This window comes from Absiella sp. AM09-50, from assembly GCF_003433845.1.
GTDB classification, from domain to species: Bacteria; Bacillota_I; Bacilli_A; order Erysipelotrichales; family Erysipelotrichaceae; genus Hoskinsella; species Hoskinsella hominis.
Map to the genome: position 1 here is coordinate 1 of NZ_QVFI01000008.1, position 55,569 is coordinate 55,569.

General features: G+C 41.9%; 75 protein-coding genes and 1 riboswitch (1 of these 76 only partly in view). All 75 genes read left to right on the forward strand.

Features of this window, described 5'->3' with window-relative positions; all coding sequences use genetic code 11:
• The first annotated feature begins 71 nt into the window (after positions 1–71).
• Positions 72–1,421: a branched-chain amino acid transport system II carrier protein gene (gene brnQ, locus DW114_RS08630; RefSeq protein ID WP_117453377.1), complete on the forward strand. Its 1,350-nt coding sequence runs from the start codon at positions 72–74 to the stop codon at positions 1,419–1,421.
• Between the two features lie 242 nt (positions 1,422–1,663).
• Entirely contained in the window at positions 1,664–2,089 is a 426-nt protein-coding gene (gene rpsL, locus DW114_RS08635) for a 30S ribosomal protein S12 (protein WP_117453378.1), read from the forward strand.
• Positions 2,090–2,114: 25 nt separating this feature from the next.
• Positions 2,115–2,585: a 30S ribosomal protein S7 gene (rpsG, locus tag DW114_RS08640; protein WP_117453379.1), complete on the forward strand. Its 471-nt coding sequence runs from the start codon at positions 2,115–2,117 to the stop codon at positions 2,583–2,585.
• Positions 2,586–2,600: 15 nt separating this feature from the next.
• Complete coding sequence (fusA, locus tag DW114_RS08645; protein ID WP_117453380.1) at positions 2,601–4,679, forward strand: elongation factor G; 2,079 nt, start codon at positions 2,601–2,603, stop codon at positions 4,677–4,679.
• 67 nt (positions 4,680–4,746) lie between these two features.
• Positions 4,747–5,931 carry an elongation factor Tu gene (gene tuf, locus DW114_RS08650; protein ID WP_117453381.1) on the forward strand — a complete coding sequence of 395 codons (1,185 nt, stop codon included), beginning with the start codon at positions 4,747–4,749 and terminating at the stop codon, positions 5,929–5,931.
• 87 nt (positions 5,932–6,018) lie between these two features.
• Positions 6,019–6,107, forward strand: a riboswitch (TPP riboswitch).
• A 39-nt stretch (positions 6,108–6,146) separates the two neighbouring features.
• Positions 6,147–6,662 (forward strand): energy-coupled thiamine transporter ThiT, encoded by a 516-nt coding sequence (locus DW114_RS08655; protein WP_117453382.1) that lies wholly within the window; start codon positions 6,147–6,149, stop codon positions 6,660–6,662.
• Between the two features lie 139 nt (positions 6,663–6,801).
• Positions 6,802–7,977 (forward strand): methionine adenosyltransferase, encoded by a 1,176-nt coding sequence (gene metK / locus DW114_RS08660; protein ID WP_117453383.1) that lies wholly within the window; start codon positions 6,802–6,804, stop codon positions 7,975–7,977.
• 42 nt (positions 7,978–8,019) lie between these two features.
• The gene (locus tag DW114_RS08665) at positions 8,020–8,805 is read left to right on the forward strand and encodes a histidinol-phosphatase HisJ family protein (protein ID WP_117453384.1); all 786 of its coding nucleotides are present in this window, start codon (positions 8,020–8,022) and stop codon (positions 8,803–8,805) included.
• Positions 8,806–9,125: 320 nt separating this feature from the next.
• Entirely contained in the window at positions 9,126–9,440 is a 315-nt protein-coding gene (gene rpsJ / locus DW114_RS08670; RefSeq protein WP_117453385.1) for a 30S ribosomal protein S10, read from the forward strand.
• A gap of 13 nt (positions 9,441–9,453) precedes the next feature.
• Positions 9,454–10,140, forward strand: coding sequence for a 50S ribosomal protein L3 (rplC, locus tag DW114_RS08675; RefSeq protein ID WP_117453386.1), 687 nt, complete (start codon positions 9,454–9,456; stop codon positions 10,138–10,140).
• Positions 10,141–10,143: 3 nt separating this feature from the next.
• Complete coding sequence (gene rplD, locus DW114_RS08680) at positions 10,144–10,773, forward strand: 50S ribosomal protein L4 (protein WP_117453387.1); 630 nt, start codon at positions 10,144–10,146, stop codon at positions 10,771–10,773.
• Positions 10,773–11,075, forward strand: coding sequence for a 50S ribosomal protein L23 (rplW, locus tag DW114_RS08685; RefSeq protein ID WP_117453388.1), 303 nt, complete (start codon positions 10,773–10,775; stop codon positions 11,073–11,075). Before rplD ends, rplW begins: the two co-directional genes overlap by 1 nt.
• Positions 11,076–11,133: 58 nt before the next feature.
• Positions 11,134–11,967 (forward strand): 50S ribosomal protein L2, encoded by an 834-nt coding sequence (rplB, locus tag DW114_RS08690; RefSeq protein WP_117453389.1) that lies wholly within the window; start codon positions 11,134–11,136, stop codon positions 11,965–11,967.
• A gap of 19 nt (positions 11,968–11,986) precedes the next feature.
• Positions 11,987–12,265 (forward strand): 30S ribosomal protein S19, encoded by a 279-nt coding sequence (rpsS, locus tag DW114_RS08695; protein WP_117453390.1) that lies wholly within the window; start codon positions 11,987–11,989, stop codon positions 12,263–12,265.
• A gap of 15 nt (positions 12,266–12,280) precedes the next feature.
• Positions 12,281–12,616 (forward strand): 50S ribosomal protein L22, encoded by a 336-nt coding sequence (gene rplV / locus DW114_RS08700; protein ID WP_117453391.1) that lies wholly within the window; start codon positions 12,281–12,283, stop codon positions 12,614–12,616.
• Positions 12,617–12,627: 11 nt separating this feature from the next.
• On the forward strand, positions 12,628–13,416 hold the full coding sequence (gene rpsC / locus DW114_RS08705; protein WP_117453392.1) for a 30S ribosomal protein S3: 789 nt from the start codon (positions 12,628–12,630) through the stop codon (positions 13,414–13,416).
• A 3-nt stretch (positions 13,417–13,419) separates the two neighbouring features.
• A complete protein-coding gene (gene rplP / locus DW114_RS08710; RefSeq protein WP_117453393.1) occupies positions 13,420–13,836 on the forward strand; it encodes a 50S ribosomal protein L16 in 417 nt (138 codons plus the stop codon).
• 2 nt (positions 13,837–13,838) lie between these two features.
• A complete protein-coding gene (rpmC, locus tag DW114_RS08715) occupies positions 13,839–14,039 on the forward strand; it encodes a 50S ribosomal protein L29 (RefSeq protein ID WP_117453394.1) in 201 nt (66 codons plus the stop codon).
• Positions 14,040–14,055: 16 nt separating this feature from the next.
• Positions 14,056–14,316, forward strand: a complete 261-nt coding sequence (gene rpsQ / locus DW114_RS08720) for a 30S ribosomal protein S17 (RefSeq protein ID WP_117453395.1) — start codon at positions 14,056–14,058, stop codon at positions 14,314–14,316.
• 20 nt (positions 14,317–14,336) lie between these two features.
• Entirely contained in the window at positions 14,337–14,705 is a 369-nt protein-coding gene (gene rplN, locus DW114_RS08725) for a 50S ribosomal protein L14 (protein ID WP_117443703.1), read from the forward strand.
• A gap of 12 nt (positions 14,706–14,717) precedes the next feature.
• Positions 14,718–15,041 (forward strand): 50S ribosomal protein L24, encoded by a 324-nt coding sequence (gene rplX, locus DW114_RS08730; protein ID WP_117453396.1) that lies wholly within the window; start codon positions 14,718–14,720, stop codon positions 15,039–15,041.
• Positions 15,042–15,054: 13 nt separating this feature from the next.
• Positions 15,055–15,594 (forward strand): 50S ribosomal protein L5, encoded by a 540-nt coding sequence (gene rplE, locus DW114_RS08735; RefSeq protein ID WP_117453397.1) that lies wholly within the window; start codon positions 15,055–15,057, stop codon positions 15,592–15,594.
• A gap of 14 nt (positions 15,595–15,608) precedes the next feature.
• Positions 15,609–15,794, forward strand: coding sequence for a type Z 30S ribosomal protein S14 (locus DW114_RS08740; protein WP_117453398.1), 186 nt, complete (start codon positions 15,609–15,611; stop codon positions 15,792–15,794).
• A 24-nt stretch (positions 15,795–15,818) separates the two neighbouring features.
• Positions 15,819–16,214 carry a 30S ribosomal protein S8 gene (gene rpsH / locus DW114_RS08745; RefSeq protein WP_117453489.1) on the forward strand — a complete coding sequence of 132 codons (396 nt, stop codon included), beginning with the start codon at positions 15,819–15,821 and terminating at the stop codon, positions 16,212–16,214.
• A gap of 26 nt (positions 16,215–16,240) precedes the next feature.
• A complete protein-coding gene (gene rplF / locus DW114_RS08750) occupies positions 16,241–16,786 on the forward strand; it encodes a 50S ribosomal protein L6 (RefSeq protein ID WP_117453399.1) in 546 nt (181 codons plus the stop codon).
• Positions 16,787–16,807: 21 nt separating this feature from the next.
• On the forward strand, positions 16,808–17,164 hold the full coding sequence (gene rplR, locus DW114_RS08755) for a 50S ribosomal protein L18 (RefSeq protein ID WP_117453400.1): 357 nt from the start codon (positions 16,808–16,810) through the stop codon (positions 17,162–17,164).
• A gap of 12 nt (positions 17,165–17,176) precedes the next feature.
• The gene (gene rpsE / locus DW114_RS08760; RefSeq protein WP_117453401.1) at positions 17,177–17,689 is read left to right on the forward strand and encodes a 30S ribosomal protein S5; all 513 of its coding nucleotides are present in this window, start codon (positions 17,177–17,179) and stop codon (positions 17,687–17,689) included.
• Between the two features lie 15 nt (positions 17,690–17,704).
• On the forward strand, positions 17,705–18,145 hold the full coding sequence (gene rplO, locus DW114_RS08765) for a 50S ribosomal protein L15 (protein ID WP_117453402.1): 441 nt from the start codon (positions 17,705–17,707) through the stop codon (positions 18,143–18,145).
• Between the two features lies 1 nt (position 18,146).
• Positions 18,147–19,448 carry a preprotein translocase subunit SecY gene (gene secY, locus DW114_RS08770; RefSeq protein ID WP_117453403.1) on the forward strand — a complete coding sequence of 434 codons (1,302 nt, stop codon included), beginning with the start codon at positions 18,147–18,149 and terminating at the stop codon, positions 19,446–19,448.
• 13 nt (positions 19,449–19,461) lie between these two features.
• Complete coding sequence (locus DW114_RS08775; RefSeq protein ID WP_117453404.1) at positions 19,462–20,109, forward strand: adenylate kinase; 648 nt, start codon at positions 19,462–19,464, stop codon at positions 20,107–20,109.
• Positions 20,110–20,883, forward strand: coding sequence for a type I methionyl aminopeptidase (gene map / locus DW114_RS08780; RefSeq protein ID WP_117453405.1), 774 nt, complete (start codon positions 20,110–20,112; stop codon positions 20,881–20,883).
• Positions 20,876–21,094: a translation initiation factor IF-1 gene (gene infA / locus DW114_RS08785; protein WP_117453406.1), complete on the forward strand. Its 219-nt coding sequence runs from the start codon at positions 20,876–20,878 to the stop codon at positions 21,092–21,094. The genes map and infA overlap by 8 nt, the downstream gene beginning before the upstream one ends.
• 24 nt (positions 21,095–21,118) lie before the next feature.
• Positions 21,119–21,235, forward strand: a complete 117-nt coding sequence (gene rpmJ, locus DW114_RS08790; RefSeq protein ID WP_008979808.1) for a 50S ribosomal protein L36 — start codon at positions 21,119–21,121, stop codon at positions 21,233–21,235.
• A gap of 17 nt (positions 21,236–21,252) precedes the next feature.
• Positions 21,253–21,618, forward strand: coding sequence for a 30S ribosomal protein S13 (gene rpsM / locus DW114_RS08795; protein WP_117453407.1), 366 nt, complete (start codon positions 21,253–21,255; stop codon positions 21,616–21,618).
• A gap of 21 nt (positions 21,619–21,639) precedes the next feature.
• Positions 21,640–22,035, forward strand: a complete 396-nt coding sequence (gene rpsK / locus DW114_RS08800) for a 30S ribosomal protein S11 (RefSeq protein ID WP_117453408.1) — start codon at positions 21,640–21,642, stop codon at positions 22,033–22,035.
• A gap of 32 nt (positions 22,036–22,067) precedes the next feature.
• Positions 22,068–23,027 (forward strand): DNA-directed RNA polymerase subunit alpha, encoded by a 960-nt coding sequence (locus DW114_RS08805; RefSeq protein WP_117453409.1) that lies wholly within the window; start codon positions 22,068–22,070, stop codon positions 23,025–23,027.
• A 25-nt stretch (positions 23,028–23,052) separates the two neighbouring features.
• Positions 23,053–23,418, forward strand: coding sequence for a 50S ribosomal protein L17 (rplQ, locus tag DW114_RS08810; protein ID WP_117453410.1), 366 nt, complete (start codon positions 23,053–23,055; stop codon positions 23,416–23,418).
• 94 nt (positions 23,419–23,512) lie between these two features.
• On the forward strand, positions 23,513–24,670 hold the full coding sequence (locus DW114_RS08815) for a M15 family metallopeptidase (RefSeq protein ID WP_233511357.1): 1,158 nt from the start codon (positions 23,513–23,515) through the stop codon (positions 24,668–24,670).
• A 67-nt stretch (positions 24,671–24,737) separates the two neighbouring features.
• Positions 24,738–25,715: a M15 family metallopeptidase gene (locus DW114_RS08820; RefSeq protein WP_117453411.1), complete on the forward strand. Its 978-nt coding sequence runs from the start codon at positions 24,738–24,740 to the stop codon at positions 25,713–25,715.
• A 1-nt stretch (position 25,716) separates the two neighbouring features.
• A complete protein-coding gene (locus DW114_RS08825) occupies positions 25,717–26,877 on the forward strand; it encodes a CapA family protein (protein ID WP_117453491.1) in 1,161 nt (386 codons plus the stop codon).
• Positions 26,878–26,886: 9 nt separating this feature from the next.
• Positions 26,887–27,465, forward strand: a complete 579-nt coding sequence (locus tag DW114_RS08830) for an O-methyltransferase (RefSeq protein WP_117453412.1) — start codon at positions 26,887–26,889, stop codon at positions 27,463–27,465.
• 79 nt (positions 27,466–27,544) lie between these two features.
• Complete coding sequence (locus tag DW114_RS08835) at positions 27,545–28,300, forward strand: ribonuclease E inhibitor RraB (protein ID WP_117453413.1); 756 nt, start codon at positions 27,545–27,547, stop codon at positions 28,298–28,300.
• Positions 28,301–28,520: 220 nt separating this feature from the next.
• On the forward strand, positions 28,521–29,843 hold the full coding sequence (locus tag DW114_RS08840; protein WP_117453414.1) for a hypothetical protein: 1,323 nt from the start codon (positions 28,521–28,523) through the stop codon (positions 29,841–29,843).
• Between the two features lie 79 nt (positions 29,844–29,922).
• The gene (locus DW114_RS08845) at positions 29,923–30,642 is read left to right on the forward strand and encodes an ABC transporter ATP-binding protein (RefSeq protein WP_117453415.1); all 720 of its coding nucleotides are present in this window, start codon (positions 29,923–29,925) and stop codon (positions 30,640–30,642) included.
• Positions 30,639–31,379: an ABC transporter permease gene (locus tag DW114_RS08850; protein WP_117453416.1), complete on the forward strand. Its 741-nt coding sequence runs from the start codon at positions 30,639–30,641 to the stop codon at positions 31,377–31,379. Before DW114_RS08845 ends, DW114_RS08850 begins: the two co-directional genes overlap by 4 nt.
• Positions 31,380–31,389: 10 nt before the next feature.
• A complete protein-coding gene (locus DW114_RS08855; RefSeq protein WP_117453417.1) occupies positions 31,390–32,232 on the forward strand; it encodes a MerR family transcriptional regulator in 843 nt (280 codons plus the stop codon).
• Positions 32,233–32,409: 177 nt separating this feature from the next.
• The gene (locus tag DW114_RS08860; RefSeq protein ID WP_117453418.1) at positions 32,410–33,237 is read left to right on the forward strand and encodes an energy-coupling factor transporter ATPase; all 828 of its coding nucleotides are present in this window, start codon (positions 32,410–32,412) and stop codon (positions 33,235–33,237) included.
• Complete coding sequence (locus tag DW114_RS08865) at positions 33,213–34,073, forward strand: energy-coupling factor transporter ATPase (RefSeq protein ID WP_117453419.1); 861 nt, start codon at positions 33,213–33,215, stop codon at positions 34,071–34,073. The genes DW114_RS08860 and DW114_RS08865 overlap by 25 nt, the downstream gene beginning before the upstream one ends.
• Positions 34,066–34,866: an energy-coupling factor transporter transmembrane component T family protein gene (locus tag DW114_RS08870; RefSeq protein ID WP_117453420.1), complete on the forward strand. Its 801-nt coding sequence runs from the start codon at positions 34,066–34,068 to the stop codon at positions 34,864–34,866. The genes DW114_RS08865 and DW114_RS08870 overlap by 8 nt, the downstream gene beginning before the upstream one ends.
• Entirely contained in the window at positions 34,812–35,618 is an 807-nt protein-coding gene (gene truA, locus DW114_RS08875; RefSeq protein ID WP_270324618.1) for a tRNA pseudouridine(38-40) synthase TruA, read from the forward strand. Before DW114_RS08870 ends, truA begins: the two co-directional genes overlap by 55 nt.
• A 67-nt stretch (positions 35,619–35,685) precedes the next feature.
• Positions 35,686–36,474, forward strand: coding sequence for a histidinol-phosphatase (locus tag DW114_RS08880; protein WP_117453421.1), 789 nt, complete (start codon positions 35,686–35,688; stop codon positions 36,472–36,474).
• Between the two features lie 816 nt (positions 36,475–37,290).
• Positions 37,291–37,728, forward strand: coding sequence for a 50S ribosomal protein L13 (gene rplM, locus DW114_RS08885; RefSeq protein WP_117453422.1), 438 nt, complete (start codon positions 37,291–37,293; stop codon positions 37,726–37,728).
• A gap of 12 nt (positions 37,729–37,740) precedes the next feature.
• Entirely contained in the window at positions 37,741–38,145 is a 405-nt protein-coding gene (rpsI, locus tag DW114_RS08890; protein ID WP_117453423.1) for a 30S ribosomal protein S9, read from the forward strand.
• Between the two features lie 466 nt (positions 38,146–38,611).
• Positions 38,612–39,433: a ParA family protein gene (locus tag DW114_RS08905; RefSeq protein ID WP_117453424.1), complete on the forward strand. Its 822-nt coding sequence runs from the start codon at positions 38,612–38,614 to the stop codon at positions 39,431–39,433.
• The gene (locus tag DW114_RS08910) at positions 39,390–40,325 is read left to right on the forward strand and encodes a ParB/RepB/Spo0J family partition protein (protein WP_117453425.1); all 936 of its coding nucleotides are present in this window, start codon (positions 39,390–39,392) and stop codon (positions 40,323–40,325) included. The genes DW114_RS08905 and DW114_RS08910 overlap by 44 nt, the downstream gene beginning before the upstream one ends.
• Before the next feature lie 12 nt (positions 40,326–40,337).
• Entirely contained in the window at positions 40,338–40,616 is a 279-nt protein-coding gene (locus DW114_RS08915; RefSeq protein WP_117453426.1) for a DUF5720 family protein, read from the forward strand.
• Between the two features lie 32 nt (positions 40,617–40,648).
• Positions 40,649–40,834, forward strand: a complete 186-nt coding sequence (locus DW114_RS08920; RefSeq protein WP_097772906.1) for a hypothetical protein — start codon at positions 40,649–40,651, stop codon at positions 40,832–40,834.
• A 69-nt stretch (positions 40,835–40,903) separates the two neighbouring features.
• On the forward strand, positions 40,904–41,782 hold the full coding sequence (locus tag DW114_RS08925) for a DUF6017 domain-containing protein (RefSeq protein ID WP_117453427.1): 879 nt from the start codon (positions 40,904–40,906) through the stop codon (positions 41,780–41,782).
• Between the two features lie 48 nt (positions 41,783–41,830).
• Positions 41,831–42,193 carry a hypothetical protein gene (locus DW114_RS08930; protein ID WP_027644087.1) on the forward strand — a complete coding sequence of 121 codons (363 nt, stop codon included), beginning with the start codon at positions 41,831–41,833 and terminating at the stop codon, positions 42,191–42,193.
• The gene (locus DW114_RS08935; protein WP_117453428.1) at positions 42,186–42,497 is read left to right on the forward strand and encodes a DUF5720 family protein; all 312 of its coding nucleotides are present in this window, start codon (positions 42,186–42,188) and stop codon (positions 42,495–42,497) included. The genes DW114_RS08930 and DW114_RS08935 overlap by 8 nt, the downstream gene beginning before the upstream one ends.
• A gap of 101 nt (positions 42,498–42,598) precedes the next feature.
• A complete protein-coding gene (locus DW114_RS08940) occupies positions 42,599–43,099 on the forward strand; it encodes a PcfB family protein (protein WP_050005939.1) in 501 nt (166 codons plus the stop codon).
• A complete protein-coding gene (locus DW114_RS08945) occupies positions 43,096–44,925 on the forward strand; it encodes a VirD4-like conjugal transfer protein, CD1115 family (RefSeq protein WP_117453429.1) in 1,830 nt (609 codons plus the stop codon). Before DW114_RS08940 ends, DW114_RS08945 begins: the two co-directional genes overlap by 4 nt.
• A 219-nt stretch (positions 44,926–45,144) precedes the next feature.
• Positions 45,145–45,363: a Maff2 family mobile element protein gene (locus DW114_RS08950; protein ID WP_003525154.1), complete on the forward strand. Its 219-nt coding sequence runs from the start codon at positions 45,145–45,147 to the stop codon at positions 45,361–45,363.
• 69 nt (positions 45,364–45,432) lie between these two features.
• The gene (locus DW114_RS08955; RefSeq protein WP_024724981.1) at positions 45,433–46,302 is read left to right on the forward strand and encodes a VirB6/TrbL-like conjugal transfer protein, CD1112 family; all 870 of its coding nucleotides are present in this window, start codon (positions 45,433–45,435) and stop codon (positions 46,300–46,302) included.
• Between the two features lie 20 nt (positions 46,303–46,322).
• Entirely contained in the window at positions 46,323–46,775 is a 453-nt protein-coding gene (locus DW114_RS08960) for a PrgI family protein (RefSeq protein ID WP_117453430.1), read from the forward strand.
• Positions 46,735–49,134 (forward strand): VirB4-like conjugal transfer ATPase, CD1110 family, encoded by a 2,400-nt coding sequence (locus DW114_RS08965; protein WP_117453431.1) that lies wholly within the window; start codon positions 46,735–46,737, stop codon positions 49,132–49,134. Before DW114_RS08960 ends, DW114_RS08965 begins: the two co-directional genes overlap by 41 nt.
• Positions 49,131–49,514 carry a DUF3851 domain-containing protein gene (locus tag DW114_RS08970; protein ID WP_007045772.1) on the forward strand — a complete coding sequence of 128 codons (384 nt, stop codon included), beginning with the start codon at positions 49,131–49,133 and terminating at the stop codon, positions 49,512–49,514. The genes DW114_RS08965 and DW114_RS08970 overlap by 4 nt, the downstream gene beginning before the upstream one ends.
• Positions 49,507–51,243 (forward strand): CHAP domain-containing protein, encoded by a 1,737-nt coding sequence (locus DW114_RS08975; protein WP_117453432.1) that lies wholly within the window; start codon positions 49,507–49,509, stop codon positions 51,241–51,243. Before DW114_RS08970 ends, DW114_RS08975 begins: the two co-directional genes overlap by 8 nt.
• A 29-nt stretch (positions 51,244–51,272) precedes the next feature.
• Positions 51,273–51,527: a DUF4315 family protein gene (locus tag DW114_RS08980; RefSeq protein ID WP_117453433.1), complete on the forward strand. Its 255-nt coding sequence runs from the start codon at positions 51,273–51,275 to the stop codon at positions 51,525–51,527.
• Entirely contained in the window at positions 51,520–52,281 is a 762-nt protein-coding gene (locus DW114_RS08985) for a DUF4366 domain-containing protein (protein WP_117453434.1), read from the forward strand. The genes DW114_RS08980 and DW114_RS08985 overlap by 8 nt, the downstream gene beginning before the upstream one ends.
• Positions 52,278–52,472 (forward strand): hypothetical protein, encoded by a 195-nt coding sequence (locus tag DW114_RS22085; protein WP_003526245.1) that lies wholly within the window; start codon positions 52,278–52,280, stop codon positions 52,470–52,472. The genes DW114_RS08985 and DW114_RS22085 overlap by 4 nt, the downstream gene beginning before the upstream one ends.
• Positions 52,469–53,161, forward strand: coding sequence for a hypothetical protein (locus DW114_RS08995; RefSeq protein ID WP_003526248.1), 693 nt, complete (start codon positions 52,469–52,471; stop codon positions 53,159–53,161). The genes DW114_RS22085 and DW114_RS08995 overlap by 4 nt, the downstream gene beginning before the upstream one ends.
• A complete protein-coding gene (locus tag DW114_RS09000) occupies positions 53,142–55,241 on the forward strand; it encodes a type IA DNA topoisomerase (RefSeq protein WP_117453435.1) in 2,100 nt (699 codons plus the stop codon). Before DW114_RS08995 ends, DW114_RS09000 begins: the two co-directional genes overlap by 20 nt.
• On the forward strand, positions 55,238–55,516 hold the full coding sequence (locus DW114_RS09005) for an immunoglobulin (protein WP_117453436.1): 279 nt from the start codon (positions 55,238–55,240) through the stop codon (positions 55,514–55,516). The genes DW114_RS09000 and DW114_RS09005 overlap by 4 nt, the downstream gene beginning before the upstream one ends.
• Before the next feature lie 6 nt (positions 55,517–55,522).
• On the forward strand, positions 55,523–55,569 hold the start of the coding sequence (locus DW114_RS09010; protein ID WP_117453437.1) for an LPD28 domain-containing protein. Its footprint extends 3,322 nt past the window's final position; the window shows 47 of its 3,369 coding nt (coding positions 1–47); its start codon is at positions 55,523–55,525; the stop codon falls past the right edge of the window.

Sequence of the window (55,569 nt, forward strand, 5' to 3'; positions counted from 1 at the left end):
AAGATAGCACGTTGCCAGGTCTGTTTGCCTCACATTTGTGAGGCTTTTTTAATGCTTAAGTGGAGGACATTATGGAGAAACTTAATTTAAAACAAATACTATCCGTTTCACTGACTTTATTTGCGATTTTTTTTGGCGCAGGAAATATGATTTTTCCTCCAGCAATGGGGCAACTTGCGGGAACAAATTACTTTAGTGCATTAATAGGCTTTATACTTACAGATGCTGGAATCGCAATATTAGGAGTAACAGCTGTTGTATTGGTTGGAAATTCTATGAGCGATTTAGGGGCATTAATCAGTAAAAAATTTGCATTAATTTTATCTGTGGGAGTGTATTTATTAATTGGTCCTTTATTCGCTTTACCAAGAACGGGTAGCGTTTCATTTGAATTAGCAGCACTGCCTTACATAAATACTGATTATAAAATGCTGTTTTCGCTTTTATTTACAGGCGCTTTTTTTGGCATTACGTATTATTTGAGCAGTAATCCAAACAAAATAGTAGATATCGTAGGTAAATATCTGACACCATTTTTATTATTGAGCATTTTGGCTATTTTCATTGCCACAATCGTAAATATCAATACAAATGGGGGAGGCAGTGTATTAGGAAATGCTGCAATGCCAAAAGATAAATATGCGGCTATTCCATTATTTCAAGGGATGATCGAAGGATATAATGCATTAGATGGCCCTGCTGGTTTAGCATTTGCAATCATTGTGATTAATGCTATTAAAAACTATGGTATAAAAGAGAAAAAGAATATTGCAAAATATACAATATTATCAGGTTTAGGAGCTGCTTTCTTTCTTGCTGTTGTCTACTTTATGCTAACTTATGTAGGGGCAAGAACAATGATACCTTTTGATAATGGTGGCGCATTATTACATTCAGTAACAAGTCATTTATTTGGCGGTGTGGGAGGCGTTATTTTAGGGATAGCTGTATTATTTGCTTGTTTAACAACCTCCATAGGATTAACTACTTCATTTTCTGATTACTTTCATACTATCCTTCCAAATATTTCTTATAAGAAAATTGCCGCAATTGTTTGCGTATTTAGCTTTATCATTTCTAATGTTGGCTTAAGCCAGTTAATCGAAATCAGCTTGCCAATTCTGATTATGATCTATCCGGTGACTGTTTCATTGATACTTTTATCTTTTTGTAAAAAATTGATTAAAACAAAAAGGTCTGTGTATATTCTAGGAATGTTGTTTACTTTTGCTGCTTCATTTATCAATGGTCTGGATAGTGCAGGCATTCAAATTGCTTTTATATCCAATGCAGTACATCATCTTCCTTTTTATGATTTAAGTTTAGGATGGATAATTCCGTTTATGTTTGGAAGTCTACTTGGCTTTTTACCAATCTTTGAATTTATGAATAAACATAATGAGCAGTTAGAAACTATGTAGGATAACATTTGCTATTCAGCATAGTTTTTTCTTTGTTTTATGGACTTTTTTAACTAATTTAATGATAAAAAACAGATAATTTGATAAAATCAAAAAGAAAATAAAAAAAAGTGTTGACAATAGGCTGTCATATGATTTATCATTGATAAGCAAGTGGATTTTTAGGGTTCCCCGAAGTGGGAACTTAATTTACACTTCAAAATGACACACCCGGAAATGTGTGTTTGTGAAAGGAGGACATTATGCCAACAATTAACCAATTAATTCGTAAAGGTCGTGAACAGAGCGTGAAGCTTTCTAAGTCACCAGCTCTGAATAGAGGATATAACTCCTTAAAGAGACGCCCTACTAACTTAAGCGCACCTCAGAAACGTGGTGTTTGTACACGTGTCGGAACAATGACACCTAAGAAACCAAACTCTGCGTTACGTAAATATGCCCGTGTTCGTTTAAGTAATGGAATGGAAGTTACAGCTTATATTCCAGGTATCGGTCATAACTTACAGGAACACAGTGTTGTTATGATTCGTGGAGGACGTGTTAAGGACCTGCCAGGTGTTCGTTACCATATTATTCGTGGTACATTGGACTGTGCTGGTGTGGCAAACCGTAATCAGAGTCGTTCTCTGTACGGTGCTAAAAAACCAAAAGAAGCTAAAAAGAAATAGTCAATTGTGAAAGGAGGAAATAAGAATGCCTAGAAAAGGACATGTAGCGAAACGTGATGTATTAGTTGATCCAATTTACAACTCCAAGCTGGTTACTCGTTTAATCAACAAAATCATGATTGATGGTAAAAGAGGGGTTGCTCAGAAGATCCTTTACAATGCGTTTGATATTATTGAAGTAAAAACAAATGAAAAACCAATGGAAGTTTTCGAAAAAGCATTAGAAAACGTTATGCCATTGTTAGAACTAAAAGTTCGTCGTGTTGGTGGTGCTAACTACCAGGTCCCAGTAGAAGTATCTGCTGAAAGACGTTTGACATTAGGTCTTCGTTGGATCGTTAACTACGCACGTTTAAGAAACGAAAAGACAATGGAGCAAAGATTAGCTGCAGAAATTATGGATGCTGCTAATGGAACTGGAGCATCTGTTAAAAAACGTGAAGACACTCACAAAATGGCAGAAGCTAATAAAGCATTTGCTCACTACCGCTGGTAAGAAAGGAGATCCATTATGCCACGTCAATATTCATTAGAAAAGACTCGTAACATTGGTATCATGGCTCATATCGATGCTGGTAAAACAACAACAACAGAACGTATCCTGTATTATACAGGTGTTAACCACAAAATTGGTGAAACTCATGATGGAGCTTCAACAATGGACTGGATGGCACAGGAACAGGAACGTGGTATTACGATTACATCTGCTGCAACAACTGCAGCATGGAAAGGTCACCGTATCAACATTATCGATACTCCGGGCCACGTTGACTTCACTGTAGAAGTTGAACGTTCTCTGCGTGTATTAGATGGTGCGGTAACTGTATTGGATGCAAAAGCTGGTGTAGAACCTCAGACAGAAACTGTTTGGCGTCAGGCAACAACTTATGGTGTTCCAAGAATCGTATTCTGTAACAAGATGGATGCAACTGGTGCTGACTTCTTGATGAGCTGTAGAACAATCGTTGATCGTTTAGGTGCTAAGAGCTGCCCTATTCAGTTGCCAATCGGTGCAGAATCAACATTCACTGGTATCGTAGATATCATTGAACGTAAAGCTGAAATTTATACAAATGATTTAGGTACAGAAATTCAGATTTCTGAAGTACCTGAAGATTTAAAAGACCTGTGTGAAGAATATCGTGGTAAACTGCTGGAATACCTTGCAGATTACGACGAAGAATTCATGATGCAGGTATTAGAAGGTGAAGAACCAAGCATTGACGAAATCAAACGTGTATTACGTATTGCTGTTTGTGCTGGTGATTTCTTCCCTGTATTATGTGGATCAGCATACAAGAACAAAGGTGTTCAGATGGTTCTGGATGCAGTTGTTGACTACTTGCCTTCTCCATTAGATATTCCTGCAATTAAGGGTACTTTGGAAGATGGTACAGAAGTAGAACGTCATGCAAGTGATGAAGAACCATTCTCTGCATTGGCATTCAAAATTGCTACTGACCCATTCGTTGGTAAGTTATCATACTTCCGTGTATACTCAGGTACTGCAAAATCAGGAAGTTATATCTTAAACTCAACAAAAGGTAAGAGAGAACGTTTTGGACGTATCGTACAGATGCATGCAAACTCTCGTAAAGAAATCGAAGAAGTTTATGCAGGTGATATTGCTGCAGCAGTAGGTTTAAAGGTAACTACTACCGGAGATTCTCTGTGTGCTGAAGATCATCCTGTTGTACTGGAAAGCATGGAATTCCCAGAACCAGTTATTGAATTATCTCTGGAACCAAAAACAAAAGCTGACCAGGATAAAATGGGACTTGCTCTTGCAAAACTTGCAGAAGAAGACCCTACATTCAAAACTTACACTGATCAGGAAACAGGTCAGACAATTATCGCTGGTGTTGGTGAACTTCACCTGGATATTATCGTTGACCGTCTGCGTCGTGAATTTAAGGTAGAAGCTAACGTTGGTCAGCCAATGGTTGCTTACCGTGAAACAATTCGTGAAGCTGCTGATTGTGAAGGAAAATACATCAAACAGTCTGGTGGACGTGGTCAGTATGGTCACGTATGGATCAAATTTGAGCCTCAAGAAGAAGGTAAAGGATTTGAATTCGTTGACGCAACTGTTGGTGGTAGTGTTCCTCGTGAATATATCAAACCAACTGCTGAAGGTCTGGAAGATGCATTGCAGAATGGTATCATCGCTGGTTACCCAGTAATCGATATCAAAGCTACATTGTTTGATGGATCTTACCATGATGTCGATTCTAGTGAAATGGCTTATAAGATTGCTGCATCTATGGCTTTAAAAGCTGCTGCTAAGAAATGTAAACCAGTTATCCTAGAACCAGTTATGGAAGTTGAAGTAACTGCACCTAATGAATATTTAGGTAGCGTTATGGGTGACGTAAGTTCTCGTCGTGGTGCAATCATTGACCAGGAAGAAAGAGGAAATGCGATCATTGTTAAGGCACACATCCCATTATCTGAAATGTTTGGTTATGTAACTGACCTTCGTTCATTCACTCAGGGACGTGGAAATTACTCTATGAAATTCGATCATTATAGCGAAGTTCCTAAGAGTATTGCAGAAAAAATCGTTAAAAACAACAGTTCTGAAAATTAATTGTTGCTTTTATAAAAACTTTGAATTAGAATATACATGAAAACTATAAATTAGGAGGAAAATTAAAATGGCTAAAGAAAAATTTGACCGTTCCAAAACACATGTTAACATTGGAACTATCGGACACGTTGACCACGGTAAAACAACTTTAACTGCTGCAATCACAAACGTACTTGCAAAAGACGGTATGGCTGAAGCAAAAGCTTACGATGCAATCGATGGTGCTCCAGAAGAAAAAGAACGTGGTATCACAATTAACACTGCTCACGTTGAGTATCAGACAGACAAACGTCACTATGCACACGTTGACTGCCCAGGTCACGCTGACTACGTTAAGAACATGATCACTGGTGCTGCTCAGATGGATGGTGCTATCCTTGTAGTTGCTGCATCTGATGGTCCTATGCCTCAGACTCGTGAGCACATCTTACTTGCTCGTCAGGTAGGTGTTCCTTACATCGTTGTATTCTTGAACAAATGCGACATGGTTGATGATGAAGAATTAATCGACCTTGTTGAAATGGAAGTTCGTGAATTATTAAGCGAATACGGATTCGACGGAGATAACGCTCCAGTTATCCGTGGTTCTGCATTGAAGGCTCTTGAAGGAGATCCTAAATATGTTGGTGCTATCCACGAATTAATGGATGCTGTTGACGAATATATCCCAGATCCAGTTCGTGACACTGATAAACCATTCTTGATGTCTGTAGAAGACGTTATGACTATCACAGGACGTGGTACAGTTGCTACTGGCCGTGTTGAACGTGGTGTTGTTAAGATGGGTGAAGAAGTTGAAATCGTTGGTATCCACGACACTCGTAAAACAGTTATCACTGGATTGGAAATGTTCCGTAAACAGTTGGAATATGCTGAATCAGGTGACAACATTGGTGCATTGTTACGTGGTATCAACCGTGATGAAATCCAGCGTGGACAGGTTCTTGCTAAACCAGGAACAGTACACCCTCACACAAAATTCAAAGCTCAGGTTTATGTATTGAGCAAAGATGAAGGTGGACGTCACACTCCATTCGTATCTAACTACCGTCCTCAGTTCTACTTCCGTACAACTGACGTAACTGGTGTTATCACATTACCAGAAGGAACTGATATGTGTATGCCTGGAGATAACGTAGAAATGACTGTTGAATTGATTGCTCCAATCGCTATCGAAAACAACACTAAATTCTCTATCCGTGAAGGTGGACGTACAGTAGGTTCAGGTAACGTTACTGAAATCATCGAGTAATTTAAACTTATGATGAAAAGCATTGGTCTATGACTGATGCTTTTTTTACATCTATTGCAATTTCAGATAAAGTGTGTATAATAAATAACGTCATGACAGGGGTGCCTTCGGGCTGAGAAACACCCTTATGACCTGATCTAGTTAATACTAGCGTAGGGAGTCAGATCTATGAATTCTTAGATTTGTTGACTTACGCCTCACGGAGGTGTTTTTTTATGAAAAAATTGACAACATTAGAGTTGGTTTATATGGCATTTTATGCTGCATTATTCATGGTGCTTGATTATTTTACAAATATGATTCCTTTCTTGAAGATGCCAAATGGTGGTTCTATTGGCGTATCGACAATTGCGTTGATCGTTTGCAGTTATCATTTAGGATGGATCAAAGGAACCATCGTTGGACTTGTTTCTGTATTGATTCAGTTTGTGACAGGTCCAATGTATATTCCACAGTTATTGGGATTCCTAATGGATTACTTAATCGCATTTAGTGTATATGGTTTGGCTAGCTTATTTCCAAACTATAAGTATTTCTATTCTGGAATTCTAATTACCAATTTCCTGCGTTTTGCAAGTCATACCATTGGTGGTGTGATTGTATGGGAAACAACATGGTGGGGTTCCATTATATACAATGCGCCATATATGATTGCAACAACGATAGTCGGAATGATTGTTGTGCCAATTTTAGTTGAGCGTCTGCATTTAAACAAAGAAAAAACAGCGTAATTATAAAGATTTGCCCATATGAACAAGAAAATGGGTAAATCTTTTTTTCATGAATTCATGAAATCATTTATATTAAATCTTGTTTTATGAACTAGAATGAACGATAATATAGTGGAACATGAGAAAGGAAATAATAAATATGCTAAATAGACAATTTTTTACTTCTGAGTCTGTAACAGAAGGACATCCTGATAAAATATGTGATCAGATTTCAGATGCAGTATTAGATGCAATTTTAGAAAAAGATCCAATGGCACGAGTTGCTTGTGAAACATGCTGTACAACGGGTATGGTGATGATCATGGGAGAAATATCTACAAATTGTTACGTTGACATTCCAAGTATCGCAAGAAATACGATTTTGGAAATTGGATATGATAGAGCGAAATATGGCTTTGATGGAACGACTTGTTCTGTTTTAACTTCAATTGATGAACAGTCTTCTGATATTGCCATGGGTGTTGATCACTCTCTAGAAACAAAAGAAGGCGGAGAAGAAAACAATGGCGCAGGGGATCAGGGAATGATGTTTGGATATGCCTGCGATGAAACACCTGAATATATGCCAATGTCTATTTCCCTTGCCCACAGACTTGCTAAACAGTTGACAAAAATTCGTAAGGATGGAATTGTAGACTATCTTCGTCCTGATGGGAAAACACAGGTTACGGTGGAATATATTGATGATAAACCTATACGTGTAGATACAATCGTTATTTCAACACAACATTCCGATACAGTTTCTTTAGATACAATTCGTAAAGATTTAAAGGAGTATGTGATAGATGTCATCATAGATCCTAAAATGATAGATGAAGATACAAAGATTTATATCAATCCAACAGGACGCTTTGTAATAGGTGGACCTCAAGGGGATAGTGGTTTAACAGGAAGAAAAATAATTGTAGATACATATGGTGGTATGGCACGTCATGGTGGTGGAGCATTTTCTGGAAAGGATCCTACAAAAGTAGACCGTAGTGCTGCTTATGCCGCTCGTTATGTCGCAAAAAATATTGTTGCTGCAGGCTTGGCTAAACGATGCGAAATTCAACTTGCATATGCAATTGGTATTGCACATCCTGTAAGTATTCTTGTAGATACCTTTGGCACAGGAAAATTAAAAGATGAAGAAATTGCAGAAATTGTTAGAAAAGAATTTGATTTACGTCCTACCGCAATTATAAAAACTTTAGATTTAAGAAAACCTCAGTATAAACAACTTGCCGCATATGGGCATTTTGGAAGAGATGATTTAAATGTAAAATGGGAAGATACAACACCAGCACAGGAATTGAAGAAATATTTGAAATAAGAAACAGGGCGCCTGTTTCTTTTTGTAAGGGAGGAAAGTTATATGCTTGCTGACTATCATATACACTCAAGTTTTAGTGATGACTCTACATATCCTATGGAAGATATAATACAAAAAGCAATTACCATAGGTTTAGATGAAATATGTTTTACTGAGCATGTGGATCATGGAGTTAAAAGCTATGATTCTGATTTTTATAAGGATTATCATGATGAGTTTTTAAGATGTAAAGGAAAGTATCAAAATCAAATAAAAATAAAATTTGGAATTGAATATGGAATACAAACACATACAATTGAACAATATCAACAGGACTTTTATCGCAATGATTTTGATTTTGTTATATTATCCTGCCATCAGATTAATGATATGGAATTTTGGACACAGGATTTTCAGAAAGGGAAAACACAAAAAGAATATAATCTGGCCTATTATGAAGAAATTTATCAAGTAATGCATAAATATAAGAATTATAGTGTGTTAGGGCATCTGGATGCAATCAAACGCGATGATCTTGAGGGAGTTTACCCTTATAAAGAAACAAAAGATATATTGGAGAAGATATTAAAGCTTGCTATTAAGGATGGAAAGGGTATTGAAATAAACACTAGCAATGAACGTTATGGTTTATCAGATTTTACTCCATGTAAAGATATCCTGTTACTTTATAAACAATTAGGGGGAGAAATCATTACGTTTGGAAGTGATACACATAAAGAGGAGCATGTAGGATATCATATTAAAGAGATGAGAAAAGAATTAAAAAGATTAGGGTTTACTAAGTTTTGCACATATGAGCGTATGGAGCCACATTTTCACGAACTATAGATGACTAAAATAGAAGAAATCATCATATTTTTTCTATTTTTTTATGCAATTTTATCGCAAAAATAAATGTAAGCGTATACAGAAAACCATGAAATATATAAAAATAGAGAAACAATAAAAAAGCTGATAAAATAAAGGAAATTCACAAAAAAAAGCCTATTTTAGGGGTTGTAATCAAGGTGTGCATGTGTTAAAATATTATCACGACCGCGAGGACATGCGAGGTTGCTGACCCACTGAAAGGCGTTGTCATGAACAGCCGGTCAGGGAATTCGCATCGAGCGAGTCTATAATCTATATAGACGAAAGGAGATTATTTCATGGCAAAGAAAAATAGCGTAAGAATTCGCTTAAAAGCCTACGAACACAGAATCTTAGATGCATCAGCAGAAAAGATCGTTCAGGCAGCACAAGCTCACGGTGCTAAAAAAATTGTTGGACCTGTACCTCTTCCAACTGAAAAGCAGGTAGTAACTATCCTGCGTGCGGTACACAAGTACAAAGATTCTCGTGAACAATTCGAGATCAGAACTCACAAACGTTTAATTGAGATCGTCGGACCTACAGCAGAAACAATCGACTCACTGAGCCGTCTGGAACTGCCAAGTGGTGTGGACATCGAAATTAAGCTGTAATGGAGGTGACATCATGAAAGGTATTCTAGGACGTAAACTTGGTATGACTCAGGTTTTTACTGAAGACGGAACTTTAATTCCAGTCACAGTAGTAGAAGCTTGCCCAAATGTTGTATTACAGAAAAAGACAGTGGAAAACGATGGATACGAAGCTGTTCAGTTAGGTTTTGAAGACATTAAAGAAACACGCAGTACAAAACCAAACACTGGTCACGCTGCGAAAGCAAATACAGCTCCAAAAAGATTCATGAAAGAAGTTCGCAACAGTGAATTTGCTGAAATGAATTTAGGCGATGAAGTTAAAGTAGACATCTTCGCTGCTGGAGAAACAGTTGACGTAATCGGAACCAGCAAAGGTAAAGGGTTCATGGGTACAATCGTTCGTAACAATGCGAAAATTGGTCCTAAGAGCCACGGTTCAGGACACCACAGACACATCGGTTCTCTTGCTACAAACGGTATTACTTCTAGACAGGGTAAAATCTTAAAGGGAACAGTTATGGCTGGTCAAGAAGGTGGATACAGAACCACTAACAAAAACCTTACAGTTATTAAGGTTGATGTTGAAAACAATTACTTATTGATCAAAGGAAATGTGCCTGGACCAAAACGTGGATTGGTAATGGTACGTTCTGCAAAAACTTCTAAAGGAAACAGCGAACCTGTAACTTTAGTAGATTACACGAAAGAGGAGGAATAAAAGATGCCTAAGATGGTCGTATTAAGCCAAACTGGTCAAGAGTTACACGAAATCACTCTTGCCGATTCAGTATTTGGCATCGAGCCAAATCAGCAATGTATTTTCGATGCTATCGTAATGCAGCGTGCATCAACTCGTCAGGGAACTCACGACACTAAGACTCGTACAGAAGTACGTGGTGGTGGACGTAAACCATGGCGTCAGAAAGGAACTGGACGTGCTCGTCAGGGTTCTATCCGTGCTACACAGTGGAGAGGCGGAGGTATCGTATTCGGACCAACTCCTAGAAGCTACAGCTACAAACTGAACAAAAAAGTTCGTCGTTTGGCATTAAAATCAGTATTATCTGAAAAAGTTGCTGAAAACGCAATGAGCGTTGTAGATAAATTTGAATTAGAAGCTCCTAAGACAAAAGCTTTCAATGAAATTATCGCTAACATCAACGCACCTAAGAAAACATTATTTGTAGTATCTGAAGGTGAAGATTTTGAAAATGCATTCTTGAGCATGAGAAACATCCCAACAATGATGATGTTGACTGCTGATGGAATTAATGTTTACGATATCGTAAATGCTAACAAAATCGTCTTTACAGAAGCTGCTGTAAAAGATGTTGAGGAGGCACTTGCATAATGGATAACTATAAAGATATTATCGTTCGCCCAATCATTACTGAAAAGACAATGAGATACATGGACGAAAACAATGTGGTAACATTTGAAGTTAAAAAAGGAACTAACAAAGTTCTTGTAAAACAGGCCGTAGAAAAAATCTTCGGTGTAGATGTTGAAAATGTAAATATCGTTAACGTAAAACCTAAAGAAAAAAGAATGGGTAGATACGTTGGTAAAACAAAAGCTGTTCGTAAAGCATATGTGAAAATCGCTAAAGGACAGGACATCGATTTATTTGGCTCTGACGAAGAAGCTAAGTAAGATCAGGAAGAAGCACGCTATTTCCTGAATAAATATTGCGTAAGGAGGAAATTGACAAATGCCAATTAAGAAGTATAAACCGACCACTCCAGGTCGTCGTGGAATGACAAGCTTGTCACGTGACGAAATCACTTGCGACAAGCCAGAAAAAAGTTTGTTAGCCCCTTTGAAAAGTAAAGGTGGACGTAACAACAACGGACGTATTACAACTCGTCACCAGGGTGGCGGACACAAGAGAAGCTACCGTATCATCGATTTCAAGAGAAATAAAGATGGTATCCCTGCTAAAGTTGCAACGATTGAATACGATCCAAACCGATCTGCAAATATCGCATTGTTGAATTATGCAGATGGTGAAAAACGTTACATTATCGCTCCTAAAGGATTAACTGTTGGAACAACAGTTGTATCTGGTAAAGGTGCTGATATCAAAGTTGGTAACGCATTAGAATTGAAAGATATCCCAGAAGGAACTTTCATTCACAACATTGAATTAAAACCTGGTAAAGGTGGACAGTTAGCTCGTTCTGCTGGAACTAGCGCACAGATTTTGGGTATTGAAGAAAAATACGCTACTGTTCGTTTAGCTTCTGGTGAAGTTCGTAAGATTTTGTCTAATTGCCGTGCTACAATCGGTATCGTAGGTAACGAAGACCACAGTCTGGTTAACTATGGTAAAGCTGGACGTATGCGTTGGAAAGGTGTTCGCCCAACAGTTCGTGGTTCTGTTATGAACCCTAACGATCACCCTCATGGTGGTGGTGAAGGACGTACTCCTGTAGGACGTAAATCTCCAATGACTCCATGGGGCAAGAAAGCTATGGGTGTCAAGACTCGTAACACTAAGAAAGCTTCAACGAAATTAATCGTTCGTCGTCGTAATGGCAAATAGGCAAAGGAGGAAATGAAAAATGAGTCGTAGTTTGAAAAAAGGCCCATTCTGTGATGACCACTTAATGAAAAAAGTGGAAGCATTGAATGCAGCTGGCAAAAAAGAAGTTATTAAAACTTGGTCACGTCGTTCAACGATTTTCCCTCAGTTTGTGGAACATACATTTGCCGTTTACAATGGTAAAGAACACTTACCTGTTTATGTTACAGAAGACATGGTAGGTCACAAACTTGGTGAATTTGTGCCAACCCGCAAATATGGTGGGCATGGCGATGATGACAAGAAAGCAAAACGATAAGGAGGAAACGTTAAAATGGAAGTAAAAGCAACAGCAAAAACATTACGTATCCCACCTAGAAAAGCTCGTATTGTTATCGATTTAATTCGTGGGAAAGATGCTGCTGAAGCAGCTGCAATCTTAAAATTCACACCAAACGTTGCTGCTGAAGCAATCGGAAAAGTGTTGAAATCTGCAGTAGCTAACGCAGTAAATAACAATGATATGGATGAAGAAAAATTATACGTGAAAGCATGCTACGCTAATGAAGGTGTAACTTTAAAGCGTTTTATGCCACGTGCTAAAGGATCTGCAAGTGCAATCCACAAACGCACCAGCCACATTACAGTTGTGGTTGACGAGCGTGATTAAGGAGGTAGCCCATGGGACAGAAAGTTAGTCCGATCGGATTACGTGTTGGTGTCATTCGTGACTGGGAGTCAAGATGGTACGCTGACAAGGATTATGCCGATTTATTGCTAGAAGATGTAAAAATTCGTGAATTCCTGTTTGCTGAATTAAAAGCAGCAAGCGTTTCAAGAATCGAAATTGAACGTTCTAAAAACCGTGTTGAAATTATGATCCGTACAGCTCGTCCAGGCGTTGTCATTGGACAGAACGGTGAAAATATCGAAGGTTTAAAGAAAAAATTAGAAAAAATGACTGGTGGCAAGAACATCTACATTAAAGTGCTAGAAATTGCCAACCCTGATTTAGATGCTAAGTTAGTAGCAAGAAGCATTGCTGATCAGTTAGAACAGCGTGCAAGCTTCCGTACTGCTCAGAAAAAAGCAATCCAGAGAACAATGCGTGCTGGTGCTAAAGGTATCAAAACTGCAGTTAGTGGACGTTTAGGAGGAGCTGATATGGCTCGTACTGAAGGTTACTCTGAAGGTGTAGTTCCTTTGCATACATTACGTGCTGATATCGATTATGCTTGGGAAGAAGCTAGTACAACTTACGGACGTTTAGGTGTTAAAGTTTGGATCTGCCGTGGTGAAGTATTACCTGGACAGATGGTAACTGAACCAGAAGCACCAAAGAACAACATGAACGATCGTCGTAGAAACAATCGTCGTGGAAACCGTAGAAACAATAACAGAAATGATGCTAATGCAGCAAAGGAAAACGCGAGCCAGGCTCCTAAAAACAACGCGGAAGGAGGAAACTAAATTATGTTAATGCCTAAGAGAACAAAATATAGAAGACCTCACCGTTTAAGTTACGAAGGACGTGCTAAAGCTGGTCGTGACGTATCTTTTGGTGAATATGGTTTAGTAGCTGATACTGGTGCTTATATTACTAACCGCCAGATCGAAGCAGCTCGTATTGCCATGACACGTTATATGAAACGTGGTGGTAAAGTTTGGATTCGTATCTTCCCTCACTTGGCAGTTACGAAAAAACCTCTTGAAGTACGTATGGGTTCTGGTAAAGGTGCTCCTGAAGGATGGGTAGCAGTAGTTAAACCAGGCCGTGTAATGTTTGAAATTGCTGGTGTAGATGAAGAAGTAGCACGTGAAGCATTCCGTCTGGCTTCTCACAAGTTACCAGTTAAAACGAAATTCGTTGTTAGAAAAGGAGAGAAGTAATTATGTTAGCGAAAGAGATCAGAGAAAAAAGCAACACAGAAATTTTACAAGAGATCGAAGCGCTTAAAGATGAACTTTTTAATCTTCGTTTCCAACAAGCAACTGGACAGTTATCCGACACAGCTCGTTTAAAAACTGTGAAAAAGGATATTGCCCGTATGAAGACCGTGTTGACTGAGCGTGAGCTTAGTAACCAGGATTAAGGAGGATCACTAAGTTATGGAAAGATCTAACCGTAAAGTATATCGTGGAACAGTAGTTTCCGATAAAATGGATAAAACAATTACTGTTGTAGTTGAAACTAAGAAAACACACCCATTATATGGTAAACGTGTAAAATATTCTAAGAAATTTAAAGCTCATGACGAAAACAATGAAGCTAGAATCGGAGATAGAGTAGAAATTATGGAAACTCGTCCATTATCTGCAACTAAACGTTTCCGTCTAGTTAAAATCGTTGAAAAAGCTGTACAGCTGTAGGCGCTAGGAGGTAGACATTCATGATCCAGAATGAAAGTAGATTACGCGTCGCTGACAACACAGGTGCTAAAGAAGTATTAGTTATCCGTTGTTTAGGTGGAAGCGTTAGAAAGTTTTCAAACATCGGGGATATCGTTGTCTGTGCTGTTAAGCAGGCTGCTCCTGGTGGAACTGTAAAAAAAGGTGACGTTGTAAAAGGTGTTATCGTACGTACAAAACGTGGGGTTCGCCGTGACAACGGAACATACATCAAATTTGATGACAATGCAGTTGTCCTAATTAAGGATGACAAAACACCACGTGGTACACGTATTTTTGGACCTGTGGCAAGAGAACTTCGTGACAAAGACTTCATGAAAATCGTGTCTTTGGCACCAGAAGTACTATAAGGAGGTGTCTTTGTGAAAATCAAAAAAGGTGATAAAGTTCAGGTTATTACAGGTGCTTACAAGGGCACTGTAGCTGAAGTAATTAAAGTTTTCCCTAAAGAAAACAAAGTAATCGTAGAAGGAGTTAACATGGTGAAAAAACACCTGAAACCAACTCAGCAGAATCCAGACGGTGGAATCATTGAGAAGGAAGCTCCTATCCATGTATCTAATGTTATGGCTTACGATTCAAAAGCTAAAAAAGCTAGTCGTATCGGATTCAAATTCGAAACTGACAAAAAAGGCAATACAGAAAAAGTGCGCGTCTACAAAAAGACTGGCGCTACTGTTAAGTAGGGGAGGTTAAAAGATGAACCGCCTAAATAAAAGATACACAGAGGAAGTAGTACCTAGCTTGATGAAAAAATTCAACTACAAATCAGTTATGGAAGTTCCTGCTGTAGAAAAAATCGTTATTAATATGGGTATTGGTGAAGCAATCGCTAACCCTAAATTGTTAGATGAAGCAGTTGCTGAATTAGCACAGATTACTGGTCAGCAGCCTGTTATCACAAGAGCAAAAAAATCAATTGCAAACTTCAAATTACGTGAAGGTATGCCAATTGGATGTAAGGTTACTTTAAGAAAAGAAAAGATGTATGATTTCTTAGATAAACTTATGAACATCTCTTTGCCACGTGTACGTGACTTCCGTGGAGTATCAGCTACATCATTTGATGGTCGTGGAAATTACACTTTAGGTGTAAAAGAACAGTTGATCTTCCCAGAAATCAATTACGATAAAGTAAACAAAGTACGTGGTATGGACGTAGTTATCGTTACTAGCGCAAAAACAAACGAAGAAGCAAAGGCACTACTTGAAGAATTAGGTATGCCTTTCAAAAAATAGGGAGGACTTAAAATATGGCAAAAAAATCAATGATTAACAAATCAAAACGTCCTCAAAAGTTCCAAGTGCGTGAGTACACACGTTGTGAACGTTGTGGCCGTCCTCACTCAGTTTTACGTAAATACAAACTATGCCGTATTTGCTTCCGCGAACTAGCTTATAAAGGCCAGATCCCGGGCGTAAAAAAGGCAAGTTGGTAATCAGATAGGAGGAATACAGTCATGATGATAATGACAGATCCGATTGCAGATATGCTTACTAGAATTCGTAACGCAGTTCAAGCTCGTCACGAAACAGTAGAAATTCCTGCAAATAAAGAAAAGAAAGATATCGCAAAGATTTTAAAGAATGAAGGGTTCATCACAGATTACAGTGTTGATGGAGATACAAAGAAAACTATCACAATCACATTGAAATATGGACCAAATAACGAAAAAGTAATCAGTGGATTAAAGAGAATTTCTAAACCTGGTTTACGTGTTTATGCAAAAGTGGATAGCATCCCTCGTGTATTAAACGGATTAGGTATTGCAATTATCTCAACATCTCACGGTCTGATGACTGACAAAGAAGCTAAAGCTAAACATGTTGGCGGTGAAGTAATCGCCTACGTTTGGTAAGAGTGTAATTATACGGAGGTAAGAAAATGTCACGTATCGGTAATAAAGCGATTACCATTCCTGCAGGCGTTGAAGTAACAATCGCTGAAGGGAATGAGGTGACTGTTAAAGGTCCTAAAGGAACTTTAACTCGTCAATTTAACCCTAATCTGGGAATCCAGTTAGATGGGGAAGTATTAACAGTAACTCGTCCAAACGAGCAGAAACACACAAAACAGTTACATGGAACAACTCGTGCTTTGTTAAACAACATGGTAGAAGGTGTAACTAACGAATTCACAAAAGATTTGGAATTGGTTGGTATTGGTTTCCGTGCTGCTGTAAGTGGTAAAAAATTAACATTAAATGTTGGTTATTCTCACCCTATTGAATTTGAAATTGAAGAAGGATTAAAAGTTGAATGTCCTTCTGCAACTGATATCAAAGTAACAGGAATTGACAAACAACGTGTTGGTGAATTCGCTGCAAATGTACGTGCTGTAAGAAAACCAGAACCTTACAAAGGAAAAGGTATTCGCTATAAAGGCGAACATGTCCGTCGTAAGGAAGGTAAAACAGCAGGTAAGAAATAGTGGGAAAGGAGAAATTGAACAATGCTTAAGAAAGTATCTAGAAATGACGAACGTCTTCGTCGTCACGTACGTGTTCGTACCAAAATCAGTGGTACTCCTGAATGTCCCCGCCTGAACGTTTTCCGTTCAAATACGCACATTCATGCGCAGATCATTGACGACGTTAATGGAAAAACTTTAGTAGCTGCTAGCAGTGTTGATATGAAACTTGCTAACGGTGGTAATGTAGAAGCTGCAAAAACAGTTGGTGCTGAAATCGCTAAACGTGCTTTAGCAGCAAACATCACAAATGTTGTATTCGACCGTGGTGGATATGTATACACAGGTAGAGTAAAAGCATTAGCTGATGCGGCTAGAGAAGCCGGATTGAAATTTTAGGAGGTTATGCGAATGGAACGTAAACCAAGAAGAAATCGCGATGCTGAAAAAGAATTTGAAGAACGCGTTGTAACCATTAACCGTGTAACAAAAGTAGTAAAAGGTGGACGTCGTTTCCGTTTTGCTGCCTTAGTTGTTATCGGTGATAAAAAAGGCCGTGTAGGCTTTGGTACGGGAAAAGCAAACGAAGTTCCTGATGCTATCAAGAAAGCAATCGAAGATGCTAAGAAAAATGTCTTCACAGTGCCTATTGTTGGAACAACAATTCCTCATGAAATCACTGGTAGATATGGTGCTGGAGAAATCTTCCTTCGCCCTGCTTCTGAAGGTACCGGAGTTATCGCTGGTGGACCTGTTCGTGCAGTATTAGAACTTGCAGGTATCAACGATATTCTTTCTAAATGTTTAGGAAGCCGTACGCCAATTAACATGGTGCGTGCTACGATTGCAGCATTGAAAGATCTGAAAACGATCGAAGATATTGCTCGTCTCCGTGGTAAAAAACCAGAAGAAATTCGCGGTTAATAGGAGGAATTAAACATGAAATTACATGAAATGACTTATACAGAAGGTGCTAGAACAAGTAAGAAACGTATTGGACGTGGACACGGTTCTGGCAATGGTAAAACTGCTGGTAAAGGTAATAAAGGTCAGAACGCAAGATCAGGCGGAGGAGTTCGTTTAGGTTTTGAAGGTGGACAGACTACTTTAGCTAGACGTTTACCAAAGAGAGGATTCACAAACTTCAACCGTAAAGTATTCGCAATCGTAAATGTTGCTAGTCTGAACTGCTTTGAAGATGGTACAGAAGTAACTCCAGAATTGCTGATCGAAAGCGGATTAGTTAGAAAAGAATTAGATGGAATTAAGATTTTAGGTGAAGGTGAATTAGAAAAGAAATTAACTGTTAAAGCTAACAAATTCTCTAAATCAGCTTTAGCTACAATTGAGCAAGCAGGCGGAAAAGCAGAGGTCATCTAATATGTTTAGCACCTTAAAGGGCATGTTGAAGAATAAAGAGATTCGTAAAAGAATTCTCTTTACTCTTGCAATGTTATTTATCTTCCGTTTTGGAACTGCAATTACAGTTCCTGGCGTAGATACAAAAGAACTGGTTGCAGGATTGCAAGACAACTCCCTATTTGCTATGATTAACCTGCTTGGTGGTGGCGGTTTGGAACAACTTTCTATCTTTGCGTTAGGTGTTGGTCCATACATTACTGCTTCCATCATCATCCAGTTGCTTTCTATGGATGTTATTCCTGCTCTAACTGAATTATCTAAGGGTGGGGCAACTGGCAGAAAACAGATTGATAAATATACACGTTATCTAGCTGTTGTATTAGGGTTCTTCCAGGCATCAACTATGGTTTATGGCTTTTCAAAACAATATTCCACGTTGATTATAAATGGAAGCTCCATTTCCAGCATCTTATATATTGCTACAATATTAACTGCTGGTAGTATGTTCCTGTTATGGATCGGTGATAGAATATCAATGAAGGGAATCGGTAATGGTGTTTCCATGCTGATTGCAGCTGGTATTATCGCTCGTCTGCCTCATCAGTTCTCTAGTGCATGGCAGACAATGGTTGATACAAGCAGCAGTTCCGCTACATTTAACGGCATACTGATGTTTGCATTATATATCATTGCTTACCTATTCATTATTGTATTCGTTGTTTGGATGCAAACTGCTGAACGTAAGATTCCTATCCAATACACAAGTAGTACTGTTGCTGCAAGAAAGAAAGATATGACATATCTTCCTTTGAAAATCAATAGTGCAAGTGTTATTCCAGTAATCTTTGCTTCTGCAATTATGGTAGCACCTTTACAGATCATTCGTATGTTTACGGCAGCAGAATGGGTTAATACGGTTGAATATTTCCTAGGTATGAGAACTCCAGTGAGTTTGGTTATCTATGTGGTATTAACGATCGCATTCACATTCTTCTACACGCACTTACAGATTGATCCTGAAAAAATAGCTGAAAATCTTGGAAAAAGTGGAACTTATATTCCAGGAATTCGTCCAGGAACAGAAACAAAACAATATATTAATAAAGTATTAAATAGAATCACTGTGTTAGGATCAATTGGATTATCATTCGTCGCTGTATTACCACATGCGCTTCCATTAATTCCAGGATTAAATCTGCCATCCTCTATGGGTATTGGTGGTACTGGTATCATCATCGTTGTTGGTGTAGCTATGGAAACGGTAAAACAGATTGAAGGAAGATTAACACAAAAATCCTACAGTTCTTTCTTACAACGATAGAAGGTGAACTCGTATGAATATTCTGATTATGGGAGGACCTGGTGCTGGTAAAGGTACCATGTCATCCAAGATTGTTGAAAAATTCAACGTCAACCACATTTCTACAGGAGATATCTTCCGTAGTGAAATCAGTAATAAAACAGAACTAGGAAATTTAGCTCAAAGCTACATGGACAAAGGATTGTTAGTTCCTGATGAAGTTGTTAACAACATGGTAAAAAGTTATTTAGATAAACTGGAAGATAAGAAAAATGGTTTCTTATTGGACGGATATCCAAGAACTTTAGATCAGGCAAAAGCATTTGATGCTTTGAGTCAGGGAACAGATTTAGCAATTGACAAAGTCATTGCTATGGAAATTGATTTCAATGAACTTGCATCACGAGTTACAGGACGTCGTTTATGCAAGGAATGTGGTGAAATCTATCACATTACAAATCATCCTTCTCAAGTAGAAGGTGTTTGTGATAAATGTGGTGGAGAATTGTATCAACGTAAAGACGATACAGAAGAAAGCCTGAAAGTTCGATTAGAAGAATACAGCTCTCAGACAGCTCCTGTCTTAGATTACTATGACGAAAAAGGAATTGTAGAACATATTGATGCTGGACAATCTATCGATAAAGTTTGGGCTGATGTATTAGCTGCTTTGGAGAAATAAATGATTCGTACAAAAGCAGATAATGAACTTGAGTACATGAGAGAAGCTGGAAAGATTGTAGCTTTGGCACATCAAGCAGTAAAAGATGCAATCAAAGCGGGAATCTCAACAAAGCAGATTAATGAGATTGTGGAAAATGTAATTATGGAACATGATGCGTATCCATCATTCAAAAATCTGTATGGATTCCCGGCAGCTACATGTGTCTCTGTAAATAACGTTCTTGTACATGGTATCCCAGATGATACAGTATTACAGGACGGAGACATTGTTTCAGTAGATATCGGTGCCTGTTATCATGGGTACCATGGAGACTCAGCATGGACGTATGCTGTTGGTAATGTAAGCAAAGAAGTACAAACTCTATTGCACATTAGTGAAGAATCTTTGTATGAAGGTTTAAAACAAGCAAAAGCTGGGAATCATTTAACTGACATATCGCATGCAATTGGAGAATTCGTGTATCGTCATGGGTTTTCTGTTCCACGCGATTACGCAGGACATGGTATTGGAACTTCTGTCCATGAAGATCCGACAGTTCCAAATTTTGGCCCGGCAGGTCATGGTATTCTGTTAAAAGAAGGAATGACTCTTGCGATTGAACCAATGGTTCTTGCGGGCAGACCACAGACAAAAGTATTAGCGGACGGCTGGGGTGTCATCTCAAAAGATGGAAGCTTATCAGCTCATTATGAACATACGATTGTCATAACAAAAAACGGGTATGAAATACTCACAACATTAAATAAGGAGGAACGTCCAGATAATGGGTAAGCAAGATGTTATTGAAATTGACGGAGTTGTAAAAGATACTCTGCCAAATGCAATGTTTAAGGTGGAATTAGCAAACGGGCACGAAATATTGGCTCACGTTTCTGGTAAAATCCGTATGCACTACATCCGCATTTTACCAGGGGATCGTGTTACCGTAGAAATTTCACCATATGATTTAACACGTGGGCGTATCACATTCCGACACAAATAGTCGTGAATTGAAGGAGGAAAACGCATGAAAGTAAGACCATCTGTCAAACCAATATGCGATAAGTGCCGCATTATCAAACGTAAAGGCCGTGTCATGGTTATTTGCGAAAATCCAAAACACAAACAAAGACAAGGAAACTAATGGAGGTGTAATGTAAAATGGCTCGTATTGCAGGTGTTGACTTACCACGCGACAAGCGCGTCGTAGTGTCATTAACGTATATTTACGGAATCGGTCGCACAACAGCTGAACAGATTCTGGCAAAAACAGGTATCAGTGAAGATATCCGTGTAAAAGATTTAACTGAAGAACAAGTAAATGCAATTCGTAACGAAATTGATGGAATCAAAGTCGAAGGTGACTTGCGTCGTGAAACAGCATTAAACATCAAACGTTTAATGGAAATCGGATGCTACCGTGGAATTCGTCACAGAAAAGGTTTACCAGTTCGCGGTCAACGTACTAAAACAAATGCTCGTACGCGTAAAGGTCCAGTTCGTACCGTAGCAAACAAAAAGAAATAGGACGATAGGAGGAAGTAAAATATGGCAAAGAATGTAAAAGCCGGCGCTCGTAAACGTAAGGCACGTAAGAATATTGCGCGTGGATGTGCTCATATCCACTCAACATTTAACAATACCATCGTTACTATTACTGATGAAAATGGAAACGCTGTAGCATGGTCAAGTGCTGGAGCATTAGGATTCAAGGGTTCTCGTAAATCCACTCCTTTTGCTGCACAGATGGCTGGAGAAGCTGCAGGTAAAGCAGCAATAGAAAACGGTATGAAAACAATTTCTGTAAACGTAAAAGGTCCAGGACCTGGACGTGAAGCAGCTGTAAGAGCATTACAGGTAGCAGGACTTGAAATTACAATGATCAACGATGTAACTCCAATTCCTCACAACGGTTGTCGTCCACCAAAACGACCACGCGGTTAATCATTGACCTATAAACTTGAGGAGGTAAACGTATGCAAAAATTCGAACGTGCACATTTTGAAGTAAAAGAATATATTGATTCAGAACATTACGGTAAGTTTGTATTTGAGCCTCTGGAAAGAGGTTTTGGAACAACTATTGGGAATGCACTAAGACGTGTTTTGCTCTCCTCTTTACCAGGAGGCGCTGTATTTTCAATTAAAGTTGATGGTGTTTACCACGAATTTACTGCAATTCCTGGAATTGTAGAAGATGTAACGACAATCATTTTAAATATCAAAACCCTTGTTATGGAAATTCAGGATGATGAAATCTACACCCTGAGAATTTCCAAACAGGGACCTGGTGAAGTGACTGGCGCTGACATCATCTGTCCTGAAGGAGTAGAAATCTTAAGTAAAGACTTACACATTTGTACTCTTGAAGAAGGTGGAATGTTAGAAATGGAATTACAGGCTCGTATTGGTCGTGGATATGTGAATGCAGACACGAACAAACAACTGTACCAGACACCTAATCAGCCTTTAGGAGTAATTTATACTGACTCTATCTATACACCAATTGAAAAAGTAGCTTATAATGTTGAACCTACTCGTGTAGGTCAAAATGCAAACTACGATAAAGTAATTTTGGAGGTATGGACTGATGGTTCTATTTCTCCAGCAGAATCTTTAGCATTAGCTTCAAAAATCTTGATTGATCACTTAGAGTTATTAACAAGTGTTGATGAAGCAGTAAATGATATGGACTCTGTAATGAAAGAAGCACAGGGAGAAGTTCAGAATAAAGGACTTGTTATGATGATTGAAGACCTTGACTTATCCGTACGTTCATACAACTGTTTAAAACGTGCAGGTATTCAGACTGTTGAAGAACTGACACAGAAAACAGAAGATGAAATGATGCGAGTAAGAAACTTAGGAAAGAAATCATTGAAAGAAGTTAAAGATAAGATTTATGATTTAGGCTTAAGCTTCAAATCATATGAATAAGAATCGCTAAGGAGGTTAAATACCAATGTGGAATCGTAAATTAGGACGTAAAGCCGACCACCGTAAAGCATTGCTTCGTAACATGGCTACATCCGTAATCGCATATGGACAGATCGAAACAACTGAAATGAAGGCAAAAGAACTTCGTAGTGTTGTTGATGAACTGATTACATTAGCAAAACGTGGCGACTTGCACGCTCGTCGTCAGGCTGCAAAATTCGTTCGTGATGTTGTAGTTGATGAAGCTACAGGTCAGACAGCTTTACAGAAACTGTTTGATGAAATCGGACCTGCATACAAAGATCGTAACGGAGGATATACTAGAGTTGTTAAGACTAGAGTTCGCCGTGGTGACGCAGCTCCAATGGCAATCATTGAATTAGTAAAATAGTAATCAAAAGGTGTGTATAATGAAATGCACATCTTTTTTTTATAGTTTTTCCTTTGAAATTATAGTATGATAGAAATGAAAGAGAGGTATGCGTATGAGAAAAAGATCAAAAAACAGAAAACTAAAGATCATGATTTGTTTACTTATTTTTCTTATCATCATTGCGATACTTGGAATTTATTTCTATTACGATTTTAGAAACAAAAAGATTTATGAAGAAATGAATATACAATTCATAGAAAATAAAGTAATTGAATACGGCGACAAGGATGCAACCTCTAAAAAGCTAGTGAAAAATGTCAAGGGAGCTATCCTAAAATATCCAGAAATCGATGTAATGAAAGTTGGTAAACAAAAACTTTTATATCAATTAGAAGATAACAAAATCACCAAAGAAATACAAACAGAAATAGAAATCAAAGACACAAAAAGACCAGAAATTATATTAAAGAAATCTAAAATCACACTTCCTTATGGAGCTGATTTTAATATGGCTTCTAATATCAAGCAAGTAAAAGATGTTGTGGATGGAAACATCCCATATAATGAAAATAAAGAAAAGAATAGTTATTGGTTTGAGGGAAATATTGATGCAGAGAAAGCCGGCACATATCCATGCAAAGTAATCGCTGTGGACAAAAATGGAAATAAGGCAGAGAAGTCTTTTGAAGTAATAATCGAAGAAAAACAAATCGATGAATACCCATCTAAACAGTCAAACAATAAACAACAAGAGCCAAGTGAAACAAATCAACCATATTATGTAAATGGAATTCTCGTTGTTAATAAACACCATGCCTTACCACGAGATTATGGTTATGGTAATGATGAAACTGCATATTCTGCATTGCTACAGCTTCAACAAGCTGCTGCAGATAATGGTTTTTCAATTCCATTATTAAGCGGCTATCGCTCATATGATTATCAATCTGATTTATATAATCAATATGTAGCACGTGATGGTGTAGAGGCCGCTGATCGCTATTCAGCACGTCCTGGTTATTCTGAACATCAAACAGGCCTAGCTTTCGATATAGGCAGTATTGACAACAATTATGGTTATACACCAGCAGGACAATGGCTGGCGCAAAATGCCCATACCTATGGATTTATCATTCGATATCCAGAAGGAAAAGAAAGTATCACAGGCTATATGTATGAACCATGGCACGTTCGTTATTTAGGAAAAGATGTGGCACAGCAGGTTTACGCAAGTGGTCTTACGTTGGAAGAATTTTTACAGATTAATTAAAAATTAATGATTTTGTAAAGAAAACCGCCAAATTATTGGTATAATAGTATTCGCGAGGTAAGATAAAATGAAAAAAAGAATGATCTATTTAAGTTGTATTGCTTTATTACTAGGCGCTTGCAGCTCATCAGATAAAACAAAAGAATATGGTGTTACTGACACAAAATCATGTGACAATGCGTTGATACTGGAAGCCAATAAAGATGATTTGATTAAAGATAAAGGAAGCATCTATTGTGCGGTAGATGAAAATCTATCACACTTAGATCAGGTAACCGCATTTGTGAAAGCAGGCTATCAGGCAGAACGTATTAATGAATTTCTGAAATTGTCCTATTATCAAGATAAATTAACCGATCGATATATTGCTTATGATGATCAAAAAAAATCTGTAGAAGATGTAGTAACATATGTAAACATTGGTCTGGATCAGCCATATTTCACGAATATGGATACTATCCAGGATACGAAAAATCCATTGATGTTAATTAACAAATATCATAAATTACCAGATGGCTATGAACCTGTGGATTTAACACCAACACCTAATGCATGTGTGATTGGCGAAGATTACTCTTGTCAAAGTGAACCACAATATTTGGTAAAGGAAGTCGCAGAAGCCTTTGAAAAACTGGTAGAAGCTGGTAAACAAGAAGGTATCAATATCAAAGCAATTGCAAGTTATCGCAGTTTTGCATATCAAAAAAATCTATATGATTATTATGCAAACACAGAAGGTAAGGATTACGCAGATCAATATTATGCAAGACCTGGGCAGAGTGAACATAACAGTGGGCTGGCAGTGGATGTAACACTAGATAATGAAAACTTCAATGAAATTGAAAAATCTCCACATTATCAATGGCTTTTAGATCATATCAATGCATATGGTTTTATCCTTCGTTATGAAGAGGATAAAGTTCCAGTTACTGGCTATAACTATGAGTCCTGGCATTTACGTTATGTAGGAAAAGATGCCGCAGAGGAGATTACGAAACAAGGATTGACATTAGATGAATATATCGCAAGAAAAGCAGGTAAATAATATGAGAAAATTAATGATGATTTTAATGAGCCTGATGCTGGTTGCCTGTAGCACTCAGACATCAGCGCCTGAGAAAGAACCAGAGAAAAAAGATGAAGAAAAAACCAAAGTATCATTTATTGGAGTTGGGGACAACCTGATCCATGAAATGATTTATATACAGGCAGATAAAGCCGCAGGGAGTGAAAATGATGGAACATATGATTTTACTCCTATGTATGAACATGTAAAAAAAGATGTAGAGAATGCAGATATTGCTTATATTGATCAAGAGTCTATTATTGGTGGAGATGATTTAGGTATTTCCGGTTACCCTACCTTTAATTCTCCAGATCAGGTTGCTCGTGATGTTGCCGCAACTGGATTTGACTTAATCAACACTGCAAACAATCATTGTCTGGATATGTATCAGGCAGGTATTGATCATTCAAGTAAAATCTGGTCTGAACAAAAAGGTATCGTAACAGCAGGAACATACACATCCAATGAAGATAGAAACAAAATCAGAGTAATCGAGCGAAAAGGAATAAAATTTTCATTTTTAGCTTATACATATGGAACCAATGGGATAGAACCACCACATGAGTACAGTGTAGCTTATTTTGATGAAGAACAAATAAAAAAAGATGTAGCTGCAGCGAAAAAAGTTAGCGATGTTGTAATCGTGTCTGCACACTGGGGTGATGAAAATGTAAGTGCTCCTACCGATTTCCAGAAAAAGTATGCGCAGCTATTCGCTGATTTAGGCGTTGATGTTGTCGTTGGTGAACATCCGCATGTCATACAACCTGTAAACTGGGTAGATGGCAAAGATGGTAATCATACATTAGTGATTTATTCCCTGGGAAATTTTTTAAGTGGTATGCTGGATGTAAACAATGTTTTATCTGGAATGATCCGTTTCAATTTTGTGAAAGATAATAAAAGCGGAAAAATACAAATCGAAGATGTAAAATGGGAACCATTAATCACACACTATACAGGTGATGCGAAAGATATCTTAAACACACGAAAAGATTTTACAGTATATAAACTCAGTGATTATACAGATGAGCTAGCCGCTAAACATGGACTAAATGGTGTAGATGGGCAGAAAGTAACAATTCAGGACTTATATGATCGTACAAGTAAAATCATCAAAGATATTGAAATTATAAAGTAAGGTGTAAATATGACATTATTAGAAGAAATGGAACAATATGCATTAGAAAAAGATGTACCCATCATGCTGCAGGAAGGTATCACATTCATGTGTTCATTCATAAAAGAACATCAATTAAAAAGTATCCTTGAGATTGGAAGTGCAATCGGATATTCCGCAATTCGTATGGCAATGTTAGATAAAAATATTCATATCACAACCATAGAACGAGATGAAGAACGATATCAAAAAGCAAAAGAATATATCGCAAGAAGTGAATATAAAGATCAGATCACTTTATTGTATGGGGATGCTTTGGAAGCTGATATCCAAGGCAGCTATGATATGATTTTCATTGATGCCGCAAAAGCACAATACATTCGTTTCTTTGAACGTTATGAGCCATTATTGATCCAGGGTGGATACATTATCACAGATAATCTGAAATTTCATGGTTTTGTGGAACATCCAGAAACGGCAACCAGTCGTAATCTGCGTCAGTTGGTAGGTAAAATATCAAGATTTATCAATTATCTGAAATCAAGAGATGATTTTGATACGACATTCCTTGAACAAGGGGATGGCATTGGAATCAGTAAAAAGAAATAACCGAAGATTTTTCTTCGGTTTTTATGTATCATTTTAAACTTTTTGTGATACAATAGAAGAAAAGAAAGTGGTGACCATAATGAAAAAAATACTACCGATTCTGGGTGTCGTGGCTGGAGCAGCTGCATTTGTTGCATACAAAATGAAAAAGGAAGAACAAAAGCAGATTATTGATTTAGATCAAGGCCTGTTAGAAGATGAAGAAGAAACATTAGAAGAAGGCCCAATCAGTGATCCTGCAAGCTGCTGTGAAAATGTCATGGAAAAAGCAGAAGAAGTAAAAGAAAATGTAGAAGAAAAAGCAAAAAATTTAGAAGAACGTACAGAAGAATTGATGGAGGATGTAAGTGACAATATTGAAGAGCATGTAGAAGATGCTGCAAAAGCTTTTAAAATTCATATTGAAGATGCTGTAGATACTGCTCAGGAAAAAGCAGAGGATGTAAAAGAAGCATTAAAAGAACCAAAAGATGATGTAGAAGAAGCAAAAGATGAACGTTATCCACATTTGAATGGTTCACAATTAGAAGAAATTCGTGCAAATGCTGATGCAGTTATCGAAGAATTAGAAAAAGATGGCGATGTGCATAATCATGAACGTCCTGTACAGCATAGAATCAATTTCACGAATATGGAAGATTTAGAAGGATTTAAAAATACAGTGATTAATAAAGGGTTTGTCATTACCAATGGCGATGAAGAATACCAATTAATGGTATTACACATAACGGCAATCAATAAAGAAAAACTATATGACAACATGTTCTATCTTGCTGATATCGCGGCAATGTATCATGGTGTTTATGAAGGATGGACAAGTAAAGTCGTTTATTAATGAGTTGAAGGATACTGAAAAGTATCCTTTTTCATAAAGGATGGCATTTATGAAAATCGCATGCCCATTTACAGATTAAAAAGTGTTAGATACATATATTCAAGAATTACAGGGATAAATTCTTTCAATCCTGTAATTTTTTAATTTTATATTGAATATTCCTTTCTATTCATAATTCCGTTATAATATATAGTATTACAAGGATGAAAGAGGGAGCGGCATGTTTAAGAAGAATATGAATTATTTTACGATGTTTGCGACAGGTACATTTTTCTGTGTACTTGGTTTTTCTTTTATTTTTGATTCTATAGCTGTCTGGAACTGGTTATATACGACCTTTGTGATTGGTGTTGCGATCATAGGCATTATTCGTTTATGCAACTTGATAATCAACTTCCGTAAAGTAGACAGCCGTCTGCATCAAACAATCGATATTATCGCATGGATTATCGCTGTGGTGATTTCTTTAAGCTATCCACAGACATTCTTCATGATGCTGCCGCGTTTCGTAGGGGCCTGGATTTTATTACATGCGATTGTGAAAATCATTGTTATGTGGATAAAAAAACAAGATCATCTGCCAATTCCTGCCCACAGTGTTTTCTATTTACTTGGCGATTTGATTATGAGCTTTTTCCTGATCATTTCTCCAGTCAAACATGAAGAAGTAATCTCTATTTGTATGGGTGGATATTTCTTGATTTATGGAGGAAATGCCATATTAGATTTTATCCGTGAAATTTTGCCAAGCGGCAGTGGAGATAAACTGGATAATAAAATTCGTTTAAGCGTTCCTCCGGCAATGTCTGTCATTATTCCACCACATCTTATGCGAACATTATTAAATAAGGATAAAGAAGATCAAATCAAAGAACATTTTGATGCTATCAAAGAAGATATTCCTGTGGATATGGAAGTCATGATTCATCTGGCACCTAGTGGTCCTGCGATGATGGGACATGCGGATATGATTTATCGAGGATTGGTCATTAGTTATGGCTGTTACGATCCTAATAATCGTCATTTATTTGGCACAATGGGGGATGGCGTAGTCATTATCGCGCCCAAAGATACCTATTTGCATAATTGTTTAGAAAATGAAAATAAAATCCTGATTAGTTTTGGAATCGCATTAACCAAAATACAAAAAGAAAAATTAAACGAACGCCTTTTGGAAGTATTCTCTACATTCTATGACTTCCACAGCGATGAAGAATTAAAACGCATGGGCATGCCTTACAAAGGAGAGTGTGATGATTATCTGAGCCGCGTGACCAGAACCTCTCCAGATGCCAAATTTTACAAAATCAAATCAGGAAAGCTAAAAACATTCTTCGTAGTATCCAGCAACTGTGTGTATTTCTTATCCAATATATTAAAAGTAATTGGTCTGCATCTAGTGGACCTTAGTGGCATTATTTCACCTGGCGCATATTATGACTTCTTAAACAATGAATTTAAAAGTAATAAAGGCTTTGTCGTTTCTAGAAAATTATATCGTAAAAAAGATGCAGTTTTATTTGAATCAAAAGATGAAAAATAACTTCATCTTTTTCTTTTTACAAACACTTGACTCTCCCCTTACAGGAGGCTGTAATCTGTAACTGTAAGGAGAAATAATTATGAAAAATGTGATAGAAGTACATGACTTAACAAAACAATACCAGAATCGTATTGTCGTAGACCATCTTTCTTTTGAGGTAAAACAAGGCGAGGTTTATGGAATCTTAGGACATAATGGAGCTGGAAAAACCACAACCATTGAATGTATACTGGGATTACATCGTCCAGAAAAAGGAAATGCCACAATATTTGGAAAGAATGCCTGTCAGCATCGAAAACAGCTGTTTGAACGAATTGGTGTACAATTACAATCCTCATCTTATCAAAACAATATCAAAGTACAGGAGGTATGTAAAGAAACAGCAGCTTTATATAAGCGACCACTAGATTATCGTACATTATTAGACCAGTTTCATCTTTCCTCATATACCAATCAGTTTGTGGAAAAGCTGTCTGGAGGAGAACGTCAAAAACTATCCATTGTGATTGCTTTAATACCCGATCCACAAGTATTGTTTTTAGATGAATTAACAACAGGTCTAGATGTAGAAGCAAGACGTGAAGTATGGGAAACTTTAAAAACATTGAAGCAACAAGGAATGACAATGATATTAACAACTCATTATATGGAAGAAGCACAATATCTTTGTGATCGTGTTTTATTATTAGCACATGGAAAAATGGTGAAAGAAGGGACTGTTGATACAATTATACAAGATAGTGGAAAGCCTAATCTGGAAGAAGCTTATCTATATTATATGAAGGAGGAATCAAAATGAAACGTTTTATGACACTTTTGAAAATTGAAGGAAAACTAGGCTTTCGCTGCCCGGATCCTATTTTCTTTGGCATCATCATGCCAGTAGGAATTTTCTTTCTGATTGCCTGGATAGCTGGCGATAAACAGGTACAAACTGGGAATTATACTTTTTTAGACAGTGCTTTTTCATCAATTTTGACGATAGGCATATGCGCTACAGCGTTTATGGGACTTCCAACTGTACTATCGGATTATCGCGATAAAAAAATCTTAAAGCATTTCTTTGTGACGCCTATCAGTCCGAAACTTTTATTATTAGCACAAGCATTATTATCCGCATTGACAGCAATCATTTCTGCCTGTATCATAACTATATGTGCTATTGTATTTTTCCATTATCGAATGGAAGGCAATATCCTGTTATTCATCCTTGCATATCTTGTTGTTTTATTCAGCATGTACAGTATTGGATTATTGATTTCAGCATTATCGCCAAACATAAAAACAACCAATGTATTATGCAGCATCGTTTATTTTCCTATGCTGTTTCTATCTGGCGCAAGTATCCCTTATGAAATCTTTCCATCCATCCTGCAAAAGATATCTAATGTACTGCCATTAACACACGGAATCAAAATATTAAAAGCGATTGCTTTTGATACCATAACCACACAAACCATCTATTCTATATGTTTTATAATGATATTGACTGTGATATCATTGGTTTTAGCTGTCAAACACTTCCGTTGGGAATAAGGAGGCCTTTATGAGTATTCAAAAAAAATGTATCCAAAAAGAACCACCACAGTATTATCGCATTGGCGTATTTGCGCAAATGAATCGTGTCACCATTAAAACCCTTCGACACTATGATGAAATAGGCTTATTAAAACCAGAATTTGTAGATGATACGAATGGATATCGCTATTATACATCAAAGCAGCTGCCTCATTTACATCAGATCATTGCACTCAAGGATATAGGATTTTCATTAGAAGAAATTCATGCTATCCTGCAAGGGGGAAATGAGCAGTTGTATCTTCAGAAAAAGAAACATGAGCTGTTGAAAGAAATCAGTCATATGACAGATCGTATTGCCAGTATCGAAAGCTATCTGATGAAGGAAGATACAAGGAAACCTGCCCATGTGATCTTGAAACCGCTGCCTGCTGTAACCATAGCTTATATGTCTGTACGATTATCCGGCTATGCGCAGCTATTTGACTTTATGCCCGCAATGGGAGTAGAAATGGAGAACGCAGAATGTGAATGTGTAGAGCCTGATTATTGTTTTACTATGTATTGTGATGAAGGATATAAGGAAAATGATATACAGGTAGAAATCTGTCAGGCAGTCGTGGAAGAAAAGCCAAGCCATGGGGATTTAAAATTTAAACAGCTGCCACCAGTAGAAATGGCTGCCTGTGTGCTGCATAAAGGACCATATGAAACCCTGCCACAATCCTATGAAGAAATCGTTCGCTATATTGAAGAAAATGGTTATGAAATCATTGGATACCAAAGAGAATCCTATATTGATGGTATATGGAATAAAGATGATCCATCTCTATGGCTCACAGAGATACAATTTCCCATAAGAAAGCGATAAGTAAGATATAAGGAATGAATAAGTTCCTTATATTTTTTTGATATTATGTAATGGTAACGCTATCATGACAGCTGTGATGACAATTTAAGAAAACGCCTGATTTTAAAGGGGGCTGTTTGTTGTTTTCCACCATGTTTCGTTGTATAATAAAAAAGCTATTACGTTGAGGTGATCAATATGGATAAAATACGCGTAGAAGATTTAACATTCTCTTATGATGGAGAAAGAAATGCAGTCAACCATGTATCTTTTTCAGTTGAAGATGGAAGCTATACAACGATTATCGGCCATAACGGAAGTGGAAAATCCACGATTGCAAAGCTGCTGATTGGTTTATTAGAAAAAGAAAGCGGCAATATATATGTAGATGATCAGGCATTAACTGAAGAAAATATTTATGATATCCGTGATAAAATCGGTATCGTATTTCAAAATCCGGATAACCAGTTTATTGGCGCAACCGTGGCAGATGATATTGCGTTCGGTTTAGAAAATCATCAGGTAGAAACAAGTAAGATGCAGCCAATCATTGAACGTTTTGCGCAAAAGGTAAACATGAGTGCTTATATGAACAGTGAACCTACCAAACTATCTGGCGGACAGAAACAGCGTGTCGCAATCGCTGGTGTGCTGGCAATGTCACCTCAAATCATTATTTTTGATGAATCCACAAGTATGCTGGATCCTCAGGGAAAGGCTGAAATTAATGAACTGATTCAGGAAATTCATAAAGAAAGCAAAATGACAATCATATCTATTACACATGATATAGAAGAAGTTGCACATAGTGATGATGTCATTGTCATGGATGATGGTAGAATTGTCATGCATGGAAAACCCGAAGAAATCTTATTACAGGAAGAAAAACTGATTGATTTAAAATTAGATATTCCTTTTTCATTAAAGTTCACAAAAGCATTACAGAAACAAGGCATAGAAATTGAGGCCTGTACAACAATGGAAAGGTTGGTGGATGAAGTATGCCGATTACATTTCGACAAGTAGAACATACCTATCAAGCCGATTCACCATTCTCATATGCGGCATTAAAAGGTATAGATTTAGATATTCAGGAAGGAAAAGTCACTGCCATTATCGGAGAAACAGGCAGTGGAAAAAGTACACTGGTACAGCATTTAAACGCCTTATTGCTACCAACGGGTGGAGAAATTGAGATATTAGATAAGACAATTATCGCCAAAGAGAAACCTAAAAATCTAAAGGCCTTAAGAAAACAGGTGGGATTGGTTTTTCAATTTCCAGAATACCAGTTATTTGAAGAAACTATCGCAAGAGATATCAGCTTTGGACCAAAAAACTTTGGTGTCAGTGAAGAAGAAGCATTACAAAGAACAAAAGATGTGTTAAAAGTTGTTGGCTTAGATGAAAGCTATATGGAAAAAAGCCCATTTGATTTATCAGGAGGGCAAAAACGAAGAATCGCAATTGCCGGTATTTTGGCGATGGATCCAAGTGTCCTTGTATTAGATGAACCAACAGCTGGACTAGACCCACAAGGCGCAAAAGATATGATGCAGCTGTTTCAGGATATGAATACCAAATATCATAAAACAGTATTGATTGTGACACACGATATGGAGCATGTATTAAACTATTGTGACCGTGTGGTAGTCGTAAAAGATGGATATATCAAAAAACATTGTGATGTACAAGCGTTCTTTGAAAATATAAATTTATTAAAGGAGTTAAGAATCAACCCACCAGCAGTGATTCGTTTACGTGAAGAACTGCGTGCCAAAGGCTTTCAAATCGATTCATCCATTCTGGATATCGAAGCATTAGCTGAAGCGGTGGCAAAGGAGGTGAAGGCTCGTGGATAATATCGCATTAGGAAGATACCTTCCTTTAGATTCTATCATTCATAAGATGGATCCCCGTGCCAAAATCATGGCGATGCTGTTTGTGATGATTGCCATCTTTATTGATGCCGGATATATCGGTTATGCGATCATTGGAGCAGTTGTCATTGCCATTGCGCTTATGGGAAAATTAAAGTTAAGTTTTTTGTGGAGAAGTATGAAACCAATGCTATTCATGCTGGTATTCTTGTTAATCATCAACTTGTTGGTGATTAAAGATGGAAGTATCCTGTTTTCCATTGGCAGCTTTCATATATATAGTGGTGCCTTGTCCCAGACATTATATATCGTTATTCGTCTGGCATTGATGATTATGGTTACTACGATTTTAACAGCAACAACCAAGCCTTTACAGCTTACCTTGGGAATCGAAGACCTGTTAAAACCATTTCAGGTTATTCATGTACCTGCGCATCAAATCGCTATGATGATATCCATAGCATTACGTTTTATTCCAACTTTGATAGAAGAAACACAGCGAATCATGAAAGCCCAGGCAAGTCGTGGTGTAGATATCGAAGAAGGAAAATTAATGGAAAAAATTCGTGCAATCCTTTCCCTGATCGTACCATTGTTTGTTTCTGCATTCCAAAGAGCTGAAGATTTAGCGTATGCCATGGAAGCACGTGGCTATATACCAGATCGTGAAAGAACCAGATACCAGCAGTTGAAGATGTATGCGAAGGATTATATCCTGTTATGCGGCAGCGTGGTAATTCTGGCAGTTATGATTACTTTAAATATTCTATTATGAGATATCAGGCAATTGTAAGTTATGATGGCTTCGCTTATGGAGGCTGGCAGAAACAAACCAATACCAATTCGATACAGGAAGAAATAGAAAATGTGTTATTAAAAATCAACGGTTACGATACACCAATTACCGCCAGTGGCAGAACAGATGCGAAAGTACATGCAAAAGGCCAGGTGTTTCACTTTGACAGTGATCGTATATTGGATGATTTCCATTTTACCAGAGCAATGAATTCATTATTACCATCAGATATTCGTATACAGCATGTATATCAGACTTCAGATGACTTTCACGCGCGTTTTGACGCCTTTGGAAAGCGATATGACTATTTGGTAACCAATGATATCAAAAATCCTTTTTACGAGCGCTACATGGGGAAAGAATGGAAAACACTGGATATATCCATGATGCAGGAATGTGCACAGGTATTTTTGGGAGAACACGATTTCACAAGCTTTACCAGCAATAAGATCGACCCAAGAAAACCAAGAGTTAAGACCATACGAAAGCTGGAAGTTATTGCCCATCAAGACCATATCCAGATGATTTTTATAGGTACAGGTTTCTTGCGTTATATGGTACGTATGATTGCACAGACTCTCATTGAAGCCGGAAAACACAGAATCACAAAACAACAGATACAGGACATGCTGAATGCCAAAGATAAACATGCCTGTCGATATAAAGCAGACCCACAGGGATTATACTTAATAGAAGTATTTTATAATGAAGAGGACTATCTGAAAGGATAGTTTTTTTCTAATGATTCTGCGTTTTTGTGATATAATAATAGCCGATAAGAAGGAATAAGGTGAGATTATGCGAAAGACAAATTATCATATGCATACCAAACGCTGTATGCATGCTTCTGGTAGTGATGAAGAATATGTATTAGCTGCCATTGAGGGAGGATATGAAGAAATTGGATTTTCTGATCATTGCCCATGGAAATATGATTCAGATTTTGTGGCACATATGCGTATGCCATTATCCCAGTTTGATGATTATTATCAATCCATTGCGGCATTGAGAGATAAATATAAAGATCAAATCAGTATTAAAATCGGATTGGAATGTGAATATTTCCCTAAGTATATGAAATGGTTAGAAGAATTTAAAGAAGCAAAAGGCTTAGATTATATTATATTTGGAAATCATTATTATAAGACTGATGAAAAGCGTATATATTTTGGCACGGAATGTGAATATGATCATATGTTGAAAGCTTATATTGATGAAGCAATTCAGGGAATGGAAACAGGATTATATGCATATCTTGCACACCCGGATTTATTTATGCATGGTAGACGTAAATTTGATGAGCTTGCGGAAAAGGAAAGTGTGCGATTATGTGAGGCAGCAAAACATTTGCAGATTCCTTTAGAATATAATCTGAATGGGGCATTATACAATGATGTGATGAATGTGACACATTATCCACATCCTAAATTTTGGGAAATTGCTGCACATGTTGGAAATGATGTAATCATTGGTGTTGATGCACATGAACCTAAAGCGATGATGAATGATCGATACAGAGATGAAGCGATTGCTTATTTAACATCTTTGGATATGAATATCATTGATAAGCTGCCAGAAAAACATTAATTTTGTTTTTCACATACTTCTACATATTTTCTACAAAATTCTCTTATAACGCTAGTTTATACTATAGTCAGCAAGTGAGATAAGGTACTTGCTAAAATATGATAATTTCCCCTCAAAAATTATTTCATATTTTCTCCCTTTCAAAAACATAATAATTTTAAGCAAAAGAAGCATACTTCCCTCAATGCTTCTTTTGTTTTATATAGGTGCTTTTTCTTATCACATATTTCAAATGTAATTGTATTTGCATTCAACATAATCTAACATAATTTCTACAAACTTATACGCAAAGTATTTGTTATACTATAGTCAGCAAGTGAGGTAAAGCCACTTGCAGGTATGATAATTTCCCCTCAAAAAATTCATACTTTTCTCCCTTTCAAAAAATAAATTATAATAGAACAAAAGAAGCACTCCTCCCCTCAGGTGCTTCTTTTGTTTATGTTAAAAAGATATTCACATAATTGTCTGAATAAGTTAGTTAACAACAACATAATCTAACATAATTCCTACAAACTTGTACGTAAAGTATTTGTTATACTATAGTCAGCAAGTGAGGTAAAGCCACTTGCGGTATGATAATTTCCCCTCAAAAAATTCATACTTTCTCCCTTTTTAAAACTATAATTTACAGAAGAAGCGCTATTCCCTCGGCGCTTCTTTTGTATATATACATAGAATTCACAAAAAAACATGAATTTATTGAAAAAACTGAAAGTTTTAGTTGACTTCTTGCCAATTTAAATATAAACTATTAAATAGGCACTTATGCCTTTGTAGCCCCGGAAACTACATAGGAAAGGAAGTTTAAAGAACATGCGCCAAACAACATTTGCAAAACCTGCTGAAGTAGAACGTACTTGGTACGTTGTAGACGGAACAGGAAAGACTTTAGGTCGTTTAGCTACTGAAGTAGCATCTGTGTTAAGAGGAAAAAACAAACCTACTTACACACCAAACGTTGACTGTGGAGATTTCGTTATCGTTATCAACGCTGACAAAATCGAATTAACAGGAAACAAACTTGATACTAAAAAATACTACAACCACTCTGGTTACGCTGGAGGACTTCGTACACGTACTGCACGTACAATGAAGGAAAACTATACTGTTGAATGGGTTGAAAAAGCTATTTACGGTATGTTGCCTCACACTAAATTAGGTGACGTAATGCGTAAACACTTATTTGTTTACACAGGTAATGAACATCCACATGCAGCTCAGAAACCAGTTGAGCTGGAAATCAAAGGTTAGGAGGAATAAGAAATGGCAGCTAAGAAAAATACAGTAACTTACAATGGTACAGGACGCCGTAAAACTTCTGTTGCTCGTGTCTTTATGACTCCGGGTAAAGGTAACATCGTTGTTAATGGTAAAACATTAGAAGAATATTTACCTTTAGAAACTTTACGTATGGTTGTTCGTTCACCATTAGAATTAACAGAAACTTTAGATCAGTTTGATATCAAAATCAACGTTCAAGGTGGAGGATACACAGGTCAGGCAGGAGCTATGCGCCATGGTATCACTCGTGCTTTAATGGAAGCTAGTGCAGACTATCGTCCTGCATTAAAAGCAGCTGGATTCGTAACACGTGACTCTCGTATGAAAGAACGTAAGAAATACGGTCTCAAAGCAGCTCGTCGCGCTCCGCAGTTCAGCAAGCGATAATCGACTGCTCAGACTATATCAAAATGGTTCAAAAACCCCGGAAAATCAAGGTTTTCCGGGGTTTTACTATATCTAAACGGGATGATATGGTTTGACCAAATTTGGCAAAACGAGAGCCGTTTTCACCCAATTTTTAGTGGTCCGCAAGTGGTTAACTGGCCAAAAAGAGGGCGAAAAGAGGGGTAAGTGGTTCCCAAAGTGGTTAACCGAGAGCCGATTTTAGGGGTGCTTTTCAGCCCTCCTTCCCCTCGTTTTTTTGGCTGTGGCAGTTTGGCATAGTTTGAGCTAATTTGAATAATTGAATATGAATTTGATGTAGCACACAGTATAAATGCTGGGTGCTTTTTTCATTTCAGGAACTCGTATTCCGGCGATAGAAAGAGCCGTCACTTCACTGTTAATTTTGAAGTGGCGGCTTTTTCTATTTCCAGAAGCAACAGCAATAATTAGAAATGAGGTGAAGTCAATGAACACGCAAATCATCGCCATTGCCAACCAGAAAGGCGGCGTTGGCAAGACAACGACCTGTGCCAACTTGGGAATCGGGCTGGCGCAGGCCGGAAAGAAAGTCCTTCTGATCGACGGGGACCCACAAGGGAGCCTGACAATCAGCCTGGGAAATCCGCAACCGGACAAGTTGCCATTTACATTGTCCGATGCAATGGGCAAAATTTTGATGGATCAGCCTATACGCACTGGAGAAGGTATTCTGCATCATGCGGAAGGCATTGACCTGATGCCTGCGGACATCCAGTTATCCGGTATGGAGGTATCCCTGGTAAATGCCATGAGCCGTGAGACTATCTTGCGGCAATATCTGGACACGCTGAAGGGGCAATACTCCCATATTCTCATCGACTGTCAGCCCTCCCTGGGGATGCTCACGGTCAATGCGCTGGCCGCTGCGAACAGGATCATCATTCCCGTTCAGGCGGAGTATCTGCCCGCCAAAGGGTTGGAACAGCTGCTCTCCACGGTAAACAAGGTAAAGCGGCAGATCAACCCCAAGATCCAGATAGACGGTATCCTGCTGACGATGGTGGACAGCCGAACCAACTTTGCCAAAGAGATCTCCGCGCTCCTGCGTGAGACCTATGGCAGCAAGATCAAAGTATTCGGCACAGAGATTCCCCATTCTGTCCGGGCAAAGGAAATCAGCGCCGAGGGAAAAAGTATTTTTGTCCATGACCCTGGCGGCAAGGTGGCAGAGGGGTATCGAAATCTGACGAAGGAGGTGTTGAAACTTGAAAAGCAGCGCGAAAAAAATAGAGCTGGCCTCGGTAGATGATCTGTTCTCCACCGAAGAAGGCCGTCAGGATGCAAAGCTGGAAAAGATTCAGGAGATTCCGCTGTCTGAACTGCATCCCTTTAAGAACCACCCATTCAAAGTCAAGGATGACGAAGCCATGATGGAGACCGCTGACAGTATCAAGCAGTATGGCGTTCTGGTTCCGGTGATTGCTCGACCGGACCCGGAGGGCGGTTATGAGCTGGTAGCCGGACACAGGCGGCACAGAGCCAGTGAGCTGGCAGAAAAGGAGACTATGCCGGTCATTGTTCGGGATTTGGATGATGATGCCGCCACGATCATTATGGTTGACAGCAACTTACAACGAGAAAGTCTGCTCCCCAGTGAAAGAGCATTTGCTTATAAAATGAAACTGGATGCCATGAAACATCAAGGAGAGCGAGTGGATTTAACTTGTGCCCAACTTGGGCACAAGTCCGATGGTAGGAAATCCAGAGATGTTTTAGCTGAACAGGTTGGGCAGAGTAAAAATCAAATTCAGAGATTTATCCGCCTGACGGAGCTTATCCCCGAACTGCTGGATATGGTGGATGAAAAGAAGATTGCCCTGAACCCTGCCTATGAGCTGTCCTTTCTCAAAAAGGAGGAACAGGTAGACCTGTTGGACGCGATGGACAGCGAACAGGCTACCCCTTCTCTTTCTCAAGCCCAGCGGCTCAAGAAATACAGTCAGGAGGGGCATCTGACCCTCGATATGATGCGTGTCATCATGGGTGAGGAAAAGAAAAGCGATCTGGACCGAGTGACATTTACCTCTGACACCTTGCGGAAGTATTTCCCTAAAAGCTATACGCCCCAGCGGATGCAGGAAACCATCATCAAGTTGCTGGAGGCATGGCAGAAAAAGCGTCAGAGAGACCAGGAACGATGAAAGGAGCCGCCTATGAGGGATATTTCAGCCCGTGAGCTGAAAGGACACAACATTCTCGCCGTAGAGAGGTTTTGGGATAACACCCGCTGGATGATTGAGTTTTCCGTCCTGCGTCCCAGCACAGCTTACGGTAGTCCCGGAGAGGAAATGCGGTTGTTTTTAACCGAGGACGGGTATCAGGCCGCCCTGCAAAGCCAGCAGCGCCGGGAGATCAAGATCAAGCGTTACGCTCGTGTGATTGAGGGACATATCCTCGATTTCAAACCGGGAAAACACCGCCGCCACTCATAAACAAATCATTACTGCGAAAGGAAAGGATTGAAATGTGTACTGTAAAGGAAATCCGGGAAGCAATCCGGGAGGATTGCCATTCCCAGCATGGTATGGAATTTATAGAGATTGACCGTGTTCTGCAAACTCTGCCATTCTCTCAGGGAAATGACTTGTTGGATAAACCGCCCATTTCCAAGCGCCCCTACCGGCGCAGAAAAAGTGAACAAAACAGCTGACTGCCACAATTCTTTTTACAGGAGTGTGGCTTTTTTCATACCCTGAGAAATTTGGAAGGAGTGAGGTCGATGGCCGTTTTTCGCATTGAACGGACCCGTGATTATACCGTGATGAGCAATCATCATTTACGAAATGCAAATCTGTCGTTAAAAGCCAAGGGGCTGCTTTCCATGATGCTGTCTTTGCCAGAGGACTGGAATTACACCACCCGTGGTCTTGCAAAGATTTGTAAGGAGGGCGTGGATGCCATAGGCGCTGCGTTGCGGGAATTGGAGGCTGCCGGTTACATTGTGCGGCACAAACTGCGTGACCGCCAGGGACGCATCAGTGATACGGAGTATGTCATATATGAGCAGCCACAGCCGAAGAACCCGGATACGCCCCAGCCGGATATGGCTTCACCAGATACGGAAAACCCGGATATGGTAAAACCGGATACGGAAAAGCCCGCAGAATTAAATATAGAGAAATCAAATACAGAAAAAACAATTACTTATGGATCAAGTACCGATTCTATTCCCTTCCGGGAGGCAGCGGCAGCACAGCTGCCGGAACGGAAAGGAAGGGATGCGATGTCTGTCTCAGAGATGGAAAGTTATCGGGATTTGATTCTGGAGAACATCGAGTATGACCACCTGTGCCGGGAGTTTACCACCTACCGGGAGGACCTGGACGAGATTGTGGAGCTGATGGTGGAGACCGTCTGCGCTAAGCGGAAAACCACCCGGATCGCTGGCAGCGACTTCCCCCATGAGGTGGTCCGCTCCCGTTTTTTGAAGCTGGATTGCTCCCACATCGAGTTTGTCATGGAATGCCTGCGGAACAATACCACCGAAATCCGCAACATGAAGCAGTATCTGCTTGCGGTGCTGTTTAATGCGCCGACCACGATCAGCAACCACTACACCGCACAAGTTAACCACGATATGTACGCAGGCGGCTGGTAAACAGCCGCTTTTCTGCTGCCCGAAAATACCGGGAGAAAGGATTTTGCCATGAAACGACCTCTTGCCTACATTACGGCTCCCTGGAGCAACAGCCAGTATGAGAACGCCGAGAACGCTGCGGCCTACTGCCGTCAGGTGTACGATGCCGGGTATTCGCCCATCTGCCCGGTGCTGTTCCTGCCTACCTTCCTCAAAGACGAGATTCCCCAGGAACACAAGGACGGGCTGGATATGGCGCGGGACTACCTGCGCCGGTCCCATGTGCTGGTGGTCTGCGGCCACGGCATCGACGAGACCGTGAAGAATGACATTGCCACCGCCGAGCGCCTGCGGATCACCGCCACCACCCTGGACGGTATCCTGGCCGTGAAGGGCCAGGGACGCGGGAAAGGAGGTGCACGCCATGCCTGAGCGTAAGACCGTGGGCCAGCTGATGGAGGAAATGCGCCTCAAAGCCGGGGCGCAGAACTACCACGGCCATGAGTACATGGATTTGGAGCGGTTTGCCGAGGACACCCGGCACATGATTATCTTCGATGTGCTGACCGACGATTCCCCGGTGGGCTGGAAAGGTGAACGGAACCGCCTGTTTCTGACGGAGGCCGGATACCAGAAAAGCCTGGAGAACCAGGAAAAGGGCCACATCAAGATTCTCAGCCATGCCAAAGTGCGCCAGGGCCATCTGTACTATGACCGCTCCGACCAGCTGCGCTGAAAGGAGCCTGACATGCTGAAATACCTGCTGCGGCGGCTGGTGGTCCCACCTTAGTATCAAGTGCCACCCCTGCAAAATCCGTGGAAAGGAGGCGATGACCTATGCAGGAGGAAGTGGAAAACAGGACTTTGACGCTGGTAGTCAGCGGAACAAAGTTTACCGGGCGGTTGATGAAAGCCGCCATCACCAAGTACCTTGCCCACCGCAAGGAAAAGAAGCTGCAAAAGCAGAGAAGCCGTGACGCGCCTGTGAAGCCCCAGGGCAAGCAGACGGTGAAACAGCTGATTGGTCAGAACCAAGGGGTTTCCAACATCGAGATCACCGACCCCTCCATCAAGGAGTTTGAGAAGATCGCGCGGAAATACGGTGTGGACTATGCGGTGAAGAAGGACCGCAGCAGCTCCCCACCCAAGTACCTGATCTTTTTCAAGGGTCGGGACGCGGATGCCCTGACCGCTGCTTTTACCGAGTACACCGGGAAAAAGGTCAGGAAGGCGGAGAAATCCGAGCGTCCGTCCGTGCTGGCAAAGTTGAGCCAGTTCAAAGAGCTGGTGAAACACGCCGTCGTGGACCGGAACAAGCGGAAGGAGCTGGAACGATGAAAAAGCAGCTGAACATCAAAAAGCTCATTTTGCTGAACCTGCCGTATATCCTGATGGGGCTTTTCTCCACCAACTTCGGTGAAGCGTGGCGGATGGCCGTGGGTGCGGACGCTTCGGCAAAAATGCTCTCGTTCTTCTCCACGCTGCCGATGGCGCTGACCAGCTGGTGGCCCAGCCTGCACCCGCTGGACCTGCTGGTGGGCCTGTGCTGCGGCGGCGGCCTGCGGCTGGCTGTGTACCTGAAAAGCAAGAACGCCAAGAAGTACAGGCACGGCATGGAATACGGTTCCGCCCGTTGGGGAACCCATGAGGACATTGCACCCTACATCGACCCGGTATTCCAGAACAATGTGATTCTGACGAAAACGGAGAGCCTGACAATGAACAGCCGCCCCAAGGACCCAAAGACCGCCAGAAACAAAAATGTGCTGGTGATTGGCGGCTCCGGTTCCGGTAAGACCCGCTTCTGGCTCAAACCGAATCTGATGCAGATGCACAGTTCCTATGTGGTCACAGACCCGAAGGGAACCATTTTGGTGGAGTGCGGAAAAATGCTCCAAAGGGGCGCACCCAAGCTGGGGAAAGACGGAAAGCCTATGAAGGATAAGCACGGCAAGGTCATTTATGAGCCGTACCGAATCAAGGTCCTAAATACCATCAACTTCAAGAAGTCCATGCACTATAACCCTTTCGCCTATATCCATAGCGAAAAGGACATCTTGAAGCTGGTAACAACGCTGATCGCCAATACCAAAGGCGAAGGCAAGGCCGGAGACGATTTCTGGGTAAAAGCAGAAACCTTGTTGTACTGCGCGCTTATTGGCTATATCCATTATGAGGCTCCGGTGGAGGAACAAAACTTCTCCACCCTCATTGAGTTCATCAACGCCATGGAAGTCCGTGAGGATGACGAGGAGTTCAAAAACCCCGTAGACCTGATGTTTGATGCACTGGAAGCCGAGAAGCCAAACCACTTTGCGGTGCGCCAGTATAAGAAATATAAGCTGGCCGCTGGAAAAACAGCCAAGTCGATTTTGATTTCCTGCGGCGCTCGCCTTGCCGTGTTCGACATTGCAGAGTTGCGTGAGGTCACGGCTTATGATGAGCTGGAGCTGGATACTCTGGGAGACAGGAAAACTGCTCTGTTCCTCATTATGAGTGATACGGATGACAGCTTTAACTTCCTGATCTCCATGTGTTATACCCAGCTTTTCAATCTGCTCTGCGAAAAAGCCGACGATGTGTATGGCGGCAGGCTTCCGGTTCATGTGCGCTGTTTGATTGATGAGTGTGCTAACATCGGGCAGATTCCGAAACTGGAAAAGCTGGTGGCCACCATCCGAAGCCGTGAGATCTCTGCCTGTCTGGTGTTGCAGGCACAGAGTCAGCTCAAGGCGATCTATAAGGATAACGCAGATACCATCATCGGTAACATGGATACATCCATCTTCCTGGGCGGTAAAGAGCCGACTACCCTCAAAGAGTTGGCTGCCGTGCTGGGAAAGGAAACCATCGACACCTACAACACCGGAGAGAGCCGTGGGAGGGAAACCTCCCATTCACTCAACTATCAAAAATTGGGGAAAGAGCTGATGAGCCAGGATGAGCTTGCTGTTATGGATGGAGGCAAGTGTATCCTCCAGCTGCGCGGTGTGCGTCCTTTCCTTTCGGATAAGTACGACATCACCAAGCACCCCAATTTCAAGTACACTGCCGACGCGGATGATAAGAACGCTTTTGACATTGAAGCATTCTTGTCTGCAAGGCTGAAACTCAAGCCCAATGAGGTCTGCGATGTATATGAAGTAGACACAAAGGGCGCTTAATTTCGTTCCGCTTTAGAAGGGAGTGATCTTATCTATTCGCCGCACTTGCCCTCTATGGGCCATTGGCGTACAAAGCGGACAATCGCGAGAAAAAATAATGAAAAAGGAGGACAGCCGGAATCATGCCCCCGGAAACCGGGCGGCAGATTGTTCCGGCTTTTGTATGCCTATGAAACATGACAAACCTATTTTTTAATCAGATTCCGGCTAACAAACTATATGGCATTTTTTGAACAGGCAATCACCGTTCTTCAGACCCTCGTTATCGCGCTCGGTGCCGGTCTCGGTATCTGGGGCGTTATCAACCTGCTGGAAGGTTACGGCAACGACAACCCCGGCGCCAAGAGCCAGGGCATGAAGCAGCTCATGGCCGGTGCTGGTGTAGCCGTGGTAGGCATGGTCCTTGTACCTCTGCTCTCCGGGCTTTTCTCTGTCTAAGCGTCTCCGTATGAAATCCTTGCCGCTCCCGCAGCTTTGCGGGGGCGGCGGAAAGGAGGTTGACACCGTATGGATTTCTTACTTGAAGCCCTGACAAATTGGCTGAAAGAAATGCTGGTGGGCGGCATTATGAGCAACCTTTCGGGGATGTTTGACAGTGTAAACCAGCAGGTCGCGGATATATCCGTACAGGTAGGCCAGACCCCACAGGGATGGAATGGCAGTATTTTCAGCATGATTGAGAATCTGTCCAACTCCATCATGGTGCCGATTGCAGGCGTGATCCTGGCTATCGTGATGACCGTAGACCTGATCCAGATGATCGCAGACAAGAACAACCTGCATGATGTGGACACCTGGATGATTTTCAAGTGGGTGTTCAAATCAGCCGCTGCCATCCTCATTGTCACAAATACATGGAATATCGTGATGGGCGTCTTTGATATGGCGCAGAGCGTAGTGGCGCAGGCGGCAGGGGTTATCAATTCGGATGCGTCCATTGACATTTCCTCAGTTATGACCGATCTGGAACCGAGGCTGATGGAAATGGATCTGGGACCGCTGTTCGGACTGTGGTTCCAATCCCTCTTTATTGGCATTACTATGTGGGCGTTATATATCTGTATCTTTATCGTTATTTATGGCCGTATGATCGAAATCTACCTTGTGACTTCGGTGGCTCCCGTTCCAATGGCTGCAATGATGGGTAAAGAATGGGGCGGTATGGGACAGAATTACCTCCGATCCCTGCTGGCGCTGGGCTTTCAGGCGTTTCTCATTATCGTCTGCGTGGCAATTTATGCTGTGCTGGTGCAGAACATCGCTCTGGAAGATGACATCATCATGGCAATCTGGAGCTGTGTGGGCTACACCGTACTGCTGTGCTTTACACTATTCAAAACCGGCAGCCTCGCAAAATCAGTCTTTCAGGCGCATTAAAACGGAAGGAGGTTCCCACATTGGCTTATGTACCCGTACCCAAGGACTTAACAAAAGTCAAAACAAAGGTCATGTTCAATCTGACCAAGCGGCAGCTTATCTGCTTCACGGGCGGAGCGCTTATTGGCGTACCGCTTTTCTTTTTGCTCAGAAAACCTACCGGAAACAGTGTAGCGGCTATGTGTATGATGCTGGTTATGCTGCCCTTCTTTATGCTGGCTATGTACGAAAAGCATGGACAGCCCCTGGAAAAGATCGTGGGCAACATTCTCAAAGTAGCTGTGATCCGTCCCAAGCAGCGTCCCTACCAGACCAATAACTTTTATGCCGTATTAAAGCGGCAGGAAATGCTCGATAAGGAGGTGTATGACATTGTTCACCGCAATAAAAAAATGGCTGCATCGGATGTTCGGGAAAACCGAGGAAAAAACTGTGCAGCCGGTAAAGACAAAGAAAAAGCTGTCCCGCGCTGATAAGAAGCAGATCGACGCGGCCATTGTCCGCGCCAACCGCACGGACAAAAAAGGAAAATCTGCGCAGGACAGTATCCCTTATGAACGGATGTGGCCGGACGGAATCTGCCGCATATCGGACAGCCACTACACAAAGACCATTCAGTTTCAGGACATCAACTATCAGCTCTCCCAAAACGAAGATAAGACGGCAATCTTTGAGGGTTGGTGTGATTTCCTCAATTATTTTGACAGCTCGATTCATTTCCAGCTGTCTTTTTTGAACCTTGCGGCATCGGAGGAGACCTTTGCTAACTCCATTTCCATCCCGCCCCAGAGGGATGCCTTTGACAGTATCCGCGAGGAATATACCACAATGCTACAAAATCAGCTGGCCAGAGGTAACAACGGCCTCATCAAGACCAAATACCTGACCTTTGGTATCGACGCAGACAGCATCAAAGCCGCCAAGCCCCGTCTGGAGCGTATTGAGACCGATATACTTAATAACTTCAAGCGTCTTGGTGTAGCTGCCAGAACGCTGGACGGTAAAGAAAGGCTTTCTCAGCTTCATGCGGTATTCCACATGGATGAACAACTCCCGTTTCAGTTTGAATGGGACTGGCTGGCTCCTTCCGGTCTGTCCACAAAGGATTTTATTGCACCAAGTTCCTTTGAGTTCCGCACCGGCAAGCAGTTCCGTATGGGCAAGAAATACGGGGCTGTTTCTTTTTTGCAGATTCTCGCACCGGAGCTGAATGACCGTCTGCTGGCTGATTTTCTGGATATGGAAAGCTCGCTCATTGTGAGTATGCACATTCAGTCGGTGGATCAGGTGAAAGCCATCAAAACGATAAAGCGCAAGATTACCGACCTGGACCGCAGTAAGATCGAGGAACAGAAAAAAGCAGTCCGCGCCGGATACGACATGGACATCATTCCATCTGACCTTGCTACTTACGGCAGTGAAGCGAAAAAACTCTTGCAGGATTTGCAGAGCCGCAACGAGAGAATGTTCCTTTTGACCTTTCTGGTGCTGAACACAGCGGACAATCCCCGTCAGCTTGGCAACAACATTTTCCAGGCAGGCTCCATTGCCCAGAAGTATAACTGTCAGCTGACCAGGCTGGACTTCCAGCAAGAAGAAGGGCTGATGAGCTGTCTGCCCCTGGGACTCAATCAGATCGAGATCCAGCGAGGACTGACCACCAGTTCTACGGCCATCTTTGTACCGTTCACCACACAGGAATTATTCCAGAACGGCAAAGAAGCTCTGTACTACGGCATCAACGCCCTGTCCAACAATCTCATCATGGTGGATCGAAAGCTGCTGAAAAACCCCAACGGCTTGATTTTGGGTACGCCGGGTTCCGGTAAGTCCTTCAGCGCAAAACGAGAAATCGCAAACTGCTTTTTGCTTACCAGTGATGATGTTATCATTTGTGACCCGGAAGCGGAGTATGCACCTCTGGTGGAGCGTCTGCATGGGCAGGTCATCAAGATCTCGCCTACCTCCACCAACTACATCAATCCGATGGACCTGAACCTGGACTACTCGGATGATGAAAGCCCGCTGTCCCTCAAGTCTGACTTTATTCTCAGCTTGTGTGAGCTGATCGTGGGCGGTAAGGAGGGCTTGCAGCCGGTGCAGAAAACCATCATCGACCGCTGTGTGCGTCTGGTCTATCAGACTTACCTCAATGACCCGCGCCCGGAGAATATGCCCATACTGGAGGATCTGTATAACCTGCTTCGGGAACAGGAGGAAAAGGAAGCTCAGTATATCGCTACGGCCCTTGAAATCTATGTAACCGGCTCCCTCAATGTGTTCAACCACCAGAGCAATGTGGACATCAACAACCGCATTGTCTGCTATGACATCAAGGAACTGGGCAAGCAGCTTAAGAAAATCGGTATGCTGGTGGTACAGGATCAGGTGTGGAACCGTGTTACCATTAACCGTGCCGCCCACAAGTCCACCCGTTACTATATCGACGAGATGCACCTGCTTTTGAAGGAGGAACAGACCGCTGCCTATACGGTGGAAATCTGGAAGCGATTCCGTAAATGGGGCGGTATTCCGACAGGTATTACCCAGAATGTCAAAGACCTTTTGAGCAGCCGCGAGGTAGAGAACATCTTTGAAAACTCCGACTTCGTGTATATGCTCAACCAGGCAGGCGGAGACCGTCAGATACTTGCCAAGCAGCTGGGCATTTCCACACACCAGCTTAGCTATGTGACCCACTCCGGTGAGGGCGAGGGCCTGCTGTTCTATGGCTCCACAATTCTGCCTTTCGTGGACCACTTCCCGAAGAATACCGAGCTGTACCGCATTATGACCACCAAACCCCAGGAACTGAAAAAGGAGGATGAATGATGATGAACCCCAACATTTTGAATCAAAACCCGTTGATGTTTTTTGACAGGGCGGTAAATGCCCAGCGCAGCCAGCTGCTTACGGTCATGGCCGATGCGGTAAGTGAGTGCCGCACGGCGGCAGATCAGGCAGCCGAACTGAATGAGACCGGTCAGGTGGGGCTGCTCCGTCTGGCAGAGGTCTGGAGCACCATCCGTGCCAAGGAAGGTATGGGTGGTCTGGTTCTGGAAGGAACCGAAGCGAAAATCCTGTCCGATGTGGTGGCACAGTTTTACGCCTACCTGTCCGGTTGTATGTTCAACGATCCTGTGGGAATGGCCATTTATGCAGAGCTGCACTACATGATGTCCTCCCTCATGCTGGGAGAATGGTTTGAATAAGGAGCCGCGCCTGCGCTTTACTGATGAGGAACGGTCTGACCCTGCACTGGAAAAGCCGATCCGTAAAGCGGAGAAAGCTGCGGCCAGAGCAGATAAGGCGCAGGCCAATATCCCAAAGAAAAAGGTCAGGCAGACGGTCATCGACCCGGATACCGGAAAAAAGACCTCGAAGCTGACCTTTGAGGACAAGAAAAAGCCACCCTCCAAACTTTCTCAAGGGGTCAAGGAAGCTCCCGTCCATCTGATTGTGGGCAAGCTCCACAAAGAGATCCGGGAAACAGAACAGGACAATGTGGGCGTGGAAAGCGCCCACAAGTCCGAGGAAGCGGTGGAGACCGGCGCTTATCTGGTGCGGGAGGGCTATCGCAGCCACAAGCTGAAGCCGTACCGCAAAGCAGCACAGGCAGAGCGCCAACTGGAAAAGGCAAATGTAAATGTTCTGTACCAGAAATCTTTGCAGGAAAATCCCCAGTTTGCCAGCAATCCACTTTCCCGCTGGCAGCAAAAGCAGGCCATCAAAAAGCAGTATGCCGCCGCCAAACATGCCGGTCAGACTGCTGGAAATACTGCCCAGGCTGCATCCAAAACAGGAAAAGCCGCAAGGACGGTAAAAGAAAAGGTACAGCAGGCAGGGGCATTCGTCATGCGCCACAAGAAGGGTTTCCTGATGGCAGGGGTTTTGTTCCTCATTACCTGTATGCTGATGAATACCATGTCCTCCTGCTCCATGATGGCGCAGAGCATCGGTTCCGTTCTCTCCGGCACCACCTATCCGTCGGATGACCCGGAAATGCTGGCGGTGGAGGCAGATTATGCAGCCAGAGAAGCCCAGTTGCAGGAGGAAATCGACAACATAGAAAGCAGCCACCCAGGGTATGACGAGTATCGCTATGACCTTGGTATGATCGGCCATGACCCTCATGAGCTGGCAGCATTTCTGTCTGCCGTTTTGCAAGGCTACACCCGGCAGAGCGCTCAGGCAGAGCTGGCGCGTGTGTTTGCAGCACAGTATCAGCTGACGCTTACTGAGGAAGTGGAGATTCGCTACCGCACGGAGACCTCCACCGACCCGGAGACCGGCGAGACCACCTCAGAAGAAGTCCCCTATGAGTATTACATTTTGAATGTGAAACTCGCCAGCAAGCCCATTTCCGCTGTGGTGTCGGAGCTTCTGACCCCGGAGCAGATGAAAATGTATCAGGTTTACCGGCAGACCATGGGCAATAAGCCGCTGTTGTTTGGCGGCGGCTCCCCTGATACCAGCGGCTCGGAAGATCTGTCCGGTGTGCAGTTCATTAACGGTACCCGCCCCGGCAATCCTCAGCTGGTGGAACTGGCCAAGCGTCAGGTGGGCAATGTGGGCGGTTATCCCTACTGGAGCTGGTACGGCTTTGACTCCCGTGTGGAATGGTGCGCCTGCTTCGTATCCTGGTGCTATAACCAGGCAGGAAAAAGTGAACCGCGCTTTGCAGGCTGTGAGTGGCAGGGCGTTCCGTGGTTCCAGTCCCATGGACAATGGGGTGCAAGAGGCTATAACAATCTGGCTCCCGGAGATGCAATTTTCTTTGACTGGGATTTGGATGGGACAGCAGACCATGTAGGTATCGTGATCGGTACGGATGGCAGCCGTGTTTATACCGTGGAGGGAAATTCCGGCGATGCCTGCAAGATCAAAAGTTATGACCTGAATTATCAAAGCATTAAGGGCTATGGCCTGATGAACTGGTAACAGAGATTTTTAAGAAGGAGTGATAGACGATGGCAAAGAACAAAATTGAGCGCATTGACCAGGAGATTACAAAGGTCCGCGAGAAGATCGCAGAGTATCAGGAAAAGCTCAAGGCGCTGGAAGCACAGAAAACCGAGGCAGAAAATTTGGAGATCGTTCAGATGGTTCGTGCGTTACGCGTGACTCCAGCACAGCTGAACGCTATGCTTTCCGGTGGAATGAACCACGGCAGAGATACAGCACTGTCGGAATCAAATAATCAGGAGGCTACCGCTTATGAATAAAAGAATTTGCAAAACACTTTCCGCCTTTTGCCTGACAATGGTTGTGGCATTTGGCTTTACGATCCCTGCTTTTGCACAGGGGTCAGAACAGGCTCCGGCGGCACCGGCAGAGGATTCTACCAATGACAGCAATGTGATTGTGGAAGAAACAGAACCGGCACCGGCACTTACACCAGATGGCAATGCCGCTCTGGTGGATGATTTTGGTGGCAATAAGCAGCTCATTACCGTTACTACCAAGGCTGGCAACTATTTTTACATTTTGATCGACAGGGCTAATGAGGATAAAAAGACTGCTGTTCACTTTCTGAACCAGGTGGATGAAGCGGATTTGATGGCACTGATGGAAGATGAAAATGTCAAAGAGGAGCCGGCTGCTGTGTGTAGCTGCACGACAAAATGTGAAGCAGGGGCAGTCAATACGGCTTGCCCGGTCTGCGCAACTGATAAGAGTAAATGTACGGGCAAAGCACCGGAACCTCCGGCAGAAACACCGGAGCCGGAAAAAGAGACGCCTGCCGGACTGAATCCGGCTGCGCTGATTCTTCTGCTGGCTCTGCTGGGCGGCGGTGGCGTATTTGCCTACATGAAGCTCATGAAGAATAAACCTAAGACCAAGGGCAATGACAGTCTGGACGATTATGATTATGGCGAGGAGGATTCCGAGGAATGGGAAACCGAGGATGTGGAGTCGGACGAACCGGACGCTGATGGGGGCAGCACAGAAGAAGATGACGAGGACAGCGTGAAATGACCCGTTTCACAGACAGTCCCTATGAACGCATGATGACACGCAGGCCGGAGGGCGGGAGGGAAACTTCCCGTCCTCATTCTTTATCCCACAACCACCCCTGCTATGGTTGCGGGAGTTATGGAAGTCCCTGCGTAGGTATCTGCCATCGTGAGATGGAACGCTGGCTCAAAGAAAGGAAACGAAAAAAATGAGTGTTCTGATTATATTTATCAAGCTGATTGCTGTTTTTGACCTGCTTGTGATTGCTGTGTATTTTGGCGGCGACATTCTTTCTACCATGTTAAACAAACTTTGGAGAAAGCCAAAGCAAGATGACCCCTTTGATTTCTCCTTAGATACCATGACAGTTTCATTGTCCATAGATTCTATCCGTCAGCTTTATTCCGGTGACGCGGCAGATTTTGTGGAAGAAAAGATCCTGCCAAATGCGGAGAAAACAATGGCCGTTTTGACGGAACAAGAACAGACGGCGGCTCATCTGCTCTTATCCGCTCTGATCGGTTTTCTTGCAGCAGAAGCTCCTATGGATGAACAGAGCTTTCCTTTGATGATGGAACTTCTGAACTGCATGGAAGGGGAAAAAGAAGATGGTTGTCAGGATGCAGTAGATAGTTTACTTGAAGATGCCGCCTGCAATACCCGCCGTCACGAAGAATATTACAGCAATTATCAACGCTACCAGCTGATGCAGGTGGATAAAACCCGTGTCATTTTGGCTTGCCGTATCATCATCAATGACCTGCTGGGGAAACTGTACCGCTATGACTACCGGTTTGGTTATAACCTGCTACTGGATGAGGAAAACAGCATAGAGAAAAAACTGCACACGCCTGTGCGGGAAGAATGGGAGGCTGAAGATTATGAATTTAGTGATTGCTGAAAAACCATCGGTTGCACAAAGTCTGGCTACGGTAATCGGTGCAACTGCTCGTAAGGATGGGTATCTGGAGGGTAACGGCTGGCGTGTCAGCTGGTGCGTGGGCCACCTGGCCGGTCTTGCGGATGCAGACAGCTATGACTCCAAGTATGCCAAGTGGCGATATGATGACCTGCCTATCCTGCCGGAGCATTGGCAGATGGTGGTGGGAAAGGACAAGAAAAAGCAGTTTGATATTCTCAAAAAGCTGATGAACGCCCCGGATGTGACGGAGGTAGTAAATGCCTGTGATGCCGGACGCGAGGGCGAGCTGATCTTCCGCAGCGTCTATGAGCTGGCAGGCTGCCAAAAGCCGATGAAAAGGCTCTGGATTTCTTCGATGGAGGACTCCGCCATAAGGGAGGGCTTTGCAAACCTGCGCCCAGGTGTAGATTATGATGGACTTCGGGATGCTGCTCTCTGCCGTGCCAAGGCCGACTGGCTGGTGGGGATCAATGCCACAAGGCTTTTTTCCGTGCTGTACCACCGCACCCTCAACATCGGGCGCGTGATGTCCCCAACGCTGGCACTGATTGTTCAGCGAGAAGCTGAGATCGACACCTTTAAGCAGGTTCCCTTTTATACCGTGGCGCTGGAGCTGCCCGGTCTTACCGTATCCGGGGAGCGCATGAGTGACCGAGCAAGCGCAGAGCAGCTGAAAGAAGCCTGTCAGGGTGCAGCTGTCACAATCAAAAAAGTGGAGTGCAAGGAAAAATCCGAAAAGCCGCCTGCCCTCTATGACCTGACTACTCTGCAAAGAGATGCCAACCGCCTGCTTGGATTTACAGCCCAGCAGACCCTGGACTATCTGCAAAGCCTGTATGAAAAGAAGCTCTGCACCTATCCCCGTACTGACAGCCGCTATCTGACCGGTGATATGGCAGACAGCCTGCCGGTGCTGGTGAATCTGGTTGCCAATGCTATGCCATTTCGCAAAGGGATCGCCATTACCTGTGATCCGCAGACGGTCATCAACGACAAGAAAGTAACCGACCACCACGCAGTAATCCCTACCAGAAATCTCAAGGATGCAGACCTTTCTGCCCTTCCTGCGGGAGAAAAAGCGGTGCTGGAGCTGGTGGCCCTGCGTCTGCTGTGTGCCGTGGCCCAGCCCCATATCTATTCGGAAACCGTTGTGATTGCAACGTGTGCCGGTAGGAAGTTTACTGCCAAAGGAAAAACGGTGAAGCACCCCGGATGGAAAGCACTGGAGGACGCCTACCGTGCCAAAATGAAGGATGCAGAGCCGAAAAAAGAGGGCGCAGAGAAAGCCCTGCCGGAGCTGACCGAAGGACAGATCCTTTCGGTTGCTGCTGCAATCGTCAAAGAAGGCAAAAGCAGTCCGCCCCAGCACTTTACGGAGGACACCCTGTTGTCCGCGATGGAGACTGCCGGAAAAGAGGATATGCCGGAGGATGCCGAACGAAAAGGTCTGGGGACACCGGCCACCCGTGCCGGTATTTTGGAAAAGCTGGTATCTGCCGGTTTTCTGGAACGAAAAAAGAGCAGGAAAACGGTGCAGCTTCTCCCTTCCCATGATGCAGTTTCCCTGATCACCGTTCTGCCGGAACAACTGCAATCGCCGCTTTTGACTGCCGAGTGGGAGTACCGCCTGGGCGAGATCGAGCGCGGGCAGCTTGCCCCGGAGGAGTTTTTGGACGGGATTAGCACCATGCTGAAAGACCTGGTGGGGACTTATCAGGTCATCAAGGGAACGGAGTACCTGTTCACTCCGCCTCGTGAGGTGGTGGGCAAATGCCCTCGCTGCGGCGGGGAGGTTGCAGAACTGCAAAAAGGCTTCTTCTGTCAGAATGATTCTTGCAGATTTGCAATCTGGAAAAACAACAAATGGTGGGCTGCCAAGAAAAAACAGCCGACTAAGGCTGTGGTGTCTGCACTGCTTAACGATGGCCGTGTCCGTGTGACGGGCCTATATTCGGAGAAAACCGGAAAGACCTACGATGCCACTGTGGTTTTGGAGGACGATGGACAGTACGCCAACTTCAAGCTGGAATTTGACCAGCGGAAAGGAGGTAGCCGATGAAGCTCTCTTTAGTGGAACGGGAAACCATTCTTCTCTATAATCAGGCAGAACCAATGGCTGAGATCTATACCCATGATCCCCGTCTGATGGAGAAGCTGGATCTGCTGGCAAAAAAGCACCCCGACCAGATCACCCGAAAGGACGCCCATAACTTTACCGTCCCCAAGCGGTGTGTATCAGTCAGGGAGCCATATAGCGCAGAACGCCGCAAAGCTGCCAGTGAGCGTGCGAAAGCTGCCGGATACCAGCCTCCTATGCGAAAGTCCAGCAGTTAAAGGCACATGGCAGAGAATGTATTTGAAGCAGTCAAGCTGTCAGTCAGCACCAG

Excerpts from the sequence above, each read along its gene's own strand:
- brnQ (WP_117453377.1), top strand. The coding sequence starts at position 72 with ATGGAGAAACTTAATTTAAAACAAATACTATCCGTTTCACTGACTTTA.
- rpsL (WP_117453378.1), top strand. The coding sequence starts at position 1,664 with ATGCCAACAATTAACCAATTAATTCGTAAAGGTCGTGAACAGAGCGTG.
- rpsG (WP_117453379.1), top strand. The coding sequence starts at position 2,115 with ATGCCTAGAAAAGGACATGTAGCGAAACGTGATGTATTAGTTGATCCA.
- fusA (WP_117453380.1), top strand. The coding sequence starts at position 2,601 with ATGCCACGTCAATATTCATTAGAAAAGACTCGTAACATTGGTATCATG.
- tuf (WP_117453381.1), top strand. The coding sequence starts at position 4,747 with ATGGCTAAAGAAAAATTTGACCGTTCCAAAACACATGTTAACATTGGA.
- DW114_RS08655 (WP_117453382.1), top strand. The coding sequence starts at position 6,147 with ATGAAAAAATTGACAACATTAGAGTTGGTTTATATGGCATTTTATGCT.
- metK (WP_117453383.1), top strand. The coding sequence starts at position 6,802 with ATGCTAAATAGACAATTTTTTACTTCTGAGTCTGTAACAGAAGGACAT.
- DW114_RS08665 (WP_117453384.1), top strand. The coding sequence starts at position 8,020 with ATGCTTGCTGACTATCATATACACTCAAGTTTTAGTGATGACTCTACA.
- rpsJ (WP_117453385.1), top strand. The coding sequence starts at position 9,126 with ATGGCAAAGAAAAATAGCGTAAGAATTCGCTTAAAAGCCTACGAACAC.
- rplC (WP_117453386.1), top strand. The coding sequence starts at position 9,454 with ATGAAAGGTATTCTAGGACGTAAACTTGGTATGACTCAGGTTTTTACT.
- rplD (WP_117453387.1), top strand. The coding sequence starts at position 10,144 with ATGCCTAAGATGGTCGTATTAAGCCAAACTGGTCAAGAGTTACACGAA.
- rplW (WP_117453388.1), top strand. The coding sequence starts at position 10,773 with ATGGATAACTATAAAGATATTATCGTTCGCCCAATCATTACTGAAAAG.
- rplB (WP_117453389.1), top strand. The coding sequence starts at position 11,134 with ATGCCAATTAAGAAGTATAAACCGACCACTCCAGGTCGTCGTGGAATG.
- rpsS (WP_117453390.1), top strand. The coding sequence starts at position 11,987 with ATGAGTCGTAGTTTGAAAAAAGGCCCATTCTGTGATGACCACTTAATG.
- rplV (WP_117453391.1), top strand. The coding sequence starts at position 12,281 with ATGGAAGTAAAAGCAACAGCAAAAACATTACGTATCCCACCTAGAAAA.
- rpsC (WP_117453392.1), top strand. The coding sequence starts at position 12,628 with ATGGGACAGAAAGTTAGTCCGATCGGATTACGTGTTGGTGTCATTCGT.
- rplP (WP_117453393.1), top strand. The coding sequence starts at position 13,420 with ATGTTAATGCCTAAGAGAACAAAATATAGAAGACCTCACCGTTTAAGT.
- rpmC (WP_117453394.1), top strand. The coding sequence starts at position 13,839 with ATGTTAGCGAAAGAGATCAGAGAAAAAAGCAACACAGAAATTTTACAA.
- rpsQ (WP_117453395.1), top strand. The coding sequence starts at position 14,056 with ATGGAAAGATCTAACCGTAAAGTATATCGTGGAACAGTAGTTTCCGAT.
- rplN (WP_117443703.1), top strand. The coding sequence starts at position 14,337 with ATGATCCAGAATGAAAGTAGATTACGCGTCGCTGACAACACAGGTGCT.
- rplE (WP_117453397.1), top strand. The coding sequence starts at position 15,055 with ATGAACCGCCTAAATAAAAGATACACAGAGGAAGTAGTACCTAGCTTG.
- DW114_RS08740 (WP_117453398.1), top strand. The coding sequence starts at position 15,609 with ATGGCAAAAAAATCAATGATTAACAAATCAAAACGTCCTCAAAAGTTC.
- rpsH (WP_117453489.1), top strand. The coding sequence starts at position 15,819 with ATGATAATGACAGATCCGATTGCAGATATGCTTACTAGAATTCGTAAC.
- rplF (WP_117453399.1), top strand. The coding sequence starts at position 16,241 with ATGTCACGTATCGGTAATAAAGCGATTACCATTCCTGCAGGCGTTGAA.
- rplR (WP_117453400.1), top strand. The coding sequence starts at position 16,808 with ATGCTTAAGAAAGTATCTAGAAATGACGAACGTCTTCGTCGTCACGTA.
- rpsE (WP_117453401.1), top strand. The coding sequence starts at position 17,177 with ATGGAACGTAAACCAAGAAGAAATCGCGATGCTGAAAAAGAATTTGAA.
- rplO (WP_117453402.1), top strand. The coding sequence starts at position 17,705 with ATGAAATTACATGAAATGACTTATACAGAAGGTGCTAGAACAAGTAAG.
- secY (WP_117453403.1), top strand. The coding sequence starts at position 18,147 with ATGTTTAGCACCTTAAAGGGCATGTTGAAGAATAAAGAGATTCGTAAA.
- DW114_RS08775 (WP_117453404.1), top strand. The coding sequence starts at position 19,462 with ATGAATATTCTGATTATGGGAGGACCTGGTGCTGGTAAAGGTACCATG.
- map (WP_117453405.1), top strand. The coding sequence starts at position 20,110 with ATGATTCGTACAAAAGCAGATAATGAACTTGAGTACATGAGAGAAGCT.
- infA (WP_117453406.1), top strand. The coding sequence starts at position 20,876 with ATGGGTAAGCAAGATGTTATTGAAATTGACGGAGTTGTAAAAGATACT.
- rpmJ (WP_008979808.1), top strand. The coding sequence starts at position 21,119 with ATGAAAGTAAGACCATCTGTCAAACCAATATGCGATAAGTGCCGCATT.
- rpsM (WP_117453407.1), top strand. The coding sequence starts at position 21,253 with ATGGCTCGTATTGCAGGTGTTGACTTACCACGCGACAAGCGCGTCGTA.
- rpsK (WP_117453408.1), top strand. The coding sequence starts at position 21,640 with ATGGCAAAGAATGTAAAAGCCGGCGCTCGTAAACGTAAGGCACGTAAG.
- DW114_RS08805 (WP_117453409.1), top strand. The coding sequence starts at position 22,068 with ATGCAAAAATTCGAACGTGCACATTTTGAAGTAAAAGAATATATTGAT.
- rplQ (WP_117453410.1), top strand. The coding sequence starts at position 23,053 with ATGTGGAATCGTAAATTAGGACGTAAAGCCGACCACCGTAAAGCATTG.
- DW114_RS08815 (WP_233511357.1), top strand. The coding sequence starts at position 23,513 with ATGAGAAAAAGATCAAAAAACAGAAAACTAAAGATCATGATTTGTTTA.
- DW114_RS08820 (WP_117453411.1), top strand. The coding sequence starts at position 24,738 with ATGAAAAAAAGAATGATCTATTTAAGTTGTATTGCTTTATTACTAGGC.
- DW114_RS08825 (WP_117453491.1), top strand. The coding sequence starts at position 25,717 with ATGAGAAAATTAATGATGATTTTAATGAGCCTGATGCTGGTTGCCTGT.
- DW114_RS08830 (WP_117453412.1), top strand. The coding sequence starts at position 26,887 with ATGACATTATTAGAAGAAATGGAACAATATGCATTAGAAAAAGATGTA.
- DW114_RS08835 (WP_117453413.1), top strand. The coding sequence starts at position 27,545 with ATGAAAAAAATACTACCGATTCTGGGTGTCGTGGCTGGAGCAGCTGCA.
- DW114_RS08840 (WP_117453414.1), top strand. The coding sequence starts at position 28,521 with ATGTTTAAGAAGAATATGAATTATTTTACGATGTTTGCGACAGGTACA.
- DW114_RS08845 (WP_117453415.1), top strand. The coding sequence starts at position 29,923 with ATGAAAAATGTGATAGAAGTACATGACTTAACAAAACAATACCAGAAT.
- DW114_RS08850 (WP_117453416.1), top strand. The coding sequence starts at position 30,639 with ATGAAACGTTTTATGACACTTTTGAAAATTGAAGGAAAACTAGGCTTT.
- DW114_RS08855 (WP_117453417.1), top strand. The coding sequence starts at position 31,390 with ATGAGTATTCAAAAAAAATGTATCCAAAAAGAACCACCACAGTATTAT.
- DW114_RS08860 (WP_117453418.1), top strand. The coding sequence starts at position 32,410 with ATGGATAAAATACGCGTAGAAGATTTAACATTCTCTTATGATGGAGAA.
- DW114_RS08865 (WP_117453419.1), top strand. The coding sequence starts at position 33,213 with ATGCCGATTACATTTCGACAAGTAGAACATACCTATCAAGCCGATTCA.
- truA (WP_270324618.1), top strand. The coding sequence starts at position 34,812 with ATGCGGCAGCGTGGTAATTCTGGCAGTTATGATTACTTTAAATATTCT.
- DW114_RS08880 (WP_117453421.1), top strand. The coding sequence starts at position 35,686 with ATGCGAAAGACAAATTATCATATGCATACCAAACGCTGTATGCATGCT.
- rplM (WP_117453422.1), top strand. The coding sequence starts at position 37,291 with ATGCGCCAAACAACATTTGCAAAACCTGCTGAAGTAGAACGTACTTGG.
- rpsI (WP_117453423.1), top strand. The coding sequence starts at position 37,741 with ATGGCAGCTAAGAAAAATACAGTAACTTACAATGGTACAGGACGCCGT.
- DW114_RS08905 (WP_117453424.1), top strand. The coding sequence starts at position 38,612 with ATGAACACGCAAATCATCGCCATTGCCAACCAGAAAGGCGGCGTTGGC.
- DW114_RS08915 (WP_117453426.1), top strand. The coding sequence starts at position 40,338 with ATGAGGGATATTTCAGCCCGTGAGCTGAAAGGACACAACATTCTCGCC.
- DW114_RS08920 (WP_097772906.1), top strand. The coding sequence starts at position 40,649 with ATGTGTACTGTAAAGGAAATCCGGGAAGCAATCCGGGAGGATTGCCAT.
- DW114_RS08925 (WP_117453427.1), top strand. The coding sequence starts at position 40,904 with ATGGCCGTTTTTCGCATTGAACGGACCCGTGATTATACCGTGATGAGC.
- DW114_RS08930 (WP_027644087.1), top strand. The coding sequence starts at position 41,831 with ATGAAACGACCTCTTGCCTACATTACGGCTCCCTGGAGCAACAGCCAG.
- DW114_RS08935 (WP_117453428.1), top strand. The coding sequence starts at position 42,186 with ATGCCTGAGCGTAAGACCGTGGGCCAGCTGATGGAGGAAATGCGCCTC.
- DW114_RS08940 (WP_050005939.1), top strand. The coding sequence starts at position 42,599 with ATGCAGGAGGAAGTGGAAAACAGGACTTTGACGCTGGTAGTCAGCGGA.
- DW114_RS08945 (WP_117453429.1), top strand. The coding sequence starts at position 43,096 with ATGAAAAAGCAGCTGAACATCAAAAAGCTCATTTTGCTGAACCTGCCG.
- DW114_RS08950 (WP_003525154.1), top strand. The coding sequence starts at position 45,145 with ATGGCATTTTTTGAACAGGCAATCACCGTTCTTCAGACCCTCGTTATC.
- DW114_RS08955 (WP_024724981.1), top strand. The coding sequence starts at position 45,433 with ATGGATTTCTTACTTGAAGCCCTGACAAATTGGCTGAAAGAAATGCTG.
- DW114_RS08970 (WP_007045772.1), top strand. The coding sequence starts at position 49,131 with ATGATGATGAACCCCAACATTTTGAATCAAAACCCGTTGATGTTTTTT.
- DW114_RS08980 (WP_117453433.1), top strand. The coding sequence starts at position 51,273 with ATGGCAAAGAACAAAATTGAGCGCATTGACCAGGAGATTACAAAGGTC.
- DW114_RS08985 (WP_117453434.1), top strand. The coding sequence starts at position 51,520 with ATGAATAAAAGAATTTGCAAAACACTTTCCGCCTTTTGCCTGACAATG.
- DW114_RS22085 (WP_003526245.1), top strand. The coding sequence starts at position 52,278 with ATGACCCGTTTCACAGACAGTCCCTATGAACGCATGATGACACGCAGG.
- DW114_RS08995 (WP_003526248.1), top strand. The coding sequence starts at position 52,469 with ATGAGTGTTCTGATTATATTTATCAAGCTGATTGCTGTTTTTGACCTG.
- DW114_RS09000 (WP_117453435.1), top strand. The coding sequence starts at position 53,142 with ATGAATTTAGTGATTGCTGAAAAACCATCGGTTGCACAAAGTCTGGCT.
- DW114_RS09005 (WP_117453436.1), top strand. The coding sequence starts at position 55,238 with ATGAAGCTCTCTTTAGTGGAACGGGAAACCATTCTTCTCTATAATCAG.